This is a genomic window from Streptomyces sp. NPDC086835 (assembly GCF_044745705.1).
Lineage (GTDB): Bacteria > Actinomycetota > Actinomycetes > Streptomycetales > Streptomycetaceae > Streptomyces.
On record NZ_JBIVAU010000012.1, the window covers coordinates 111,841 to 168,484 of the forward strand.

The 56,644-nt window shown below is 69.9% G+C and carries 52 protein-coding genes, 1 tRNA gene and 1 pseudogene (2 of these 54 running past the window's edge); 23 read left to right on the forward strand and 31 right to left on the reverse strand.

What is annotated here, in order from left to right:
• The 5 genes from ACIPJI_RS31615 to ACIPJI_RS31635 form a co-directional block, all read right to left on the reverse strand.
• Positions 1-743: the beginning of a methyltransferase gene (locus tag ACIPJI_RS31615; RefSeq protein WP_402250210.1), read on the reverse strand. Its footprint begins 757 nt before the window's first position; only the first 743 of its 1,500 coding nucleotides appear in the window; it begins with the start codon at positions 741-743; its stop codon lies beyond the left edge, outside the window.
• Between the two features lie 187 nt (positions 744-930).
• Complete coding sequence (locus ACIPJI_RS31620) at positions 931-1,518, reverse strand: small secreted protein (RefSeq protein WP_307707580.1); 588 nt, start codon at positions 1,516-1,518, stop codon at positions 931-933.
• A 200-nt stretch (positions 1,519-1,718) separates the two neighbouring features.
• Positions 1,719-4,124 (reverse strand): sodium-translocating pyrophosphatase, encoded by a 2,406-nt coding sequence (locus ACIPJI_RS31625; protein WP_307707579.1) that lies wholly within the window; start codon positions 4,122-4,124, stop codon positions 1,719-1,721.
• Positions 4,125-4,640: 516 nt separating this feature from the next.
• Complete coding sequence (locus tag ACIPJI_RS31630) at positions 4,641-5,084, reverse strand: ATP-binding protein (RefSeq protein WP_307707578.1); 444 nt, start codon at positions 5,082-5,084, stop codon at positions 4,641-4,643.
• Between the two features lie 111 nt (positions 5,085-5,195).
• The gene (locus ACIPJI_RS31635) at positions 5,196-5,549 is read right to left on the reverse strand and encodes an STAS domain-containing protein (RefSeq protein ID WP_003967428.1); all 354 of its coding nucleotides are present in this window, start codon (positions 5,547-5,549) and stop codon (positions 5,196-5,198) included.
• Positions 5,550-5,627: 78 nt separating this feature from the next.
• Here ACIPJI_RS31635 and ACIPJI_RS31640 point away from each other — a divergent pair, with 78 nt between their 5' ends.
• On the forward strand, positions 5,628-8,111 hold the full coding sequence (locus ACIPJI_RS31640) for a DEAD/DEAH box helicase (RefSeq protein ID WP_307707577.1): 2,484 nt from the start codon (positions 5,628-5,630) through the stop codon (positions 8,109-8,111).
• Here the strand turns inward: ACIPJI_RS31640 and ACIPJI_RS31645 are convergent.
• Genes ACIPJI_RS31645 through ssd form a run of 7 tightly spaced genes read right to left on the reverse strand, consistent with a single transcriptional unit; the run spans position 8,047 to position 13,347 of the window.
• Positions 8,047-8,412, reverse strand: a complete 366-nt coding sequence (locus ACIPJI_RS31645) for an Rv3654c family TadE-like protein (RefSeq protein ID WP_402250213.1) — start codon at positions 8,410-8,412, stop codon at positions 8,047-8,049. The two genes, ACIPJI_RS31640 and ACIPJI_RS31645, sit on opposite strands and share 65 nt — an antisense overlap.
• Positions 8,409-9,224 carry a TadE family type IV pilus minor pilin gene (locus tag ACIPJI_RS31650; protein ID WP_402250215.1) on the reverse strand — a complete coding sequence of 272 codons (816 nt, stop codon included), beginning with the start codon at positions 9,222-9,224 and terminating at the stop codon, positions 8,409-8,411. Before ACIPJI_RS31650 ends, ACIPJI_RS31645 begins: the two co-directional genes overlap by 4 nt.
• Positions 9,211-9,411 carry a DUF4244 domain-containing protein gene (locus ACIPJI_RS31655; RefSeq protein ID WP_005314364.1) on the reverse strand — a complete coding sequence of 67 codons (201 nt, stop codon included), beginning with the start codon at positions 9,409-9,411 and terminating at the stop codon, positions 9,211-9,213. Before ACIPJI_RS31655 ends, ACIPJI_RS31650 begins: the two co-directional genes overlap by 14 nt.
• Before the next feature lie 51 nt (positions 9,412-9,462).
• On the reverse strand, positions 9,463-10,251 hold the full coding sequence (locus ACIPJI_RS31660) for a type II secretion system F family protein (RefSeq protein WP_402250218.1): 789 nt from the start codon (positions 10,249-10,251) through the stop codon (positions 9,463-9,465).
• Complete coding sequence (locus tag ACIPJI_RS31665; RefSeq protein ID WP_402250372.1) at positions 10,248-11,084, reverse strand: type II secretion system F family protein; 837 nt, start codon at positions 11,082-11,084, stop codon at positions 10,248-10,250. The genes ACIPJI_RS31660 and ACIPJI_RS31665 overlap by 4 nt, the downstream gene beginning before the upstream one ends.
• Positions 11,085-11,098: 14 nt before the next feature.
• The gene (locus ACIPJI_RS31670; RefSeq protein WP_402250220.1) at positions 11,099-12,247 is read right to left on the reverse strand and encodes a TadA family conjugal transfer-associated ATPase; all 1,149 of its coding nucleotides are present in this window, start codon (positions 12,245-12,247) and stop codon (positions 11,099-11,101) included.
• Positions 12,244-13,347 carry a septum site-determining protein Ssd gene (gene ssd, locus ACIPJI_RS31675; RefSeq protein ID WP_402250222.1) on the reverse strand — a complete coding sequence of 368 codons (1,104 nt, stop codon included), beginning with the start codon at positions 13,345-13,347 and terminating at the stop codon, positions 12,244-12,246. Before ssd ends, ACIPJI_RS31670 begins: the two co-directional genes overlap by 4 nt.
• A gap of 534 nt (positions 13,348-13,881) precedes the next feature.
• Between ssd and ACIPJI_RS31680 the strand changes: the two genes are divergently transcribed.
• Positions 13,882-14,730: an HAD family phosphatase gene (locus tag ACIPJI_RS31680; RefSeq protein ID WP_307707572.1), complete on the forward strand. Its 849-nt coding sequence runs from the start codon at positions 13,882-13,884 to the stop codon at positions 14,728-14,730.
• A 429-nt stretch (positions 14,731-15,159) separates the two neighbouring features.
• Here ACIPJI_RS31680 and ACIPJI_RS31685 read toward each other — a convergent pair whose 3' ends face one another.
• A complete protein-coding gene (locus ACIPJI_RS31685; RefSeq protein WP_356620759.1) occupies positions 15,160-15,990 on the reverse strand; it encodes an oxidoreductase in 831 nt (276 codons plus the stop codon).
• Between the two features lie 103 nt (positions 15,991-16,093).
• Between ACIPJI_RS31685 and ACIPJI_RS31690 the strand changes: the two genes are divergently transcribed.
• On the forward strand, positions 16,094-17,080 hold the full coding sequence (locus ACIPJI_RS31690; protein WP_356620760.1) for an ATP-binding protein: 987 nt from the start codon (positions 16,094-16,096) through the stop codon (positions 17,078-17,080).
• 84 nt (positions 17,081-17,164) lie between these two features.
• On the opposite strand, the gene ACIPJI_RS31695 is transcribed toward ACIPJI_RS31690, so the two are convergent.
• Positions 17,165-18,451 (reverse strand): hypothetical protein, encoded by a 1,287-nt coding sequence (locus tag ACIPJI_RS31695; RefSeq protein WP_402250224.1) that lies wholly within the window; start codon positions 18,449-18,451, stop codon positions 17,165-17,167.
• 288 nt (positions 18,452-18,739) lie between these two features.
• Between ACIPJI_RS31695 and ACIPJI_RS31700 the strand changes: the two genes are divergently transcribed.
• The 6 genes from ACIPJI_RS31700 to ACIPJI_RS31725 all read left to right on the forward strand — a co-directional run bounded on the left by ACIPJI_RS31700 (position 18,740) and on the right by ACIPJI_RS31725 (position 26,765).
• Positions 18,740-21,109, forward strand: coding sequence for a SulP family inorganic anion transporter (locus tag ACIPJI_RS31700; protein WP_402250225.1), 2,370 nt, complete (start codon positions 18,740-18,742; stop codon positions 21,107-21,109).
• A 226-nt stretch (positions 21,110-21,335) separates the two neighbouring features.
• A complete protein-coding gene (gene acs / locus ACIPJI_RS31705; protein ID WP_307707567.1) occupies positions 21,336-23,291 on the forward strand; it encodes an acetate--CoA ligase in 1,956 nt (651 codons plus the stop codon).
• Positions 23,292-23,485: 194 nt separating this feature from the next.
• Positions 23,486-24,883, forward strand: a complete 1,398-nt coding sequence (nhaA, locus tag ACIPJI_RS31710; RefSeq protein ID WP_402250227.1) for a Na+/H+ antiporter NhaA — start codon at positions 23,486-23,488, stop codon at positions 24,881-24,883.
• 54 nt (positions 24,884-24,937) lie between these two features.
• On the forward strand, positions 24,938-25,444 hold the full coding sequence (locus ACIPJI_RS31715; RefSeq protein WP_307707565.1) for a phage holin family protein: 507 nt from the start codon (positions 24,938-24,940) through the stop codon (positions 25,442-25,444).
• Between the two features lie 55 nt (positions 25,445-25,499).
• Entirely contained in the window at positions 25,500-26,447 is a 948-nt protein-coding gene (locus ACIPJI_RS31720) for an alpha/beta fold hydrolase (protein ID WP_159689262.1), read from the forward strand.
• A gap of 126 nt (positions 26,448-26,573) precedes the next feature.
• Positions 26,574-26,765, forward strand: a complete 192-nt coding sequence (locus tag ACIPJI_RS31725; protein WP_307707563.1) for a hypothetical protein — start codon at positions 26,574-26,576, stop codon at positions 26,763-26,765.
• A 60-nt stretch (positions 26,766-26,825) separates the two neighbouring features.
• Here ACIPJI_RS31725 and ACIPJI_RS31730 read toward each other — a convergent pair whose 3' ends face one another.
• From ACIPJI_RS31730 to nth, 3 genes are all read right to left on the reverse strand, one after another.
• Positions 26,826-28,034, reverse strand: coding sequence for a MarP family serine protease (locus ACIPJI_RS31730; RefSeq protein ID WP_307710440.1), 1,209 nt, complete (start codon positions 28,032-28,034; stop codon positions 26,826-26,828).
• A gap of 115 nt (positions 28,035-28,149) precedes the next feature.
• Positions 28,150-28,887 carry a CoA pyrophosphatase gene (locus tag ACIPJI_RS31735; RefSeq protein WP_373465314.1) on the reverse strand — a complete coding sequence of 246 codons (738 nt, stop codon included), beginning with the start codon at positions 28,885-28,887 and terminating at the stop codon, positions 28,150-28,152.
• A 58-nt stretch (positions 28,888-28,945) separates the two neighbouring features.
• Positions 28,946-29,788, reverse strand: coding sequence for an endonuclease III (nth, locus tag ACIPJI_RS31740; protein ID WP_402250229.1), 843 nt, complete (start codon positions 29,786-29,788; stop codon positions 28,946-28,948).
• 292 nt (positions 29,789-30,080) lie between these two features.
• On the opposite strand from nth, the gene ACIPJI_RS31745 reads away from it, so the two are divergent.
• Positions 30,081-30,755, forward strand: coding sequence for a Crp/Fnr family transcriptional regulator (locus ACIPJI_RS31745; RefSeq protein WP_005314425.1), 675 nt, complete (start codon positions 30,081-30,083; stop codon positions 30,753-30,755).
• A 93-nt stretch (positions 30,756-30,848) separates the two neighbouring features.
• Here ACIPJI_RS31745 and ACIPJI_RS31750 read toward each other — a convergent pair whose 3' ends face one another.
• The 6 genes from ACIPJI_RS31750 to ACIPJI_RS31775 all read right to left on the reverse strand — a co-directional run bounded on the left by ACIPJI_RS31750 (position 30,849) and on the right by ACIPJI_RS31775 (position 36,615).
• Entirely contained in the window at positions 30,849-31,733 is an 885-nt protein-coding gene (locus ACIPJI_RS31750; RefSeq protein WP_356620767.1) for a prohibitin family protein, read from the reverse strand.
• 153 nt (positions 31,734-31,886) lie between these two features.
• Positions 31,887-32,723: an MBL fold metallo-hydrolase gene (locus ACIPJI_RS31755; protein WP_402250232.1), complete on the reverse strand. Its 837-nt coding sequence runs from the start codon at positions 32,721-32,723 to the stop codon at positions 31,887-31,889.
• On the reverse strand, positions 32,720-33,586 hold the full coding sequence (locus ACIPJI_RS31760; protein WP_402250234.1) for an NUDIX hydrolase: 867 nt from the start codon (positions 33,584-33,586) through the stop codon (positions 32,720-32,722). Before ACIPJI_RS31760 ends, ACIPJI_RS31755 begins: the two co-directional genes overlap by 4 nt.
• A 9-nt stretch (positions 33,587-33,595) precedes the next feature.
• Positions 33,596-35,725, reverse strand: a complete 2,130-nt coding sequence (locus tag ACIPJI_RS31765) for a PQQ-dependent sugar dehydrogenase (protein WP_402250236.1) — start codon at positions 35,723-35,725, stop codon at positions 33,596-33,598.
• A 255-nt stretch (positions 35,726-35,980) separates the two neighbouring features.
• Positions 35,981-36,451, reverse strand: coding sequence for a RidA family protein (locus tag ACIPJI_RS31770; protein WP_402250238.1), 471 nt, complete (start codon positions 36,449-36,451; stop codon positions 35,981-35,983).
• Positions 36,448-36,615 carry a DUF4177 domain-containing protein gene (locus tag ACIPJI_RS31775; protein WP_356620772.1) on the reverse strand — a complete coding sequence of 56 codons (168 nt, stop codon included), beginning with the start codon at positions 36,613-36,615 and terminating at the stop codon, positions 36,448-36,450. Before ACIPJI_RS31775 ends, ACIPJI_RS31770 begins: the two co-directional genes overlap by 4 nt.
• 96 nt (positions 36,616-36,711) lie before the next feature.
• On the opposite strand from ACIPJI_RS31775, the gene ACIPJI_RS31780 reads away from it, so the two are divergent.
• Positions 36,712-37,674: an ArsA-related P-loop ATPase gene (locus tag ACIPJI_RS31780; RefSeq protein WP_356620773.1), complete on the forward strand. Its 963-nt coding sequence runs from the start codon at positions 36,712-36,714 to the stop codon at positions 37,672-37,674.
• Complete coding sequence (locus tag ACIPJI_RS31785) at positions 37,671-38,972, forward strand: ArsA family ATPase (RefSeq protein ID WP_402250240.1); 1,302 nt, start codon at positions 37,671-37,673, stop codon at positions 38,970-38,972. The genes ACIPJI_RS31780 and ACIPJI_RS31785 overlap by 4 nt, the downstream gene beginning before the upstream one ends.
• Positions 38,973-39,281: 309 nt before the next feature.
• Here the strand turns inward: ACIPJI_RS31785 and ACIPJI_RS31790 are convergent, their stop codons facing one another.
• Positions 39,282-39,626 (reverse strand): WhiB family transcriptional regulator, encoded by a 345-nt coding sequence (locus tag ACIPJI_RS31790; protein ID WP_050791514.1) that lies wholly within the window; start codon positions 39,624-39,626, stop codon positions 39,282-39,284.
• A 408-nt stretch (positions 39,627-40,034) separates the two neighbouring features.
• On the opposite strand from ACIPJI_RS31790, the gene ACIPJI_RS31795 reads away from it, so the two are divergent.
• Positions 40,035-42,260: a transglycosylase domain-containing protein gene (locus tag ACIPJI_RS31795; RefSeq protein WP_402250242.1), complete on the forward strand. Its 2,226-nt coding sequence runs from the start codon at positions 40,035-40,037 to the stop codon at positions 42,258-42,260.
• Between the two features lie 150 nt (positions 42,261-42,410).
• On the opposite strand, the gene ACIPJI_RS31800 is transcribed toward ACIPJI_RS31795, so the two are convergent.
• Complete coding sequence (locus ACIPJI_RS31800) at positions 42,411-42,875, reverse strand: GatB/YqeY domain-containing protein (RefSeq protein ID WP_402250244.1); 465 nt, start codon at positions 42,873-42,875, stop codon at positions 42,411-42,413.
• Between the two features lie 307 nt (positions 42,876-43,182).
• Between ACIPJI_RS31800 and mptB the strand changes: the two genes are divergently transcribed.
• The 4 genes from mptB (at position 43,183) to ACIPJI_RS31820 (ending at position 46,994) form a co-directional block, all read left to right on the forward strand.
• Positions 43,183-44,646, forward strand: a complete 1,464-nt coding sequence (gene mptB, locus ACIPJI_RS31805; RefSeq protein ID WP_402250246.1) for a polyprenol phosphomannose-dependent alpha 1,6 mannosyltransferase MptB — start codon at positions 43,183-43,185, stop codon at positions 44,644-44,646.
• Positions 44,643-45,866, forward strand: a complete 1,224-nt coding sequence (locus ACIPJI_RS31810; protein WP_356620777.1) for a glycosyltransferase 87 family protein — start codon at positions 44,643-44,645, stop codon at positions 45,864-45,866. The genes mptB and ACIPJI_RS31810 overlap by 4 nt, the downstream gene beginning before the upstream one ends.
• A 21-nt stretch (positions 45,867-45,887) precedes the next feature.
• Positions 45,888-46,826, forward strand: coding sequence for a metallophosphoesterase (locus ACIPJI_RS31815; protein WP_356620778.1), 939 nt, complete (start codon positions 45,888-45,890; stop codon positions 46,824-46,826).
• Positions 46,827-46,920: 94 nt separating this feature from the next.
• Positions 46,921-46,994 (forward strand) — tRNA-Pro (locus tag ACIPJI_RS31820).
• 79 nt (positions 46,995-47,073) lie between these two features.
• Here ACIPJI_RS31820 and xerC read toward each other — a convergent pair.
• Genes xerC through ACIPJI_RS31845 form a run of 5 tightly spaced genes read right to left on the reverse strand, consistent with a single transcriptional unit; the run spans position 47,074 to position 50,671 of the window.
• Positions 47,074-48,240 (reverse strand): tyrosine recombinase XerC, encoded by a 1,167-nt coding sequence (gene xerC / locus ACIPJI_RS31825; RefSeq protein WP_402250248.1) that lies wholly within the window; start codon positions 48,238-48,240, stop codon positions 47,074-47,076.
• Positions 48,240-48,419, reverse strand: coding sequence for a helix-turn-helix domain-containing protein (locus tag ACIPJI_RS31830; protein WP_402250251.1), 180 nt, complete (start codon positions 48,417-48,419; stop codon positions 48,240-48,242). The genes xerC and ACIPJI_RS31830 overlap by 1 nt, the downstream gene beginning before the upstream one ends.
• A complete protein-coding gene (gene repSA / locus ACIPJI_RS31835) occupies positions 48,412-49,830 on the reverse strand; it encodes a replication initiator protein RepSA (protein WP_402250253.1) in 1,419 nt (472 codons plus the stop codon). Before repSA ends, ACIPJI_RS31830 begins: the two co-directional genes overlap by 8 nt.
• Entirely contained in the window at positions 49,827-50,552 is a 726-nt protein-coding gene (locus ACIPJI_RS31840) for a helix-turn-helix domain-containing protein (RefSeq protein ID WP_402250255.1), read from the reverse strand. The genes repSA and ACIPJI_RS31840 overlap by 4 nt, the downstream gene beginning before the upstream one ends.
• Complete coding sequence (locus ACIPJI_RS31845) at positions 50,549-50,671, reverse strand: hypothetical protein (RefSeq protein WP_402250257.1); 123 nt, start codon at positions 50,669-50,671, stop codon at positions 50,549-50,551. Before ACIPJI_RS31845 ends, ACIPJI_RS31840 begins: the two co-directional genes overlap by 4 nt.
• A gap of 317 nt (positions 50,672-50,988) precedes the next feature.
• On the opposite strand from ACIPJI_RS31845, the gene ACIPJI_RS31850 reads away from it, so the two are divergent.
• From ACIPJI_RS31850 to ACIPJI_RS31860, 3 genes are all read left to right on the forward strand, one after another.
• Positions 50,989-51,312 (forward strand): putative quinol monooxygenase, encoded by a 324-nt coding sequence (locus ACIPJI_RS31850; protein WP_402250258.1) that lies wholly within the window; start codon positions 50,989-50,991, stop codon positions 51,310-51,312.
• Positions 51,305-52,543, forward strand: a complete 1,239-nt coding sequence (locus ACIPJI_RS31855; RefSeq protein WP_402250260.1) for a helix-turn-helix domain-containing protein — start codon at positions 51,305-51,307, stop codon at positions 52,541-52,543. The genes ACIPJI_RS31850 and ACIPJI_RS31855 overlap by 8 nt, the downstream gene beginning before the upstream one ends.
• A gap of 401 nt (positions 52,544-52,944) precedes the next feature.
• Entirely contained in the window at positions 52,945-53,451 is a 507-nt protein-coding gene (locus tag ACIPJI_RS31860; RefSeq protein WP_402250262.1) for a hypothetical protein, read from the forward strand.
• 191 nt (positions 53,452-53,642) lie between these two features.
• On the opposite strand, the gene ACIPJI_RS31865 is transcribed toward ACIPJI_RS31860, so the two are convergent.
• The gene (locus ACIPJI_RS31865; RefSeq protein ID WP_402250264.1) at positions 53,643-54,128 is read right to left on the reverse strand and encodes a DUF4262 domain-containing protein; all 486 of its coding nucleotides are present in this window, start codon (positions 54,126-54,128) and stop codon (positions 53,643-53,645) included.
• 818 nt (positions 54,129-54,946) lie between these two features.
• On the opposite strand from ACIPJI_RS31865, the gene ACIPJI_RS31870 reads away from it, so the two are divergent.
• The 3 genes and pseudogenes from ACIPJI_RS31870 to ACIPJI_RS31880 all read left to right on the forward strand — a co-directional run.
• Positions 54,947-55,453 carry a cupin domain-containing protein gene (locus ACIPJI_RS31870; RefSeq protein ID WP_307707548.1) on the forward strand — a complete coding sequence of 169 codons (507 nt, stop codon included), beginning with the start codon at positions 54,947-54,949 and terminating at the stop codon, positions 55,451-55,453.
• Positions 55,454-55,561: 108 nt separating this feature from the next.
• Entirely contained in the window at positions 55,562-56,137 is a 576-nt protein-coding gene (locus ACIPJI_RS31875) for a TerD family protein (protein ID WP_307707547.1), read from the forward strand.
• Positions 56,138-56,309: 172 nt separating this feature from the next.
• A pseudogene (locus ACIPJI_RS31880) lies at positions 56,310-56,644 on the forward strand (ATP-binding protein) (its annotated part continues 1,717 nt past the right edge of the window); the annotation flags it as partial.

The window sequence follows — 56,644 nt, forward strand, 5'->3', positions numbered from 1 at the left end:
ATCCCGCCGTCCCGGTAGGTCAGCCGGGCACCGGGAGAGATGACGAACGGGGGGTTCGACACGATGAGGTCGTACGTGTCGGAGCCGACCGGCTCGAACAGCGAACCCTCGCGCAGGTCGGCCTCCCGCGCACCGGACAGGGCGAGCGTGAGCCGGGTGAAGTGCAAGGCCCTGGGGTTGAGATCGGTGGCCGTCACCCGCGTCGCGTGCTGGGCGGCGTGCAGCGCCTGGATGCCGGAACCGGTTCCCAGGTCCAGCGCGGCCGCGACGGGCGTACGGATCGTGATGCCGGCGAGCGTGGTGGACGCACCGCCGACGCCGAGGACCACTCCCTCGCCCTGGCCGCTCGCCCCACCCGCTCCACCGACCGCGCATCCGAGGTCGGAGACGATGAACCAGTCCTGCCCCTCAGGCCCGCCGTACGGACGGACGTCCACGGTGGCCCGCACATCGTCACCGTCGCGCGTCACCCAGCCGTCGGCGAGGCACTCCTCGAGAGGGAGCGCCTTGCGGGCCTGCTCCTGGGGCACGGCGCACTGGAGCAGGAACAGCCGGACGAGCGCCTCCAGGGCACCCGCCCCGCGCGTGGCGCGCAGGGCGGGCACGGTCTCGCTGCGGGCGAGCGCCGCGTAGGCGGGCGCGCCGAGCAGGTCGAGCAGCCCGTCGGCCGTGAAGGCGGCGGAGAGGAGCGCTTCACGCAGCCGGGGCGCGTGGTCGGGCACGGGGAGGCTTGTCGTACTCACCCGCCCATTGTGGCCGCCGCGACGGACTACCGCCGCGCGGCCCGGCGTCCCACCGGACCGCTGCCGTCCGCCGAACGGCCGGCTCCGCCGGACACCGACGGCGATCCCGCCGGACCGGTGCCGTCCACCGGCCCGCTGCCGAGGCGCCGGACGGGCAGGCGCCGTTGCATCAGGGCGCCGGGACGGCCTACGCCTTGCCCGGCGACGCCGACGCGCCGCCTGCGGGGCTGGACGTGGTGGCCCGCTGGCAGCCGGGCTGCTTCGCCATGGCCTTGCCCAGTTCCCCGGACTGCAGCTTCGCCAGAGCCTCTTGGTCCATGCGCTCGATCTTCTTCAGCCCGTCCGCGACGGTCTGCAGGCCGTCCGCGAACTTCTGCTGGTTCTTCGGGTCGAGTTCGTCGACCTTCTTCTTCAGGTCGAGGTAGGCGGCGGCGGTGGCGTCGAGCTCCTTCACCGCGTCCTGCTGGAGCTTCTCGCCGTTCTCGACAGGGGGGACACCGGCGTCCCTGACCGCCTTGGCGAGCGCCTTGTCCGCAGCCGCGATGTCCGCGAACGCCTTGGAGTCGGCAGCCTGGATGTCCGCGGGCTTGCCGTCCGCAGCCGTCGAGATGATGGCCTGCTGTGCGTCGGCCCTCTTCTTGATCTGCGGTTGCGCCTGGTCGCAGACGTCCTTCGCCCAGGCGTTCACCTTTTCCTCGCTGTCGTCGCCGCAGCCCGACAGCGCCAGTACCAGTACCGCGCCGCCGGACAGGGCGGCCGCAAGCTTCTTGTTCACCGGATTGGTCCCTTCCAAGGCCTCTCGGCCCCGGAACATACACGCCAACTGGGCGACAACCGCGTGTCGTGCGCCCGGTTCGTTACCTATTGAAGCCATTTGCACCAAGAGAGACAAGGCTCACCCTGAGCGGTGATTCCACAGACGGACGGGCGGGCGGCACGTCAAGCCGTGCCGCCCGCCCGTCCGCTGAATCTGCGTCAGGAGACCACCGCCGGATCGGTCGGCTTCGCACTGCGCTCGGCAGTACCGGAATCGTCGCCGACGGCGATGCCACGCCGCTTCGAGATGTACACGGCACCGACGATGATCAGAATCGCCAGGACCGCGATCACCGCACGCACTCCCGCGCTGGCGTCGTCCCCGTAGCTGAACTGGATCACCGCGGGCGCGATGAGCAGCGCGACCAGGTTCATGACCTTCAGCAGCGGGTTGATCGCCGGACCGGCGGTGTCCTTGAAGGGGTCGCCGACCGTGTCACCGATGACGGTCGCGGCGTGCGCCTCACTGCCCTTTCCGCCGTGGTGACCGTCCTCGACGAGCTTCTTGGCGTTGTCCCACGCGCCACCGGAGTTGGCGAGGAAGACGGCCATCAGCGTGCCCGTGCCGATCGCGCCCGCGAGGAACGATCCGAGGGCGCCGACCCCGAGCGAGAAACCGACCGCGATCGGTGTCAGCACGGCGAGGAGGCCGGGTGTCGTCAGCTCACGCAGCGCGTCCTTGGTGCAGATGTCGACGACGCGCCCGTACTCCGGCTTCTCCGTGTAGTCCATGATCCCGGGGTGCTCGCGGAACTGCCGCCGCACCTCGTAGACGACGGCACCCGCGGAACGGGACACCGCGTTGATGGCCAGCCCGGAGAAGAGGAAGACGACCGCGGCGCCGAGGACCAGGCCCACCAGGTTGTTGGGCTGCGAGATGTCCATCACCAGGTTCATCGGTGCGCCGTCGCCCAGCTTCTCGCCGACCTCCGAGGCCGCCGTCGCGATGGCGTCGCGGTACGAGCCGAAGAGCGCCGCGGCCGCGAGCACGGCGGTGGCGATCGCGATGCCCTTGGTGATGGCCTTGGTGGTGTTGCCCACAGCGTCCAGGTCGGTCAGGACCTGGGCGCCCGCGCCGGTGACGTCACCGGACATCTCGGCGATGCCCTGGGCGTTGTCCGAGACCGGGCCGAAGGTGTCCATGGCCACGATCACGCCGACGGTGGTGAGCAGACCCGTGCCGGCCAGCGCCACCGCGAACAGCGCCAGCATGATCGAGGTGCCGCCGAGCAGGAAGGCCCCGTAGACGCCGAGACCGATCAACAGGGCGGTGTAGACGGCCGATTCGAGACCGACGGAGATGCCGGCCAGGACGACGGTGGCCGGGCCGGTGAGCGACGACTTGCCGATGTCGCGCACGGGACGCCGGTTGGTCTCCGTGAAGTAGCCGGTCAGCTGCTGGATCAGCGCCGCCAGGACGATGCCGATCGCGACGGCGACGAGCGCCAGGACCCGCGGGTCCCCGTCGTGCGCCCGGACCGCCGCGTCGCCGACCCCGTCCAACTCGGCGTACGAGCCGGGCAGATAGACGTAGGCGGCCACGGCCACGAGGACGAGTGAGATCACCGCGGAGATGAAGAAACCGCGGTTGATCGCCGTCATCCCGCTGCGGTCGGCGCGCCGCGGGGCGACCGCGAAGATACCGATCATCGCGGTGACCACGCCGATCGCCGGGACGATGAGCGGGAAGGCGAGCCCGGCGTCGCCGAACGCGGCCATACCGAGGATGAGGGCCGCGACAAGCGTGACGGCGTACGACTCGAAGAGGTCGGCCGCCATGCCCGCGCAGTCGCCGACGTTGTCGCCCACGTTGTCGGCGATCGTGGCGGCGTTGCGCGGGTCGTCCTCGGGGATGCCCTGTTCGACCTTGCCGACGAGGTCGGCGCCGACGTCGGCCGCCTTGGTGAAGATGCCGCCGCCGACACGCATGAACATCGCGATCAGCGCCGCACCGAGGCCGAAGCCCTCGAGCACCTTCGGCGCGTCCGCCGCATAGACGAGCACGACGCAGGACGCACCGAGCAGGCCGAGGCCCACCGTGAACATGCCGACCACGCCGCCCGTACGAAAAGCGATCTTCATGGCCTTGTGCGAGACGGCCGTGAGATCTTTTTCCGGCTCGCCTTCCGCCGGTGTGGCTTCGCGCGCGGCAGCGGCGACGCGCACATTGGCCCGCACGGCGAGGCGCATACCGATGTATCCGGTGGCCGCCGAGAAAAGCGCACCCACCAGGAAGAACACCGAGCGCCCGGCGCGCTGCGCCCAGTCGTCGGCCGGGAGAAGCATCAGCAGGAAGAACACCACGACGGCGAAGACGCCGAGAGTGCGCAGCTGCCGTGCCAGATATGCATTCGCGCCTTCCTGCACCGCGGCCGCGATCTTCTTCATGGAATCGGTGCCCTCGCCCGCGGCCAGCACCTGGCGTACCAGGAGCTGGGCGACCACGAGCGCTGCCAGGGCGACGACCGCGATCACAATAACGATCAGTCGGTTGTCATCCGTGAGTACCGCGGCTGCGAGAGAAGTGGGGTGATCGATCAGCTGTGGGTTGAAGAGCCCCGCCATTCGTCCTCCTTGACGTCAGAGCTCAAGATGTGGACGGATTGTAGGGAGCGGAACCTGATCAAAACAGGGCGCCGCAAATGTAATTGACCTTGACTTGCTACTCAGCAAATGATCGGGCCCTGAAATGATCCCCGAAAGCGGTAACGGGGCAAAAGCATTGACGCCCGAATGATGATCTAGAAAATACGAAAGAGGCCCTGCTCAGCAGGGCCTCTTTACGCCGGAACGGTCCAGAATGATCAGCGGACAATGGGACCGGCTCCCCGGACGACGCCGATCCGCCCTTCCGGCACACCGGCCCCAGGACTGTCCGGTCCTGCACGGTCGGATCACCGCGCGACGGCTCAGGAAACGACGATCAGGGGCGACTGCTCCGGGGGCCAGGGCTCAGTTCGAGGGCTCTGGGACCCGAGGCTCTGAGGTGGCTCCGGGAGCGGCAGCAGGCCCTCGGACCGACGACTCTGAAGCCGACGGCTCTGGGACCGACGGCTCAAGGGCGTGCGGGAGGGTGACGACTCAGGGCGCGACGGCGAAGGATGTCGCCGGCCAGCTCATTCGGATGACACCGCCGTCCTCGGTGGAGGAGACCTCTACGTCGTCGACGAGGCCGCTGATGACGGCGAGGCCCATCTCGTCCTCGCCCTCCGCGTCGAAGTCCTCGGTGCCCTCGCCGGGCCCACCGGACACGGCCGCGGAGCCGGCACCCGCGCTCGGGACCTCGTCACCGACCTCGATGGAGAAGATCTTCTCCTCGTCGGCCAGGACCACCCGTACGGGCGCGGTGATGCCATGGCTGCGGTGCAGCCCGACGGCACGGCTGCAGGCCTCTCCGACGGCGAGCCGGACCTCGTCCAGCACCGCCTCCTCGACCCCGGCACGACGAGCCACGGCAGCGGCGACCAGTCTCGCCGTCCTGACATGTTCGGGCTGGGCGCTGAAGCGGAGCTCAACGGTGGCCATGCAGTCCCCCTCGGACGTACGGGCGTGCCTCTCGACGTACGGGCGTGCCTCTCAGAGGCCCGGGCTGGATGCCCGGGGCCCCTCCTGCTTCCGGCAGTCTCCGGCCGACCGTCAGTCGGTCGCCGCGACAGCTTCGTCGACCGTGGTGTGAATGGGGAACACCTTGGTCAGACCCGTGATCCGGAAGATCTTGAGAATGCGCTCCTGGTTGCAGACCAGGCGCAGGGAGCCCTCGTGCGCACGCACACGCTTGAGCCCACCCACGAGCACGCCGAGGCCGGTGGAGTCGAGGAAGTCCACGCCCTCCATGTCGACAACCAGGTGGTAGCTGCCGTCGTTCACCAACTCGACCAACTGCTCGCGCAGCTTGGGCGCGGTATACACATCAATCTCGCCACCGACCTCGACGACCGTACGGTCGCCACCAGGTCCGGACACATTGCGAGTCGACAGGGACAGGTCCACGGATCCTCCAGCACCTTGCTATCGAGCGGCCGCCCTTCAAGTCTCCCCGACGGAGCCGGAGGACGGTCGCCAGCCGCGATGGCATTCAATCACTTACCAGCAGCCATGCACGACGCCTTGGGACCATTGTCCGTCACGCCAGTGACACACTCGGTGCCGATGGCCATGAATCACCGTCCCAGTCGACCGCCCGGGAGCGTGGAAAACCGCCCCTCCCCGAGCACGGTCCTCGACCGGCTCACCGCTGGTGCGAGCCGGGCTGCGCGCATCACTCATACGGAGCACCTGCCCCCTCGACCGGGCAGGCATGCCGTCTGGCCGGATCGCATCCGGGCAGAAGTGATCAGCGCCGTCCAGCATGCCGGAATCGAGCACCCCTGGGCCCACCAGGCGACCGCCGCCGAGCACGCCCTGGACGGCGAGTCCGTGGTCATCGCGACCGGCACGGCGTCCGGCAAGTCCCTCGCCTATCTGGCCCCCGTACTCAGCACGCTGCTCGACGGCGCGGAGGCCCCCAACGGCCGGGGCACCACCGCCCTCTACCTGGCGCCCACCAAGGCGCTCGCAGCCGACCAGCGCCGCGCGGTGAAGGAGCTGGCGGCCCCGCTCGGCAACCGGATCCGGCCCGCCGTCTACGACGGCGACACGCCGGTCGAGGAACGCGAATGGGTGCGCCAGTACGCCAATTACGTCCTCACCAACCCGGACATGCTGCACCGCGGGATACTCCCCGCCCACCCACGCTGGTCCTCCTTCTTGCGCTCACTGCGGTACGTCGTGATCGATGAGTGCCACACCTACCGCGGCGTCTTCGGCTCCCATGTGGCCCAGGTGCTGCGCCGCCTTCGCCGGCTGTGCGCGCGCTACGGTGCGAATCCGGTCTTCCTGCTCGCCTCCGCCACGTCGGCGGAACCGGCCGTCGCCGCCAGCCGGCTCACCGGCCTGCCCGTGCACGAGGTCGCGGACGACGCCTCCCCGCGCGGAGAGCTGGTCTTCGCGCTGTGGGAGCCCCCGCTGACCGAGCTCCAGGGCGAGAAGGGCGCGCCCGTGCGCCGCACCGCGACCGCGGAGACCGCCGACCTCCTGACCGACCTGACGGTGCAGGGTGTCCGCAGCGTGGCCTTCGTGCGCTCCCGGCGCGGCGCCGAGCTGATCTCCGTGATCGCCAAGGAGCGCCTCGCCGAGGTGGACCGCTCCCTGCCCCGGCGTGTCGCCGCCTACCGGGGCGGCTATCTCCCCGAGGAGCGGCGGGCACTGGAGCGTGCCCTGCACTCCGGGGAACTCCTCGGTCTGGCGGCCACCACCGCCCTCGAGCTCGGTGTGGACGTCGCCGGCCTGGACGCCGTCGTGATCGCCGGTTACCCGGGCACACGGGCCTCCCTGTGGCAGCAGGCGGGCAGGGCGGGCCGTTCGGGTCAGGGAGCCCTCGCCGTGCTCGTGGCCCGTGACGACCCCCTGGACACGTATCTCGTCCATCATCCCGAGGCCCTGTTCGACCGTCCGGTGGAATCCACCGTCCTCGATCCGGACAACCCCTACGTGCTGGCCCCACATCTGTGCGCGGCAGCCGCCGAGCTCCCGCTCACCGAGACCGACCTGGAGCTCTTCGGTCCGGGCGCGGCGGAACTCATGCCCCAGCTGGAGGCCGCGAGACTGCTGCGGCGGCGGACATCAGGCTGGCACTGGACCCGTCGCGAGCGGGCCGCCGACCTGACCGACATCCGGGGCGGCGGCGGGCGCCCCGTCCAGATCGTCGAGTCCGCCACGGGCCGGCTGCTCGGCACGGTCGACGAGGGGGCCGCCCACACAGCGGTCCACGACGGCGCCGTCCACCTGCACCAGGGCCGTACGTACCTGGTCGACAAGCTCGACCTGGAGGACTCCGTCGCCCTCGTCACGGAGGCCGGTCCGCCCTACTCGACCACCGCACGCGACACCACCTCCATCTCCGTACTCGAAACCGACGTCGAGATCCCGTGGGGAGACGGACGCCTGAGCTACGGCTCCGTCGAAGTCACCAACCAGGTCGTCTCCTTCCTGCGGCGCAGACTCATCACCGGCGAAGTCCTCGGCGAGTCCAAGCTCGACCTGCCTCCCCGGACCCTGCGCACCCGTGCCGTGTGGTGGACGGTCACCGAGGACCAGCTGGACGCCGCCCGGATCAACCCGGAGCAGCTGGGCGGGGCCCTGCACGCCGCCGAGCACGCCTCCATCGGGATGCTGCCGCTGTTCGCCACCTGCGACCGCTGGGACATCGGAGGCGTCTCCGTGCCGCTCCATCCCGACACGCTGCTGCCGACCGTCTTCGTGTACGACGGGCACCCGGGCGGGGCGGGCTTCGCCGAGCGGGCCTTCCACACGGCCCGCGAGTGGCTCACCGCCACCCGGGAGGCGATCGCCTCGTGCGAATGCGAGGCGGGCTGCCCGTCGTGCATCCAGTCGCCCAAGTGCGGCAACGGCAACGATCCGCTGCACAAGCGGGGCGCGGTCCGGCTGCTCACGGAGCTGCTCCGGACCGCGCCGGCGGCCCAGGAGACACCGGCGGGCCCGCCCGCGCCCTGACCGCCGGGGCGTACGGGCCGAAGCGGGCCATCGCCGTCACGTCCGCGATCTCGCCCGTCACGGAGCACCGGACGAGCTGCGCTCCCTGGGCGTCTGCGACCCGGCCCGCCGTCGCACAGGCCTCGGCCGTGCCCCGCAGGGCGCTGTCGGCGGCGGCGAGGGCCGCGAGGTCGGCCGCGGCTCCCGCCCGGTGGCGGGCGACCACGGCCTGCCCCATCGCCAGGATGATCGCGAACACCGCACACAGCACAGTCGTCGCCATCGCCACCCACACGGTCGCCGAGCCACGGTCCTCGCTCACGGCACCACCTCCACGGTCGCCGCTGTGGCTGTGCCGGGCCGCTCAGGGCGTTCCGCCCTCGGCACGCCGACCACGGGGGCAGGCCCTGTGTCGCTTCCGCGGCCCCCTCTGTCCGCACGAACCAGCACAAGGCCCTCTCTCCGCTCCTGAGCGCCGGCCCGGTGCCGGTGGACCGGGGATGCCGGGGAGGGGCCTGAGACCGCCGCCAGGGCCGACGCCGGGGCCGGGGCGGCGCCCCGCACTGTGCCCCAGGCGTCTGGTCCCGTGCCCGCCTGGCCTGGGGCGGTCTGTGGCCCGGTGTCCTGCCTCACGACGGCGCCCGGCACAGCCGCCTTCGGCTCCTGTCCCACGGTGTCCTCGGCGAGCGCGGCCGCCTCGGCGCTCAGCGTCAGGGCAAGCGCGCCAGGCCCGGGCGTGTCCGCCTCGACGCGTACGCGCCACAGGTCATCGTTCCGCGTGAGGGTGACCGCGGAGCCGCTCGGTGCCGCGGAACGGGCGGCGGCGACCGCCGCGTTCCGCGGCTCCGACCGGGCCGCCGCGCGAGCACCGGCCCGCGCGGCGTCCACACACTGGATCTGCGCCGAAGCCGCCATCAAGGCCCAGACCAGGCCCATGGTGAACATCACCAGCGCCGGCACCGCTACGGCGGCCTCCGCCGTCACGGACCCCCTGTCCCCGAACTCCTTCCCCTCACCCTTGCCTTGGGCGTCGTCCCGCCCTGGGACGCCTTCGATGCCTGGCCCTGCGCCTGCGTCCGGCCCGGACTGCGCGCCGGCTCCCGCGCCTGCGGACGATGCCTCAGAACTGCGCATCGAGCGCCTTCCCGATCACGGCTTCCAGCGCTCCCGATACCGTGCCGCTGGTGACGATCTTGTAGAGGACCGCCGCGAAGGCGCACGCGGCGATCGTCCCCATGGCGTACTCGGATGTGGTCATTCCGTCGTCGGTGCGCATCCTGCGCCTCAGCGCGGTCAGCCGAACCCGCATCGCTTGCCACATGTGAACCCCCTGATGTCGAAATTGCCGTCTGTGTCTTCGAGTTGTCTGTCGTCAGTTGCCGTGCAGGAGTCCGCCCGCCAGGCCGATCACCACGGGCGCCACGCCGACCGCGAGGAAGGCGGGCAGGAAGCACAGCCCCACCGGTGCCGTGATCAGCACCTGCGCCCTGCGTCCCCGGCCGGCCACGGCGCGGGCACGCTCCGCACGGAATCGCTCCGCGAGCCGTGACACCGGATCCGCGGCCGGCGCTCCGGTGGAGTCGGCCCGCTCCAAACAGCGGGCCAGCGGCTCCGCGCCCGGTATCTCCCCGAAGCAGCTCCACGCAGGCGCCGGTTCGGCACCGAGCCGCAGCTGTGCGGCAGTCCGTGCGAGGTGGGCACCGACAGGGCCGCCCAGCGATTCGCCGACCGCCTCCGCCGCCTCCCGCGGGCCCGCTCCGGCGGAGAGGCACGCGGCCATCAGGTCCGCCGCCAGCGGCAGTTGGCGCGCCGCCTCCCTACGAGCATCGGCCTCGGGCGTACCGGCGCCGGTCCGCTGTTGACGGTGCCACTGCCATCGGCGCACTCCCAGGGCAGCGACAAGTCCCACGGCGCCGCCCGCGGGTCCGCCGACCAGGAACCAGCCGACGGCGGCCACGCCCAGCGGCGCCGCCCAGGGCTTGGCCCATCGCCCGAAGTCGATTCGCCTGCGGCGGACTTCGGGTCCGGCCCGCAGCAAGGCCGTGCCCCTCGTTCGCGCTTTGCCTTCTCGCCGCTTTGCCGCCGCCAGGGAGACGAGGCACGCCACAGCGGCGAGAACGGCCACCGTCGTCCCCAGCCTGTGGACGGCCTCGCCGCTCATGCCTCTTCTCCGGCGCGTACGATCCGTCCGGCCCAGCACAGCCCTGCTGTCTCCAGCAGCCCTCCGATCACCAGACAGGCGCTACCTGCGGGGCTGTGGAACAGCACACGCAGCGGGTCGGCCCCGAGAGCCCAGCCCATTGCCAGACCCGCGACCGGCAGCAGCGCAAGCAGCACAATGGTCGACCAAGCGCCTGCCAACTGCGCTTTCAGCTCTTCCCGTTGATCCATCTCCGCGCGCAGGGCCGCTTCCAGACGGTCCAGCCCTGCCGCCAGACCGGCACCGCTGTCCACGGCGACCCGCCAACACGCCGCCACCCCGGCCAGCCCTTCCGCCCCCGGCTGTCGTGCCGCCGTCCGCAACGCCTCGGGCACGTCTCCGCCGAACCTCGCCGCCGCCAGCACCTCGGCCTCCGCGTCCCCGAGGACGTCCGTCGCCCCCACGGCGATGAGCAGTGCCTGCGCCGGTTGCAGTCCCGCCCTCAGCTCCCCGGCCGTCGTCCCGCACAGACCGATGACGCCTTGGGACCGCCGGTCCTCGTCCCTCCTGCGTTCCCGGGCCCTCAGCCACCGGCGCACCAATGGCACGGCGACGGCTCCCGCTGCCAGCGGCAGCGGAGATTCACCGGCGACGGCCGCCGCCGCTCCCGCCGGCAGGCACCACCACTCCTTGCGGAACCTGATCCCGGGCAGCAGCCGCTCCCACGACCACCACGGCGGCAGCACCGCCGTCCCTGGGCCCGCGAACATCAGCCGCGCCCTCCGCAGTGCCTGTTCCTGCCCCGCGGTCAGCAGCCAGACGGCCGCGATCAGGCACAGAGCCGCCGCGCACATCGACTGGACGGCCGTCACAGCGCATCACCGACCAGGGTCCGCAGCCGTTCCCAGCCGGCCTCCGTCGCGAACGCCCCCTTCGCCCATCTCAGGGCCGGCACCGTCACCACAAGTCCCGCCGCGTCCCGCTCCAGCACATGGATCTCTGCCAGCCGCCGCCTGCCCGCCCCGTCCCGCACGAGGTGGATCACGACCGCGAGAGCAGCGGCCAACTGACTGTGCAGTGCGGCCCGGTCGAGCCCGGCCGCGGTGCCCAGTGCCTCGAGCCGGGCCGGCACGTCCGCCGCCGCGTTCGCATGGACAGTGCCGCAGCCGCCTTCGTGGCCTGTATTAAGGGCCGCCAGGAGCTCGGTCACCTCCGCTCCCCGGACCTCGCCGACCACCAGCCGGTCGGGACGCATGCGCAGCGCCTGCCTCACCAGGTCCCTCAGGGTCACCCGTCCCGCGCCCTCCTGGTTCGCCGTGCGCGACTCCAGCCGCACCACGTGCGGATGCTCGGGTCTCAATTCGGCCGAGTCCTCGGCCAGGACGATGCGCTCCCGGTCCCCGACCATCCCCAGAAGGGTGCTCAGCAGCGTCGTCTTCCCTGAACCGGTCCCGCCGCTGACCAGGAACGAGAGCCGGGCCTCGATCAGGGCCCGCAGCAGCCTGTCCCCACCGGGCGGCACCGTGCCGGCGGTGACCAACTCCCCGACGGAGAAGGCACGGGGCCGCACGACGCGCAGCGAAAGGCACGTCGAGCCGACGGCCACGGGAGGGATCACGGCATGCATCCGTGTCCCGTCGGGCAGACGGGCGTCCACCCATGGACGGGCGTCGTCCAGCCGCCGCTCGGCCACTGCCGCGAGCCGCTGGGCCAGTCTGCGCACCGACGCCGCGTCCGCGAACGTCACCTCGGTGAGCTCCAAGCCCCTGCCCCGGTCGACCCATACCCGGTCGGGCGCGGAAACCAGCACGTCCGTGACCGACGGGTCGGCCAGCAGCGGCTCCAGCGGCCCCGTGCCCACCAGTTCGCAGCGCAACCGCTCCGTGCCGCCCAGCACTTCGGCGTCGCCCAGCAGCCGGCCCTGCGCCCGCAGTGCCGCGGCCACGCGGGCCGGCGTGGGCTCCGCGCCGCTCTCCGCGAGGCGCTGCCGTACCGCCTCCAGCAGTCCGGAGCTCATGCGATGCCCTCCCCCACCAGGGCGCGCTCCCAAAAGGCGGTGCAGAACCTGGCCAGCGGTCCACGGCCGCTGGCGCCCGGTGGCGCTCCGGCGGTCTGCGCGGCCGCCAGTCCGGGCTCTGTCGGGAGTTCACCGGCGAGCGGCAGTCCGAGGGCGGCCGCCACCCACTGCTCGTCCAGTCCCGGCGCGTACGGCCCGCGACACACCACCCGCAGGTCCGCAAGGACCATGCCCACGGCGGAGGCCACCCTGTTCGCGGCGGCGACCGCCCGCAGCTCGCCCGGTACGACGAGGAGCCCCAGATCGAGCTGTGCCAGGGCCTCCGCCGCGCCCTCGTCGACACGCCGGGGCAGGTCGACGACCACCACTCCGCCCCGTCGGCGGGCGGCCGCCAGCACGGACCTCATGGCCTCCGGGGGGATGACGACGGAATCGCCGCGGTCCCAGCTGAGCACGCGCAGCGCATGCAGCTCGGGCAGCGACTCCTCGAGCGCACCGCCGGCGACACGGCCCTTCGAAGCGGCGAAATCCGGCCATCGCCTGCCTTCCGTGTGCTCGCCCCCGAGCATCACGTCCAGTCCTCCTCCGAGCGGATCGCCGTCGACGAGCATCGTGCGCCGCCCGCCGCGGGCGGCGGTCACCGCGAGCGCGGTGGCCAGGGTGGAAGCCCCTGCGCCGCCACGGCCGCCGATCACCCCCACAGTCAGCGCCTGACGCCCGACGCCTTCGGCGACGTCCGCGATCCGGTCGACCAGCCAGCTCTCCGCGTCGGGGAGCCGCAGCACGCAGTCGGCCCCGATCTCCACGGCTCGCCGCCATACGTCCGGGTCGTCCTGGTCCTTGCCCACCAGGAACACCCCGCGCCGTCGCGAGGCTCCGCGGCAGCGCGCGGCGGCATCGTCGCCGACGAGGACGAGCGGCGCGTCCTCCCAGCCGCCCTTCCCCTCCGGCAGCGAATGGTGGACCTCCGGCTCGGCACCCGCTGCGGCGCACAGCCGCAGCAGATCGTCGAGCAGCTCCATGTCCTGGGTGACGATCAAGGGCCCGCCAGGCCGCTCCTCCGCGGCGCGCGGGCGGTCCGATGTGATGGATCCGGCCACGATCTCCACCCCTTCCCTCTGCGATCTCGCATCGCATCGAGATCCGTGATTCCTTCGGCCCGCGACTTACGCGGCTGGAATCACGGTGCGGCCCGGTGAAAAATCGTGTGGATCTTGCTGAAAAGCTGTGGACAACTCGCCACTTGTGAATATCCCGGTAGCTCATACCGGTGAGTGCTCGATGACTCATCGACGGATCTCGGAGCGGCTCTGGGGACCCGTCGGAAGACTCTCGGAGAGGAGCCCGGCAACTACACTGAGTGATGAATCCGGGGGCGAGTCGTCCGGTGCCGTCCGGATCCGTCGAAGGGCGTACATCCGCGCCCGAAGCGCGGGAGAGCCGGGAAAATGTGCCCGGACATGCGACGACCCCCGCCGGGGGGGAGAGCGGGGGTCGTCTCTCCGGCCGACTCGGGGGGGGAGGAGCCGGACCGGGTTAGCACGGTCGCGAACGATCCGTGACTTCCATGGTGTACCCGAGAGCCTTCTCAGGCAAACCCACACGCCCGAGCGTACGCCGAATGGCGGGCACATATGCTCTGCCTCGTGGAAAACCACTCCTTGCCGCGCACAGCCGCCTTCTTTGACCTGGACAAGACGGTCATTGCGAAGTCATCGACTCTGACCTTCAGCAAGTCCTTCTACCAAGGCGGGCTGATCAACCGGCGCGCCGTACTGCGTACCGCCTATGCCCAGTTCGTTTTTCTCGCCGGCGGTGCGGACCACGACCAGATGGAGCGGATGCGCGAGTACCTCTCCATGCTCTGCAAAGGCTGGAACGTCCAGCAGGTCAAGGAGATCGTCGCCGAGACGCTCCACGACCTCATCGACCCGATCATCTACGACGAGGCCGCCTCGCTCATCGAGGAGCATCACGCCGCCGGCCGCGACGTGGTGATCGTCTCCACCTCCGGCGCCGAGGTCGTGGAGCCGATCGGCGAGCTGCTCGGCGCCGACCGGGTGGTGGCCACCCGCATGGTGGTCGGCGACGACGGATGCTTCACCGGCGAGGTCGGCTACTACGCCTACGGGCCCACCAAGGCGGAGGCGATCCGGGAACTCGCCGAGTCGGAGGGGTACGACCTGGCACGCAGTTACGCGTACAGCGACTCGGTCACGGACGTCCCCATGCTCGCGGCCGTCGGGCATCCGTACGCGGTGAACCCAGGGCGTGGGCTGCGCCGTGAGGCGGTCCTGCGGGACTGGCCGATTCTCGACTTCCACCGTCCGGTGCGGTTGAAGCAGCGACTGCCCGGCTTCTCGATGACGCCGCGACCTGCACTGATCGCGATGGCCGCCGTCGGAGCGGCCGCGGCCACGGCCGGGCTCGTCTGGTACGCCAGCCGCCGTCGGACCATCGCCGCACAGGCTGCCGCCGGCTGACGCGCACCGCCCCCGAGGCGCGGTGCTTCCGGAAGGGGCGGGGCGCCACAGGGCCTATCAGGGACGATACGGTTCGCCCGTATTTGAAACTAAAAGTAAAGAACTGCAGGCAGGGCTTTCACATTGGTGTCCGCAGTAGTACAAAGGAGTCACGGCCCGCGAGACCGAGGTCCATCCGAAAGGATCGCTGTAACGCAGAAGGCCCCACGGACCGAAGCATGAAAACTGAGCACCCACGCGACGTCGACCCGTCGATTACGGGCCAGCCGCACCAGGTGACGGGCAAAGTTCCCGACCTGATGGGCAACATTTCGAGGACGCATGGTAACTCGGGGCTCATGCCAGCGGCGGTACCGGAATCGGTACCGCCGCAACCCGTTCCAGGGCTTTTCCGCAGCTCAAACAGCAGCCGCAAGCAGCGCCGCAGCCTCAGGCAGCGCCGCGCTGAAGCGCCTCGCACACCGCGGTCGACTCCCTGACGCCGAGTTCCACCGCGCGGCCGCAGTGGGCGATCCACGCGGCCAGCCCGTCCGGAGTCCCGGTCAGATACGCCTCGAAGGCGCCGACATAGGCGGCCCTGCCCTGCTCGGCATGGCCCACCTCGGCCGGGCAGATCGACTTCGGGTCGAGACCGCTGCCGACGAGCACGATCCGCTCGGCCGCCCTGGCGACCAGCCCGTTGTACGAGCCGAACGGCCGCAGGGCCAAGAGCTCGCCGTGCACCACCGCAGCCGTGACCAGGGCAGGCGCTTCGGTGCCTGCGATGATCAGCTCCGCCAGCCCGTCCAGCCGGCCCGTCACCTCGGCGACGTCCGGCAGCGGCGCGTTGATCAACGGCTCGTCCACCGTCTCGCCGGGCAGGCGCGGCCGACCGACCGTGTCGTCGTCCCCCGCGCGGCCGGCCGCGACCAGGTGCAGCCGGGCCAGGACGCGCAGCGGCGACTGCCGCCAGATGGAGAGCAGTTGCCCGGCTTCCGCCGTGAGCCGCAGCGCGGCGCCAACAGTGCGTGCCTCCGGCTCGCTGCCGAAGTCGGTACGCCTGCGCACCTCTTCCAGCGCCCAGTCGGCCCCGGACAGAGCGGCCGAACCACGCGCCCCGCGCAGGGCGGCCTCGGAAGTGATCTCGTTGCTGCGCCGGCGCATGACCCGGTGTCCGTAGACCCTGTCGACGGCCTTCCGTACGGAATCAACGGAGTCGGCAACGCCCGGCAGGGCACCGAGGGCGGCGAGGGGATCGGCCGACGAGGCGTTCGTACTCATAGGTAGCGAGGTTACGCGCGCGAGCGGGTCCGGCCCACCTTGGAGTGGTCTTCCTCACCCTTCACGGCGACCCGAAGCGATCACTCCGCTACTCTAGGTGAACATGAAGATCGCTTTCGTAGGGAAGGGCGGCAGCGGCAAGACGACCCTGTCCTCCCTCTTCATTCGTCACCTGGCCGCCAACGAGGCCCACGTCATCGCGGTGGACGCCGACATCAACCAGCATCTCGGGGCCGCGCTCGGTCTCGATGAGGAAGAATCGGCGGCGCTGCCCGCGATGGGCGCCCATCTGCCGCTGATCAAGGACTATCTGCGCGGCTCCAACCCCCGCATCGCCTCGGCCGACACGATGATCAAGACCACCCCTCCCGGCGAGGGATCGCGGCTGTTGCGAGTCGTCGAGGACAACCCGGTGTACGACGCGTGCGCCCGCACGGTCCGGCTCGACGACGGCGACATCCGCTTGATGGCGACCGGCCCCTTCACCGAGTCGGATCTCGGTGTTTCCTGCTACCACTCCAAGGTCGGAGCGGTCGAGCTCTGTCTGAACCACCTCGTGGACGGCCCGGAGGAGTACGTGGTGGTCGACATGACCGCCGGCTCCGACTCGTTCGCCTCGGGGATGTTCACCCGCTTCGACATGACGTTCCTGGTGGCCGAGCCCACCCTCAAGGGTGTTTCCGTGTACCGCCAGTACAAGGAGTACGCACACGACTTCGGTGTGGCCCTGAAGGTCGTGGGCAACAAGGTGCAGGGTCCGGACGACATCGCGTTCCTCAGGGAGGAAGTGGGCGACGACCTGCTCGTCACCGTGGGGCACTCCAACTGGGTACGAGCCATGGAGAAGGGGCGTCCGTCCCGCTTCGAGCTGTTGGAGGCGGACAACCGCATGGCCCTGCAAAGCCTGCAGAACGCGGCGGAGGACTCGTACGCGGCTCGCGACTGGGAGCGCTACACACGGCAGATGGTGCACTTCCATCTGAAGAACGCGGAGAGCTGGGGGAACGCCAGGACGGGCACCGACCTGGCGGCGCAGGTGGATCCCTCGTTCATGCTCGGCGAGCACATCCCTGTGGCACAGCCCGGCTGATGCCGACGGCCGGTCCCGTCCCCGGAGTCCGGGACGGGACCGGCCGCTGTCAGGCGCGCGTGGCGTTCCGGGCCGGCCGGCCGCTCAGTTCTTCTCGGCCGACTTCTTGGCGGGCTTGTCGGCCGGCGGCGCCGCAGGAGCCACCGGCTTGGCCAGGAACTGCATCCAGCCGCCCTGCGGCGCCTCCCCGACGTCGAGACCCCGCAGCTTCTCGAGGACCTCGGGGTCCTGTGCGTCGAGCCAGTCCACGAGTTGACGGAACGACACGCATTTCACGTCGCTCTTCACGCACACCGTCGCGATCGTCTCCTCGATGGCGCGCATGTATGTGCCGCCGTTCCAGGATTCGAAGTGGTTGCCGATGATCAGCGGTGCACGGTTGCCCTCGTAGGCGCGGTCGAAGGCCTTGATCAGACCGTCACGCATCTGGTTGCCCCAGTAGGCGTGCTTCGAGGGGTCACCCTTGACGGTGCCGGACTGGTTGACCATGAAGTTGTAGTCCATCGCCAGCGTCTCGAAGGCGCGGCCGGGCACCGGGACCATCTGGAGGGAGAGGTCCCACAGACCGAGTTCCTTCTTCGGCCACACCTGATTGTTGACGCCACTGGTGTCGTAGCGGAAGCCGAGCTCGCTCGCGGCGCGGATGAAATTGTCCCGGCCCTCGAGGCACGGCGTGCGGGCGCCGATGAGTTCCTTGTCGTAGTCGAACGGAAGCGGGTCCATGGAGGCCAGGCCCGCGTTCGTCTTCCAGTTCTTGACGAAGGACTTGGCCTGGCTGATCTCGCTCTTCCACTCCTCGACGGACCAGGTGCCCACCCCGCCGTCCTCGCCGCAGAAGTGGCCGTTGAAGTGGGTCCCCACCTCGTTGCCGTCCAGCCAGGCGGCGCGCAGCTCGCGAACGGTGTCCTTGATCCCGTCGACGTCGTTGAAGCCGATGTCGGAGCGGCCGGCTGAGTGCTGCGGCGGGTTGTACATCGACCGTCTCTCCTCGGGGAGGAGATAGACGCCGCTGAGGAAGTACGTCATCGTCGCGTTGTACTTCTTGCCGACTTCGCGGAAGTGCGAGAACAGCTTCTGGCTGTCCTCGCCTGCGCCGTCCCAGGAGAAGACCACGAACTGCGGGGGCTTCTGGCCGGGCTTGAGGCGTTCGGGCCGAAGGAGACCGGGCTGGGCGCCGGTGAAGGCCGTGGACCCGTCGCCGATGAGGCGTACGGCACTCTTCGGCGCGGCAACGCCTTCCTTCCCTCCGGAAGTTCCCTGTTCACCGGCCGAGCCGCCCGGCGCCTTCGAACCGGAACACCCTGCGAGACCTGCGATCAGCGCCGTGGCGACCGTGCCGACGGCGACGACCCTCTTCGTGGCGTCCAACATCCGCCCACCTCATTCCTGTGCCAATACGACTGTCTGACGGCGGTGCATACGGAGCCGTCAAAGTCGCATCGCGATGAGCGGAGAGGACGGGCGACGAGCCGTGATGAAATTACTAATCACCACATCGGGTGAAACGTTGCCCTATTTGCACGGAAAATAATGCCGGAGTCTTTACTCTGCATTACGATCCATTTACCGAACGTTTGAAGTATCCCGCCGCTGTACGCCGTGACCCACGGCCGCGTCCCCCCATTCCGCGACCGCGCCGCCCCGGAGGAGACGGGAACCATGTCCTGCGCCCCTACGCGTAACGACGACGCTTCTCACCAGCCCGACGATCCCCACGAGAACGACCCTGCCCGCACGGCGCTGTCCCCCACATCACGCTTCCAGCGCCCGCACGGTCCGCCCGGCAGCGACCGCCGCTTCCGCATCCACAGCGCCGATGTCTCCGCGTCCGTCGCCGTCTTTCTGATCGCACTGCCGCTGTCCCTCGGCATCGCGCTCGCCACCGGCGCACCGCTCCAGGCGGGTCTCGTCGCCGCGGCGGTCGGAGGCATCGTCGTCGGCCGGCTCGGCGGAGCACCGCTCCAGGTCAGCGGCCCCGCCGCAGGACTGACCGTCGTGACTGCCGAGTTGATCCAGCAGTACGGATGGCGCACCACCTGCGCCATCACCGTCCTCGCCGGACTGTGCCAACTCTTCCTGGCTGCCCTGCGTGTGGCCCGATCGGCCCTCGCCGTAAGCCCGGCGATCGTGCACGGCATGCTCGCCGGCATCGGCGCCACGATCGCCCTCGCCCAGCTCCACATCGTCCTCGGCGGCACACCCCAGAGCTCCGCCGTGGACAACGTGCGTGGCCTGCCCGCCCAGTTGGCCGACCTCCACCCGGCCGCGCTGTCCGTCAGCATCCTGACCATCGCCGTGCTGCTGATCTGGCCGCGGGTGCCCGGGCACGCAGGAAGGATCGTCCGGAAGATTCCCGCCGCCCTCGCGGCAGTGGCCGCCGCCACGGCGCTCGCGGCCTTCGCCGGACTGCACCTGCCGCGGGTCGACCTGCCCTCCTGGCGTTCGCACGCGCTGCCCGAGCTTCCCGAAGGTCCGGTGCTCGGCCTGCTCGCCGCGGTCCTCACCATCATGCTCGTCGGGAGCGTGGAGTCACTCCTGTCGGCGGTCGCCATCGACAAACTGGTCGCCGCCCGTAAGAAGCCGGCCGTACGGATCCCTCGTGCCGATCTGGACCGTGAGCTCGCGGGCCAGGGCGCCGCGAACATGGTCTCGGGGGCCCTCGGAGGGCTGCCCGTCACCGGCGTCGCGGTGCGCAGCTCGGCGAATGTCTCGGCGGGCGCCGTGAGCCGCAACTCCACCATGCTGCACGGCCTGTGGGTCGTGGTGGCGGCCCTGCTGCTGGTGCCGGTCCTCGACCTGATCCCGCTGGCCGCACTGGCGGCACTGGTCATGGTCGTGGGTGTCCAGATGGTCAACATCACGCATTTGCGCAACGTGAAGAAGAACCGCGAGATGCTGGTCTACGCGGCCACCGTGACCGCCGTCGTCCTCACCGGAGTGCTGGAAGGTGTCTTCATCGGCATCGCGGTGGCCGTGGCGGTCGCGCTGCACCGGCTCACCCGCACGCGGATCACCGTCGAGGAGCAGGACGGCGTCCACAGGGTGCGCGCCCGAGGTCAGCTGACGTTCCTCGCCGTGCCCAGACTGAGCCGGATGCTGAGCCAGGTCCCCCATGGAGCCCACTGTGTGGTCGAGTTGGACGGCTCCTTCATGGACCACGCCGCCTACGAAACCCTGCATGACTGGCAGACCTCCCACACCTCGCAGGGCGGCACGGTCGAGGTGACCGGGCGGGCCGGCGGCCGGATCAGCGAGCCGGCCGACGAGACCCACGGCTGCTGCCGGCCCTGGACCCCATGGCGCAACCACCACTGCGACGACCGGCCCCGCGACGCGGACACCCATCACCTGGCCAACGGGTTGAGCTCCTTCCAGCGCAACACCGCCCCACTGGTACGCGACGAGCTGGCCCGGTTGGCACGCGAGGGCCAGCGGCCGTCACAGCTGTTCATCACCTGCGCGGACTCCCGGCTGGTGACCAGCATGATCACGGCGAGTGGACCGGGTGATCTGTTCACGGTGCGTAATGTGGGCAATCTCGTGCCACTGCCCGGTGAGAAGACGGCGGACGACTCCGTCGCAGCCGCGATCGAGTACGCCGTCGACATCCTCGAGGTGGATTCGATCACCGTCTGCGGACATTCGGGCTGCGGTGCGATGCAGGCCCTGCTGAACAGCCCGCCGGACGGCACCGCCACACCGCTCGCCCGCTGGCTGCGGCACGGCCGTCCCAGCCTCCAGCGGATGAAGAACCGCCAGCGCTCCTGGGCCAGGATCTCCGGCCGTCTGCCCACCGACGCGGTGGAGCAACTGTGCCTGACCAATGTCGTCCAGCAACTGGAGCATCTGAGGGCCCATGAGTCGGTGGCCCGACGACTCGCCGAGGGCTCGCTCCAGTTGCACGGGATGTACTTCCACGTCGGCGAGGCACAGGCGTATCTCCTCACGGGCACGGCGGAGCAGGAGATCGACGCGGTCTTCGACAGAGTGGCACCGGGACCCTCCACGCTCGAGAAGTCGCACAGCTGAGGCGTGCGGCGAAGCCTGCTCCACGGCACGCCTGGACGGCACAGATGAACCTTGCGCGGTCCTCGCCCGTGAGAACGTGTGGCCCCTCGTCCCCACCGCCCGGGGACGAGGGGTGCCCACAGGTCTAAACCAATATCCGGAAGGCCCTTGTCACCCGGCCCTCCGGCTGATGAGCTATGGCCTGGGACACATACGCACAGAAGACGCCCTGGGAAAGGGAGATGTCGTGAGCAACGAGAGCCTGGCCAACCTTCTTAAAGAAGAGCGGCGGTTCCCTCCGCCGGCCGAGCTGGCAGCGAACGCCAACGTGACGGCGGAGGCGTACGAACAGGCCGCGGCGGACAGGCTCGGCTTCTGGGCCGAGCAGGCGCGTCGGCTCAGCTGGGCCACCGAGCCGACCGAGACCCTCGACTGGACCAACCCGCCCTTCGCGAAGTGGTTCGCCGACGGCAAGCTGAACGTGGCGTACAACTGCGTGGACCGCCATGTCGAGGCGGGCCACGGCGACCGTGTCGCCATCCACTTCGAGGGCGAGCCCGGCGACGGACGCGCCATCACCTACGCCGAGCTCAAGGACGAGGTCTCCAAGGCCGCCAACGCCCTGCTCGAGCTGGGCGTCCGCAAGGGCGACCGGGTCGCCGTCTACCTGCCGATGATCCCCGAGGCGGCCGTCGCGATGCTGGCCTGCGCCCGCATCGGCGCCGCGCACTCGGTGGTCTTCGGCGGCTTCTCCGCGGATGCGGTCGCCTCCCGCATCCAGGACGCCGACGCCAAGCTCGTCATCACCTCCGACGGCGGCTACCGCCGTGGCAAGCCGAGCGCCCTCAAGCCCGCGATCGACGAGGCGGTCAGCCGCTGCCCGCAGGTCGAGCACGTGCTCGTCGTGCGGCGCACCGGTCAGGAGACCGCCTTCACCGAGGGCCGCGACGTGTGGTGGCACGACATCGTCGGCCGGCAGTCCGCCGAGCACACCCCCGAGGCCTTCGACGCAGAGCACCCGCTCTTCATCCTCTACACCTCGGGCACGACGGGTAAGCCGAAGGGCATCCTGCACACTTCGGGCGGCTACCTCACCCAGACGGCCTACACGCACCACGCCGTGTTCGATCTCAAGCCGGAGACGGACGTCTACTGGTGCACCGCCGACATCGGCTGGGTGACCGGCCACTCGTACATCGTCTACGGCCCGCTCGCCAACGGTGCGACGCAGGTGATGTACGAGGGCACCCCCGACACTCCGCACCAGGGCCGCTTCTGGGAGATCGTGCAGAAGTACGGCGTCACGATCCTCTACACCGCGCCCACCGCGATCCGTACGTTCATGAAGTGGGGCGACGAGATCCCCGCCAAGTTCGACCTGAGCAGCCTGCGCGTCCTCGGCTCCGTCGGCGAGCCGATCAACCCGGAGGCGTGGATCTGGTACCGGGAGAACATCGGCGGAGGCAAGACGCCGGTCGTGGACACCTGGTGGCAGACCGAGACGGGCGCGATGATGATCTCGCCGCTGCCCGGGGTCACCGCGGCGAAGCCCGGTTCGGCGCAGCGCCCGCTGCCCGGTATCTCGGCCACCGTCGTGGACGACGAGGCGAACGAGGTGCCCGACGGGGGCGGCGGCTATCTGGTCCTCACCGAGCCGTGGCCGTCGATGCTGCGCACCATCTGGGGCGACGACCAGCGCTTCCTCGACACCTACTGGTCACGCTTCGAGGGCAAGTACTTCGCGGGCGACGGCGCCAAGAAGGACCAGGACGGCGACATCTGGCTGCTCGGCCGGGTCGACGACGTGATGCTGGTGTCCGGGCACAACATCTCGACCACCGAGGTGGAGTCGGCTCTCGTCTCGCACCCGAAGGTCGCGGAGGCCGCGGTCGTGGGCGCCACGGACGAGACCACCGGTCAGGCCATCGTCGCCTTCGTGATCCTGCGCGGTTCGGCGATTGAGGACGACAGCCTGGTCGACGACCTGCGAGGCCACGTGGGGACGACGCTCGGCCCGATCGCCAAGCCCAAGCGGATCCTCCCGGTGGCCGAACTGCCGAAGACCCGCTCCGGCAAGATCATGCGCCGACTCTTGCGCGACGTCGCCGAGAACCGCCAGCTGGGAGACGTCACCACGCTGACGGACTCTTCCGTGATGGATCTCATCCAGTCGAAGCTCCCGAGCGCACCCAGCGAGGACTGACCTGGTGATTCGGTGACGGGCCCCCGGACGCACCCGGGGGCCCGTTCGTGCCTGCGGCTCCGCTCCCCGAACGCCCGGGACGGCCTTCTGTAGAGTGAAGAACGCGTCAAGGACGCGATGAGCATTCCAAGGTGCGCCGGGAAGTCTGGTCGGCAAGTGTTTTGTCCTGCCCACCAGCACGGAGGTTCCATCTCGTGGCCGCGCCCAGCCCCGCCCCCCGCAAGATCCTCGGACGCCTCTCCCTGCCGGAGCGGAACTACGTCGCGGACGCGCTGCGCACCGAGACGGTCGGCGGAGTGCTGCTGCTGCTCGCCGCGGTCGCCGCGCTGATCTGGGCGAACACCCCGCTGGGTGACAGCTACACCGCGGTGAGCGACTTCCACATCGGCCCCGCGTCGCTGGGCCTCGACCTGTCGATCGAGCACTGGGCGGCCGACGGCCTGCTCGCGATCTTCTTCTTCGTCGCCGGCATAGAGCTCAAGCGCGAACTGGTCGCCGGCGAGTTGCGTGACCCGAAGGCCGCCGCCCTGCCCGTGATCGCCGCGCTCTGCGGCATGGTGATGCCCGCGCTCGTCTACCTCGTCGTCACCACCGCCGGTGGTGGTTCCACCGCAGGATGGGCCGTCCCGACCGCCACCGACATCGCGTTCGCGCTGGCCGTACTCGCCGTCATCGGCACCTCGCTGCCGTCGGCGCTGCGCGCCTTCCTGCTGACCCTCGCGGTCGTCGACGACCTGTTCGCGATCCTGATCATCGCCGTCTTCTTCACGAACGACCTGAACTTCGCGGCCCTGGGCGGGGCCTTCGTGGGCCTCGCCGTGTTCTGGTTGATGCTGCGCAAGGGAGTCCGTGGCTGGTACGTGTACGTGCCGCTGGCGCTCGTCGTGTGGGGGCTGATGTACAACAGCGGTGTCCACGCCACCATCGCCGGTGTGGCGATGGGTCTGATGCTGCGCTGCAGCAGGCGCGAGGGTGAGGAGCACTCGCCGGGCGAGCACATCGAGCACCTCGTGCGGCCGCTGTCCGCCGGCGTCGCCGTGCCGCTGTTCGCGCTGTTCTCGGCGGGTGTGGCCGTCACCGGCGAGTCCCTCACCGATGTCTTCACCAAGCCGGAGACCCTCGGTGTCGTCCTCGGCCTGGTGGTCGGCAAGGCGCTCGGCATCTTCGGCGGCACCTGGCTGGCCGCCCGCTTCACCAAGGCAGAACTAAACGAGGACCTCGCCTGGCCCGACGTCCTGGCGCTCGCCACGCTGGCCGGCATCGGCTTCACCGTCTCCCTGCTCATCGGCGAGCTCGCGTTCACCGGCGACGCGACACTGACGGACGAGGTCAAGGCCTCGGTCCTGATGGGCTCGCTGATCGCCGCGATCCTTGCCGCTGTTCTGCTCAAGCGCCGGGTACGCATCTACCAGGCACTGGCGGCCGATGAGGAGCGGGACGAGGACATGTCCGGCATCCCTGACATCTACGAGCAGGACGACCCGGCGTACCACCTGAGGATGGCCGCGATCTACGAGAAGAAGGCGGCGGAGCACCGCAGAAAGGCGGAAGCGGCCGGGGTGTCGAGCGACGGCGGCGACAGTCCGGCATGATCTGACATCGGACCGTACAAACACCGGCCCCGTGGAAGAGGAGAGGGTTCAGCGATGAGCGACCCCGGCAACACCACAGCGAACGCTGTCGGCGCCGACCGCAGTCTCGGCCAGCTGGTCGCCTCGGCGACCGCCGAGATGTCCGCGCTCGTGCACGACGAGATCGCGCTGGCCAAGGCCCAGTTGCGGCAGGACGCGAAAAAGGCCGGGATCGGGGGCGCCGCGTTCACCGCGGCCGGCGCGGTGCTGATCTTCTCGCTGCCGATGCTGAGCTTCGCGCTCGCCTACTTCATCCACATGTGGAGCGGCGGCTGGCATCTGGCGTACTGCTTCCTGCTGTCGTTCGCGGCCAACATCATCGTGGCCGGTCTTCTCGCCCTGATCGGCGTGGTCTTCGTCAAGAAGGCGAAGAGGGGCAAGGGCCCGCAGAAGACGGTCGCCTCCGCCAAGGAGACGGCCGCCGTGCTGGGCAATGCCAAGCCGCATCCCCGCCGTGTGGAACTGACCAAGGCGTCCGGAAGCACGGCGTCGGACCGGGCTTCGGACAAGGTTTCGGCGTGATCCTGGGCAGGAGGGTCACGAACGCGGTGTGCCGCGTTGTGGGACGCTCATCAGCATGACGGTCCCTGATTCCGGCCCCGGCAGTTTCGCCGCACTCGGTAGCCCCGCACGCCTCGACGGTCCCTGGACCCACCGCGACGTGGCCGCCAATGGTGCCCGCTTCCATATCGCCGAGATGGGCGACGGGCCGCTGGTGATGCTGCTGCACGGCTTTCCGCAGTTCTGGTGGACATGGCGGCATCAGTTGACCGCGCTCGCCGACGCGGGATACCGGGCCGTGGCGATGGACCTGCGTGGCGTCGGCGGCAGCGACCGCACGCCGCGTGGCTACGACCCCGCCAACCTGGCGCTCGACATCACCGGTGTCGTTCGGTCGCTGGGGGAGCCCGACGCGGCGCTGGTGGGGCACGACCTGGGCGGCTATCTGGCGTGGACGGCCGCGGTGATGCGGCCGAAGCTGGTGCGCCGGCTCGCGGTCTCCTCGATGCCCCACCCCCGGCGGTGGCGCTCGGCGATGCTGTCCGACTTCGCGCAGAGCCGCGCGGGCTCCTACGTGTGGGGCTTCCAGCGTCCGTGGATCCCGGAGCGGCAACTGGTGGCGGACGACGCGGCCTTGGTCGGCGAGCTGCTGGAGAGCTGGTCCGGGCCGAAGCCGCTCGAGGAAGAGGCCGTCGACGTCTACCGGCGGGCCATGTGCATCCCGTCGACGGCGCACTGCTCGATCGAGCCCTACCGGTGGATGGTGCGGTCGCTGGCCCGGCCCGACGGGATCCAGTTCAACCGCAGGATGAAGCGTCCGGTGCGGGTTCCCACCCTGCATCTGCACGGTTCCCTCGATCCGGCGATGCGGACGCGGAGTGCGGCCGGTTCCGGCGAGTACGTCGAAGCGCCGTACCGGTGGCGGCTGTTCGACGGTCTCGGCCACTTCCCGCACGAAGAGGATCCGGTGGCGTTCTCGAACGAGCTGATCAGCTGGCTCAAGGACCCGGAGCCCGACCGCTAGGCCCGCAGGGGGATTTCGCACACCGCGGGAACGGTTGTGCTGCGAACAGCCACATGCCTGCCGCATAGGCCAATTGGCGGCCCACTGGACGGTTACCGACCATGGGGCACGGGCACACGTCCGGGTATGGGCTGGACGCACGACTACGGTGACGCAGCACGCAACCGCCGCTCGGCCGGCAGGCCGATCATCCACGAGACAGGTGGACTCCCGAGCGAGGATCACGCCCCTCCGGGCCAGGGGATCGGGATCCCGCGCATCCTCAAGCGCCGTGCACGCTGGGTGTCCGCGCGCCTGCGGCACCATCCCCGGGACTGACCGCCTCCACACAGCAGGCCATGTCCGCGGGCATCCGTGCGCCTTCCGCGCCGCCGCCTCCTACAGGGCGCAGCCCTGGCTGTCGACCTGCTGGTTGGCGGTGCGGCCGAGCCTGATGTCCTCGCGGATCTCGTCGGCCGTCAGGGCGTAGCCGGTGTCGGCGTCGTCGAGGGACCTGGCGAAGATGACGCCGTAGACCTTGCCGTCCGTCGTGAGCAGCGGGCCGCCTGAGTTGCCCTGGCGCACCGTCGCGAACAGTGAGTAGACGTCGCGTCGGACGGTGCCCCGGTGGTAGATGTCGGGGCCGTTGGCGTTGATGCGGCCGCGGACGCGCGCGGAGCGTACGTCGTACGAACCGTTCTCCGGGAAGCCCGCGACGATCGCGCTGTCGCCGCTGCGGGCGTCGCCCTCCTCGAAGTCGGTGAACTCCAAGGGGCGGGCCTTGAGGTCGGGCACGTCCAGGACGGCGATGTCGCGCTCCCAGTCGTAGAGGACGACCTTGGCGTCGTAGAGGCGGCCCTCACCGCCGATCTGCACGGTCGGTTCGTCGACGCCTCCGACGACATGGGCGTTGGTCATCACTCGGCGTTCGTCGAAGACGAAGCCGGTGCCTTCGAGGACCTTGCCGCAGCTCGGGGCCGTACCGACGACCTTGACGATGGACTGCTTCGCACGCGCCGCCACGGGGCTGCCGACGAGCGCCGGGTCGGGCGCCTGGACCTCGGTGATGGGCTCGTTGGCGAACGGGCTGAAGACCTGCGGGAAGCCGTTCTGGGCGAGCACGGAGGTGAAGTCCGTGAACCATGTGTTGGCCTGATCGGGCATCACACGGGACACGCCGAGCAGCACCTTCGAATTACGCACCTCCTTGCCCAGGGTGGGCAGCGAGGTGCCGGCGAGCGCTGAGCCGATCAGCCAGGCGACCAGCAGCATCGCCACGACGTTGACCAGGGCGCCGCCGGTGGCGTCCAGCGCGCGGGCCGGCGACCAGGTGATGAACCGGCGCAGCTTGTTGCCGAGGTGGGTGGTGAAGGCCTGGCCGACGGAGGCGCAGACGATCACGATGACGACGGCGACTATCGCGGCGGTGGTGGACACTTCGGAGTCCTCGGTCAGTGCGCCCCAGATCACCGGGAGCAGATAGACCGCGACGAGTCCGCCGCCGAGAAAGCCGATCACCGAGAGGATGCCGACGACGAAGCCCTGGCGATAGCCGACGATCGCGAACCACACGGCGGCGACCAGCAACAGGATGTCCAGCACGTTCACCGTCATTTGCCTCGCAGTGTCGTCGCCGGTGCTCTGTCCGGCTGGGGTGTGGCCACGGCGCACTGCCGCTTCGGACGTGACGCCCCCGCCGGGAGCGCATCACTGGGTCAGCCTGTCATGCGTGCCAGTCCAGCGGGACCTCCTTGGTGCGGTCCCACGGTCGTTCCCAGCCTGCGAAGTGCAGGATCCGGTCGATCACTCCGGCCGTGAAACCCCAGACCAGAGCGCCTTCGACAGTGAACGCGGGCCCTGCGTGACCGCGCGGGTGCACGGCCGTCGCACGGTTGGCCGGGTCCGTGAGATCTGCCACGGGCACGGTGAAGACCCGCGCGGTCTCGGCGGGATCGACCGCTCCGACCGGGCTCGGGGTGCGCCACCATCCCAGTACGGGCGTCACGACGAAACTGCTCACCGGGATGTAGAGCTTGGGCAGCACGCCGAAGGTCTGCACCCCTGTGGGGTCGAGCCCGGTCTCCTCCTGGGCCTCCCGCAGCGCGGCGCGCAGCGGACCTGTGGTCGCCGGGTCGCCGTCCTCGGGGTCGAGCGCGCCACCGGGGAAGGAGGGCTGCCCGGCGTGCGAGCGAAGGGTCCCCGCCCGCTCCATGAGCAGCAGCTCGGGGCCCCGTGCCCCCTCGCCGAAGAGGACGAGGACGGCGGACTGGCGGCCGTGGCCGCTCTCCGGCGGAAGGAATCGGCTGAGCTGGTGCGGCTCGACGGTTTCCGCCGCGCGGACGACGGGCCCGAGCCAGTCGGGCAGCCCGTCGGTGGTGACGACCACGTCACCGTCCACAACCACTTTGCCGTCGTCGTGCTGCTCGAAGCGCTGGTACGTGTCTTCTCCTGTGCGTGTCATCGGCACCCCCTCACGGGCAACGTGCCGGAGGTCCTCGATCGTTCCGTCGGCGGTGGTGTCACTCGATCGCACCCATGGCGGGTGCCGGTTCGCCGGGGTAGTCGGGGGGCGGCTTGAGGCGCTGGCCGGGACGGCCGCCCATCTCGTACTTCAGGAGCTTCCTGGCCTTCTCCGGGTCGGTCTCGCCCTCCCCGTAGGCAGGGCAGAGGTGCGTGATCGGGCAGGCGCCGCAGGCAGGCCGGCGTGAGTGGCAGACACGGCGGCCGTGGAAGATCACCCGGTGCGAGAGCATCGTCCACTCGCTCTTGGGGAAGATCGTGGCGATCTCGGCCTCGATCTTCACGGGGTCGTCCTGGTCGGTCCACTTCCAGCGCCGGGCGAGGCGCATGAAGTGGGTGTCCACGGTGATGCCGGGGACGCCGAAGGCGTTGCCGAGGACGACGAAGGCGGTCTTGCGGCCCACACCGGGCAGGGTGACCAGGTCTTCCAGCCGGCCGGGGACCTCGCCGCCGAAGTTGTCCCGGATGGCGGCGGACAGGCCCATGATCGACTTGGTCTTGGCGCGGAAGAAGCCCGTCGGGCGGATGAGCTCCTCGACCTCCTCCGGCTGCGCCGCCGCCAGATCCTCCGGCGTGGGGTACTTGGCGAAGAGCGCGGGCGTGGTCTGGTTGACCCGGAGGTCGGTGGTCTGCGCGGACAGGACCGTGGCGATCAGCAGCTGGAAGGCGTTCTCGAAGTCGAGCTCCGGATGGGCGTACGGATACACCTCGGCGAGCTCGCGATTGATGCGGCGGGCACGCCGGACCATGGCCAGTCGCGTTTCCGGTTTGGGCGTTTTCTTCCTTTTGCCGGAGCTGGGCGACTGCTGTTCGCCCACGGCGGAATTCTGCTTACCGGACACGCTGCCAGCCCCCTCGGCCTGTGCTCTCACCGGCGAATTGGACACCCGGCCAGCCTAAAGGCCCCCACCGACATCCGCCCCGGTCCCCCGTAATCCGGCCCCGATCGGGCCCCTGCCGTAGGGAGAGACGCGCCGGTACGTCAAACTTGTTGTGATTGATCGCACGATTGTTTACTACCGGGGTCCGTTCCCCGGTGGTGCCCCACGGGGGCACAGTGTCCCCGGGCCGGCACAGCACAGTCCGGCATCATGGGACCAACGTCCCCTGAGCAGGTCGACAAGGAGAGAACTCGTGGACGACGTTCTGCGGCGCGCCCCGCTCTTCGCGGCGCTCGATGACGAGCAGGCCGCGGAGCTCCGCGCCTCGATGAGTGAAGCGACGCTCGCCCGCGGCGACGCGCTCTTCCACGAGGGCGAACCGGGCGACCGCCTCTACGTGGTCACCGAGGGCAAGGTCAAGCTGCACCGCACTTCCCCCGACGGCCGCGAGAACATGCTGGCGGTCCTCGGCCCCGGCGAGCTGATCGGCGAGCTGTCCCTCTTCGACCCCGGGCCGCGCACCGCGACCGCCACCGCCCTCACCGAGGTCAAGCTCCTCGGCCTCGGCCACGGCGACCTCCAGCCCTGGCTGAACGTCCGGCCCGAGGTGGCGACGGCACTGCTGCGTGCGGTCGCCCGCCGGCTCCGCAAGACCAACGACCAGATGTCCGACCTGGTCTTCTCGGACGTGCCGGGCCGTGTCGCCCGTGCGCTTCTCGACCTGTCGCGCCGCTTCGGCGTGCAGTCGGAGGAGGGCATCCACGTCGTCCACGACCTCACCCAGGAGGAGCTGGCCCAGCTGGTCGGCGCCTCCCGCGAGACCGTGAACAAGGCGCTGGCCGACTTCGCGCAGCGCGGCTGGCTGCGTCTGGAGGCCCGTGCGGTGATCCTGCTGGACGTCGAGCGGCTGGCCAAGCGCTCCCGCTGAGCCACGGACCGCCGGGTTCGCCCGGCCGATCCGCGCGCCGAGCACACGCACGAGGGGCCGCCCGCATCATGCGGGCGGCCCCTCGTGCGCCGTTCACCTCTTGCTGCCGTCCACGATCAGCGGGTTCCCGGTGCCGGTGCCGCACGGCACGGCGTACACGGGGTTCTTCGCCGCCGCCTCCTTGAAGGCCTCGATGCACTGGTTGGCGAGCACCTTGTCGCTGAGCGAGTCGTTGAGGATCTTGTTGGCCTTGGCGATGCCCTCGGCCTCGATCCGGCGGCGCTCGGCCTCCGCCGTGGCGGTCCGCGCCGCCTCCGTCGCCCGCTCGGTGGCCTGCTGCTGCTGGATCTTGCGGTCGATCTGCTCCTGCAGCTGCTCGGACGGCCGCACATTGCGCAGGTTGACGGTGGTGACGGCGATCCCGCGGGGCGCGAGGCGCTCCTTGATCAGGTCGCCGATCTCCGCGTTGATCTTCTCGCGTGCGGAGGTGTAGCCCTCTTCGCTCGTGTGGCGGGCGAAGACGTTGCGGATGATCTCGCGGCTGTCGGGGAAGACCAGGCGCTGCTGGATGGCGTCCTCGCTGCCCGCGAGCCGGTAGAGCTCGACCGCCTTGGCAGGGGTGACCGCCCACTTCACGGTGACCTCCACGTACATCACGCCACCCTGCGAGGAACGCACCTCGACCACGTCCTTGTCGGAGAGGTTGAGGTCCACGGGGCGGGTGGAGAAGGTGGTGACGTTGGTGAACGGCGATGTGATGTTCACGCCCGAGTTCATGGGCGAGCCGACCTTGCCGAAGGTGACGGGCACGCCGACCTCGTAGGCACTGATGACGTGGACACAGCTGGCTATGCCGGAGAAGAGGCCGGCGATGAGCGCCCCCGCCGCGCCGAGCTTGAGCCCCTTGTTGTCGCCGCCTCTGGCGACGAGGTACATCACCGCCGCGGCGATGACGAGGATGACGAAGAGTACGAACACGGATTCCCCCCGGGAACTGATGCCGCAAGTAAGCGGAGCGTAAAGCATCGCTCGCACCACGACGCCGGGGGGTGGCCGGCCGGTTCCGTCCGCGCGGAGGACCGCTCAAGGGGCCTTGGACGGCCCCGCCGCCGGGCTGCCCTCATCCGGCTGTCAGGGGTCGATCAGCCCGTGGTCCCGCAGGTATTCCAGCTGTGCGCGTACGGAGAGCTCCGCGGCGGGCCACAGCGACCTGTCCACGTCCGCGTACACCTGGGCGACCACCTCGGAGGCGGTGGTCCAGCCGTTCTCGACCGCCGTCTCCACCTGGGCGAGCCGGGTCGCGCGGTGCGCGAGGTAGTACTCGACGGCGCCCTGGGCGTCGTCGAGAACCGGGCCGTGGCCCGGCAGCACGGTGTGGATGCCGTCGTCGACGGTGAGCGAGCGCAGCCGCCGCAGGGAGTCGAGGTAGTCGCCGAGCCGTCCCTCAGGGTGCGCGACGACCGTCGTGCCGCGGCCGAGGATCGTGTCGCCGGTCAGTACGGCCCGGTCGGCGGGCAGGTGGAAGCTGAGGGAGTCCGCGGTGTGCCCCGGGGTGGGGACGACCCTCATCTCCAGACCGCCGGTGGTGATCACGTCGCCGGGGGCGAGCCCTTCGTCGCCGAGCCGCAGCGCCGGGTCGAGGGCCCGGACGTTCGTGCCGGTGAGTTCCGCGAAGCGGGAGGCGCCCTCGGCGTGGTCGGGATGGCCGTGGGTGAGCAGGGTGAGGGCGATCCGCTTGCCCGCGCGTTCCGCCGTGGCGATGACGGCCCGCAGATGCGTGTCGTCGAGCGGTCCGGGATCGACGACGACCGCCAGATCGGAGTCCGGCTCCGAGACGATCCAGGTGTTGGTCCCGTCGAGGGTCATGGCGGACGCGTTCGGTGCGAGGACGTTGACGGCACGGGCGGTGGCGGGCCCCGACAGCACACCGCCGCGGGGCTGCCCCGGCAGAGTGGCTGCGTCGGTCATCGCGGGCCTCCCGTGGAGACGTGCTTGGTGAACTCCTCGTGGCCCGGCCAGCTGAGGACGACCTCGCCGTTCTCGAGCCGGGCCTTGGCCAGCACCGGGGTCATGTCCTGGCCCGCCGCCGCTGCCAGCGCCTCGGCGGACGTACGGAACGCCTGGAGCGTCCGCAGCGTCGCGACGGTCGGCGGCATCATCAGCAGCTCACCCTTGTCGTACCCGTCCGTGGCGTCGGCAGGGCTGATCCAGACCGTGGACTCCGCCTCGGTCGACACATTGCGGGCGCGCTGGCCGTCGGGCAGGGCGGCCACGAAGAACCAGGTGTCGTAGCGGCGCGGCTCGAACTCCGGTGTGATCCAGCGCGCCCACGCGCCCAGCAGGTCGGACCGCAGCACGAGGCCCCGGCGGTCGATGAAGTCCGCGAAGGACAGGCCGCGGTCGACCAGGGCCTGACGGTCCGCCTCCCAGTCGTCGCCCGTCGTGTCCCCGACGACGGTGTCGGGGGTGGGGCCGGCCAGCAGGATGCCCGCCTCCTCGAACGTCTCCCGCACCGCAGCGCACACGATGGCCTGCGCGGACGCCGTGTCGTCGACGCCGAGGCGCTCCGCCCAGACGTCCAAGGGGGGACCGGCCCAGCGCACCGGCCGGTCGTCGCGCGGGTCCACACCGCCGCCCGGGTACGCGTACGCGCCTCCGGCGAAGGCCATGGAGGCGCGTCGGCGCAGCATGTGGACAGCGGTACCCTCCGCGGTGTCACGCAGCAGCATCACCGTGGCGGCCCGCTTGGGGACCACGGCGGTGAGCTCGCCGGCGGCGAGCGCGCGGATACGGTCGGGCCATTCCGGCGGGTACCACTGACCATTGGACATGGGCGGATGCTATGCGCTTCCGCGCCGATGTTCGAGAGCCTCCTTCCCGCTGCCGGGTCCGCGGGCCGCTCCTGCCCCGGTCGCTCCGCCCGAGTACACGATGTCGATCCGCAGGATCCTGTCGTTGCCGTTCACACCGTCCTTGTCGGTCGACGTGGTGAGCCAGACGTCGCCCTGGTGGTCGACCTCGACGGTGCGCAGCCGGTCGTACGTGCCCTGGAAGTAGATCTTCTGCTCCACCAGGTTGCTGCTCGTGTCGATGCGCATCCGGTAGACGCGTTCGCCCCTGGTCGTGGCGACGAAGACGTGGTCGTTGATGATCGTCAGGCCGCTGGGCGAGGCCTGCGCCGTCGGCCAGGTCTTCTTCGGCGCGATGTAGCCCGAGCAGCTGCCGCTGGTGCCCTCGCAGGCCGGCCAGCCGTAGTTGCCGCCCTTGCGGATCAGGTTGACCTCGTCCATGACGCTGTTGCCGAACTCGGCCTGCCAGAGCCGGCCCTGGGAGTCGAAGTCGAGGCCCTGGGGGTTGCGGTGGCCCAGGGACCAGACGGCGTTGCCGAAGGGGTTGTCCGCGGGGATCGAACCGTCGCGGTTGATCCGGAGGATCTTGCCGTTGAGGGAGTTCTTGTCCTGGGCCTTGCTGGAGCTCTGCGCGTCGCCCATGGCGGCGTACAGCTTCCCGTCGGGGCCGAAGCGCAGCCTGCCGCCGTTGTGGAAGCGGCTCTTCTCCATGCCTGCGAGCAGCACGGTGTAGCCGCTGAGGCTGTTGTTCTCCAGCTTCATACGAGCGATGCGGTTGCCGTCGCTCGAGGTGTGCAGGAAGTACAGCAGGTGGTCGGAGGCGAAGTCCGGGCTGACCTCGAGGCCCATCAGACCTCCCTCGCCGCCGGTCGTCTGCGACTCGGGGACCTTGCCGACGAGCGTCTTGTGACCGGTCCGGGAAAGCGTGTAGACGTTGAAGGTGTTCCGCTCGGTGAAGACGCCGGTGCCGTCCGGCAGGAAACCGAGCCCCCAGGCGACGTCCACGCCGCTCGCCAGGGTGGAGACCGTGCCCGGGTCGGGAGTGCCGCCGGGGATCGCGCCGCGGGTCCTGACGGTGATCTCCGGGCTGAAGGCGGACCTGTTGCCCTTGAGGTCGAAGGCCCTGACCTTGAAGCGGTACGAGGTGTCCGCGGTCAGGCCGCTGACGGTCGCGGAGGTGGCGTCGGCGGTGGCGGCGGCGGCCCCGTCGCGGTGGATCTCGTACCCGGCGACCCCCGTGTTGTCCGTGGAGGCCGTCCACGCGAGGTCGACGCTGGTCGCGCCCGTGCCGGTGGAGCGCAGGCCGCCGGGGGCACTGGGCGCCTGCGTGTCGGGCGGGGCGGGCAGGGTGGAGACGGTGACGGCGTTGCTGGCGGCGGAGACGTTGCCGGCGGCGTCGCGGGCGAAGACCGTCCAGTCGTAGGCCGTTTCGGGGTCGAGCCCGTCGACGGTGGCCGCGAGGGTGGTGCCGCCGACCTGCTTCATCAACTGTCCGTGCTGGTAGACGTCGTAGCCGGTGACGGCCGTGTCGTCGGAGGCGGCGTCCCAGGCGAGCGAGACGCTCGTCGCGGTGGGCTCCTTGTCCTTGCGCAGGTTCGCGGGGGCCGTCGGCTTCTGCGTGTCGGCGGGGCCGCTCGCGGTGACGGTGAGCTTGTCCAGGTTGGGGCCGTCGGACGCCGCGGTGGTGACCCGGACCGTGTTGTCGCCTGCCTTGAGGGCGGCGTTCGCGGTGACGGTCCGCCAGGTGGTCCAGGCACCCGTGGCGGGGAAGGCGCGGTCGTCGGCGACGAGGGCGCCGTTGACCCGGATGTCGAGGGGGCGGTTCGCGGACGTGCCGTTGGCGTACCGGAAGTCGAAGGTGGCGTCGGTGGCCCGGTCGGAGGCGACGGTGAACTCGACGTAGGCGCCCGTCACCGGCTGGAAGTTCACGTAGCCGGTGCCGGAGTGACCTGCGTGATCGGAGTCGACGGCGCCTTGGGAGACCTTGGCCGCTTCGGCCTCGTACGCGACGGGGGCGGCGGCTGCCGTGCCCGCGAGAGGTGGTGCGGCGACGGATAACGCCGCGGTCGCGGCGGCCACGAGGACGCCGAGGGCGGCCCGTGGGCGGGGGGTGGGTGCCACTGTTTCCTCCCACTTTCGTTCGGGGGACGAGGGGATGGAGGAGGTGCGTGCGGTGGGTTCACGAGGGCGTTCACATCGATAGGAAGGGTTCCTGTCCATGGACGTCAAGGGACAGGGCACACCCGTCGACGTGCTCGCGTCAAGACCCGGCGCGGGAGGATTCGCGCGCCCGGCCCGCAACGGCAACGGCCCCGCCTCCGCCGGGAATCCGGGGGACGCGGGGCCGTACAGGTACTGACGGGGGTTCGGCCGGGCTCAGCCCTGGACCAGCTCCACCTGGATCTCCACCTCGACCGGGGCGTCCAGCGGCAGCACTGCGACACCCACCGCGCTGCGGGCGTGCACGCCCTTGTCGCCGAGCACCTCGCCCAGCAGTTCGCTCGCTCCGTTGAGAACGGCCGGCTGCCCGGTGAAGTCCGAGGCCGAGGCGACGAAGCCGACGACCTTCACGACCCGCGCGATCCGGTCCAGGTCACCGATGACCGACTTCACAGCGGCCAGGGCGTTCAGCGCACAGGTACGCGCCAGTTCCTTGGCCTCCTCCGGGGTCACCTCCGCACCCACCTTGCCGGTGACCGGAAGCTTGCCCTCCACCATCGGGAGCTGGCCCGCGGTGTAGACGTACGCCCCGGAGACGACGGCAGGCTGGTAGGCGGCGAGCGGCGGCACGACCTCGGGCAGCCTCAGCCCCAGTTCGGCGAGCCTGGCGGCGACCACGCCGCTCACGAGGACTTCTCCCGCTTCCGCTTCAGATAGGCCACGAGCTGCTCGGGGTTGTTCGGCCCGGGCACGACCTGGACCAGCTCCCAGCCGTCCTCGCCCCAGGTGTCCAGAATCTGCTTCGTCGCGTGCACGAGAAGCGGCACGGTCGCGTATTCCCACTTGGTCATGGAGCCGACTGTAGCCGCACCCTCCACCCGGTCCGTGACGCAGCCCGCAGGCAGCCTCGTGCGTAGGGCGGGGTCCGACTGGTTAGGCTCGAATACGTGAGCAGGCTCCAGGTCGTCAGCGGCAAGGGCGGTACCGGTAAGACCACGGTGGCCGCTGCCCTCGCGCTCGCCCTCGCGACAGAGGGAAAGCGGACTCTTCTCGTCGAGGTCGAGGGCAGGCAGGGCATCGCCCAGCTGTTCGAGACGGAGGCCCTTCCTTACGAGGAGCGCAAGATCGCCGTCGCCTCCGGCGGCGGTGAGGTGTTCGCGCTGGCCATCGATGCCGAGCGCGCCCTCCTCGACTACCTCCAGATGTTCTACAAACTCGGCAGCGCGGGCCGCGCCCTGAAGAAGATCGGCGCGATCGACTTCGCGACGACCATCGCCCCGGGCGTCCGGGACGTGCTGCTGACCGGCAAGGCCTGCGAGGCCGTGCGCCGCCGGGACAGACAGGGGCGGTACGTCTACGACTACGTGGTCATGGACGCGCCGCCCACCGGCCGCATCACCCGCTTCCTGAACGTCAACGACGAGGTGGCGGGCCTGGCCAGGATCGGCCCGATACACAATCAGGCGCAGGCGGTGATGCGGGTCCTCAAGTCACCGGAGACGGCCGTCCACCTGGTCACCCTCCTGGAGGAGATGCCGGTCCAGGAGACGGCCGACGGTGTCGCCGAGCTGCGCGCCGCCGACCTGCCGGTGGGCAACGCCATCGTGAACATGGTCCGGCCGCACCTCCTCGACGAGGACGCCGTGCACGACGCTGCGAACGGCCGGCGCGCCGCCGTCACGGACGCGCTCAAGGCCGCCGGCGTCACCGGCGCCGCAGGGCTCGTCACGCCGTTGCTGGAGCAGGCGGCCGAGCACGCGCAGCGTGTGGAGCTGGAGCGCGAGCAGCGCAAAGCGCTCAACACCCTGGAGCTGGGTGCGTACGAACTCCCCATGCTGAGCGAGGGAGTCGACCTGGCAGGGCTCTACCAACTGGCGAAGGAACTGCGCAAGCAAGGGGCCGGCTCATGACTCTGGACTCATCGGCCCGGCTGGAGGTCGACCCCCTCATCGACGACCCGGCCACCCGGATCATCGTGTGCTGCGGCGCCGGCGGCGTCGGCAAGACGACGACGGCCGCGGCGCTGGGCGTACGGGCGGCGGAGCGCGGCCGCAAGGTGGTCGTCCTCACCATCGACCCGGCCCGGCGGCTCGCCCAGTCCATGGGCATCGACTCCCTCGACAACACTCCGCGCCGGGTCGAAGGCATCGAGGGCGGCGGGGAGTTGCACGCCATGATGCTCGACATGAAGCGGACCTTCGACGAGATCGTCGAGGCGCACGCGGACGGGGAACGGGCCCGCGCCATCCTGGAGAACCCCTTCTACCAGTCCCTGTCCGCCGGTTTCGCCGGCACGCAGGAGTACATGGCCATGGAGAAGCTGGGCCAGCTGCGGGCGCGCGACGAGTGGGACCTGATCATCGTGGACACCCCGCCGTCACGCTCGGCGCTTGATTTCCTCGACGCGCCCAAGCGCCTGGGGTCGTTCCTCGACGGCAAGTTCATCAAGCTGCTGATGGCCCCTGCGAAGATGGGCGGCCGGGCGGGGATGAAGTTCCTCAACGTCGGCATGTCGATGATGACGGGCACTCTTGGCAAGCTCCTGGGCGGCCAACTGCTGCGGGACGTACAGACGTTCGTCGCCGCGATGGACACGATGTTCGGCGGCTTCCGCACCCGGGCGGACGCGACGTACCGGCTGCTGCAGGCCCCGGGCACGGCGTTCATGGTGGTCGCGGCACCCGAGCGGGACGCGCTGCGCGAGGCGGCGTACTTCGTGGAACGGCTGGCCGAGGAGGACATGCCGCTCGCCGGCCTGGTCCTCAACCGGGTGCACATCAGCGGCGCCGCACGGCTGTCGGCGGAGCGGGCGCTCGCGGCCGCGGAAAATCTTGACGAGGGCGGCATTGTGGATCAGGGGCACGGGAAGACTGGTGTTCGTGACGCCGCGGCCGTCTCTCCCGAATCCCCGTCCGCGGGCCACTCCCCCGAAGCCCACCCGCGCGTCGTCGAAGAGCCCGCAGAGTCGAAGAATCCCCGGACGCAGACCACGCAGGAGATGACTGCCGGTCTGCTGCGTCTGCATGCCGAGCGGATGCAGGTGCTCGCGCGCGAGCAGCGCACGCGTGACCGCTTCACCGCACTCCACCCGGAGGTGCCGGTGGCCGAGGTCCCCGCCCTCCCGGGCGATGTGCACGATCTCGCCGGCCTGCGCGCCATCGGCGACCGCCTCGCCACGGGGGGTCGCGCCGAGGCCGGGGCGGCGTAGCCGCGCTGAGCGCACGCACCGGCACGGTCTCGCGCACCGGCTCGCCGGCGCGTCGACGCCGCGGCACAGGTACGGGATCGGCTTCAGCCACCTGGTTCGCCATGTGGTCCGGTGTGTGGGCATGACCGGATGGCCCGGCGTGCCCGCACCGGTCTCTGCGTACGTCGGCGCCCTCCGAAGGACGCGCCGACCCAGGCGCGCGCCGGCAAGGCATGCCTCGGTCACCCGTGGCGGACACCACGGGCCGCTCGCGGCCCGTACCACCAGGCGAAAGGCCGGCCGCAGCCGACCGAGCGCGAGAGCCGACAGCTAGCCGACGGCGGCGTACGCCTCGTAGGTCTCGTCGTCGTCGAGGGCGACGGGCAGAATCCCCGCGCTGCGCTCGTATTCCGTGCGTGCGGTCTCGAGCAGTCTGCGCCAGGACGTGACGGTGGGGCGTCTGCGCAGCAATGCGCGTCGCTCCCGCTCCGTCATTCCGCCCCAGACGCCGAACTCGACGCGGTTGTCGAGCGCGTCGGCCAGGCATTCGGTCCGCACCGGGCATCCGGTGCACACCGCCTTGGCCCTGTTCTGCGCTGCCCCTTGTACGAACAGTTCATCCGGATCGGTAGTGCGGCAGGCTGCCTGCGCACTCCAGTCGGTTACCCAGCCCATGCCGGCGCCGTCCTCTCCCGAATCGAGGCTCCCCCACGGCGGCAGCGGCATATTCACCGCTGCCAGTTGAGGACGTTACGGAAGGTGGGCACAGCGCAACACCCCCTTGGGGCCCAATCTTGAATGGCCCGAACGGACTATGCGTACGCGGCAGATCACCCAGGGGAGTGACCTGAGGGCATAACGAACAAAGCCGACATAGCGGGGCAGTTCGGCTGGGTCACAAGGGGCACCGTGCAACACACGTGCCGGATACGGACATGACTGACGGACACAACTCCGCCGGATTCGGGTACAGCGGAAATCATGTCAAGTGCTTGATGCAGAACCGCACTGCTGTGACAGTTGTGAGCAGCTTAGGCCAATGCCTTTACGCCTGTCCGGCGAATGAGAACGTAGGCTGGCCCCATGCCAAAGAAGCGCTCGGGCGGTGGTCTGACCGGGACCCAGCAGGCCGCCAAGTTCCTCGGTGTCAGCGTGCTCGCCGGAGCGGTGCTGGCGGGCATCGCCCTGCCCGCCGCCGGAGCACTGGGACTCGCGGCCAAGGGAACGGTCGAGGGATTCGACACCATCCCGGCCAACCTCAAGACCCCTCCGCTGAGTCAGCGCACCACGATCCTCGACTCCGAGGGCGGTCAGATCGCCACGGTCTACTCCCGTGACCGCACGGTCGTGCCGATCGAGGAGATCTCCCCGTACATGCAGAAGGCGATCGTCGCGATCGAGGACGCCCGCTTCTACGAGCACGGCGCGATCGACCTCAAAGGTGTGCTGCGGGCGCTGAACAAGAACGCGCAGTCGGGCGGCGTCTCCGAAGGCGCCTCGACCCTCACCCAGCAGTACGTGAAGAACGTCTTCGTGGAAGAGGCCGGCGACGACCCCGACAAGGTCGCCCAGGCCACCCAGCAGACCCTCGGCCGGAAGATCCGCGAGCTGAAGTACGCGATCCAGGTCGAAGAGGAACTGGGCAAGAAGAAGATCCTCGAGAACTACCTCAACATCACGTTCTTCGGTCAGCAGGCGTACGGCGTCGAGGCCGCGTCCCAGCGTTACTTCTCCAAGAAGGCGAAGGACCTGAAGCTGGAGGAGGCCGCGCTGCTCGCCGGCATCGTCCAGTCGCCCAGCCGTTTCGACCCGGTCAACGACTCGCAAGAGGCGACCAAGCGCCGCAACATCGTGCTCCAGCGCATGGCCGACGTCCGGGACATCTCCCAGGCCGAGGCGGACAAGGCCAAGGCGAGCCCGATCGATCTGAAGGTCAGCAAGCCCAAGAACGGCTGCATCACCGCCGTCAACGGCGCCGGCTTCTTCTGCGACTACGTGCGCCAGGTGTTCCTGACCGACCCGGTCTTCGGCAAGACCAGGGAGGACCGGCTCAAGATCTGGAACCAGGGTGGTCTGACGATCAGGACCACCCTGGACCCGCAGGCCCAGGAATCGGCGCAGAACTCCATAAAGGACCACATCTACCAGACCGACAAGGTCGCCGCCGCGGTCACGCTCGTCCAGCCCGGGACCGGCAAGATCGTCGCCATGGGCCAGTCCAAGCCGTACGGCTTCGGCAAGAACGAGACCCAGATCAACTACTCGGTCAACCACGACATGGGCGGCTCGAACTTCGGCTTCCCGGTCGGCTCGACCTTCAAGCCGTTCCTGGCCGCCGCTGCCCTGGAGCAGGGCAAGCCGCCGACGCAGGTCTACCCGTCGCCGTACAAGATGCCGTACCCGCAATCGGTGTCGACGTGCAGCGGCAAGCCGTGGGTCAACACCGGCAACACCATGCTGGAGAACGAGAACGAGACCGAGGTCGGGCCGTACCCGCTCAAGGAAGCGATGGCGCTGTCCGTCAACACCTACTTCGTGCAGATGATCGGCGAGATCGGGATGTGCCCGATCCTGGAGATGACCGGCAAGCTGGGCGTGGTGCAGGGCAACAACACGAAGCTGCCGGAAGTGCCCTCGGCGCTCACCCTCGGCTCCACCGGTATCTCGCCCCTCGTGATGGCCAACGCCTACGCGACCTTCGCCAACCGCGGGACCTACTGCACGCCGACGGCCATCGAGTCGATCAAGACGGCCGACGGCAAGAGCCTGAAGGTTCCGCAGACCGAATGCAGCAAGGCGATGTCCGAGCGGACCGCCGACACGATCAACACCCTGCTGCGCGGAGTGGTCGACTCCGGTACCGGCCAACAGGCCGGCCTGCAGAGCCGCGACAACGCGGGCAAGACCGGTACGACCGACTTCAGGAAGAACGCCTGGTTCGTGGGCTACACCCCGAACATGTCGGGTGCGGTCTGGGTCGGCAGCGCCAGCCAGCAGGTGAAGATGGAGTACATCACCATCGGCGGCCGGTACCACGAGAAGGTCTTCGGTGGCGCGGTCCCGGGTCCGATCTGGAAGGACGCGATGACGGGGGCACTGGACGGCGAGCCCGCTCCACCCTTCGTCGGCGTGCACATCCCGGACGTCCCGAAGGACAAGGACAAGGAGAAGGGCCGTGACAAGCCGGACGACGGCAAGCCCAGTGACCAGGAGCCGTGGCCCGGCATCTCCATCCCGCCGGACCTGATCGGCGGTGGTAACAACCGCGGCCAGGGCAACGGCGGCGGTGGCGGCGGCAACTGGCCGTAGGCGGCCCGCGTGAAGTGAGAAGAAGGGGGACCCGGTGACCGGGTCCCCCTTCTTCATGCCCTCACGGCGGGCGCCCACTGCTGTCGCGGCGGGCACCAGCGCTCGTGGCTGCGCGCTGCCGTCTCGGCGGGCGCCGCGGCCCCGGCTCTCTCAGCCGGCGAGCAGCCGCTTCACCGCTGCGGCGACCCGGCCGCCCTCGGCGCGGCCCGCCACCTTCGGGTTCACGATCTTCATGACGGCGCCCATGGCACGCGGCCCCTCGGCGCCCGCGGCCCTGGCCTCCTCGACGGCCTGCGCCACGATCTGGTTCAGCTCGTCGTCCGTCAGCTGCTGCGGCAGGTACGCGTCGAGGATCACGCCCTCCGCCTTCTCGCGCTCGGCCTGCTCGGCGCGACCGCCCTGGGCGAAGGCATCGGCGGCCTCGCGGCGCTTCTTCGCCTCCTTGGCGATCACCTTCTGCACCTCGTCGTCGGAGAGTTCACGGGCGGTCTTGCCCGAGACCTCCTCCTTGGTGATCGCGGAGAGGGTCAGCCGAAGCGTCGAGGAGCGAAGTTCGTCGCGCGCCCTGATCGCCTCGGTGAGGTCTTCCTGCAGCTTGGACTTGAGCGTGGTCATGCGGCCAAGTGTGTCAGGTGCGCGACGGAAATCGCCCGCGCATTTCGCGGCGGGGCGCGGGGCGCGTCGCGGGGACGGAACGGAGGCCTGGGTCGCGAGGCCGGGACGGAAGCCGGCCTAGCACGGCGGGGACGGAGGTCGCGCCCAGGGTCGGGCGGGGCTCCGGAGGCGGGCAGGGCTGTCAACGGCCGGTGTCCGCACGCGACTTCGCCAAAGCGGCGTCCCGTAAAGCGGCGGACACGCGACCGACCCCCGCGCGCGACCGGCGCGTCGCCTGCGGGACACCGGCCGTTGACAGCCTGCGCAGGTGCCGTCCCTCCGCCTCCTCGTCGACCGGGCCCTCGACCGGGCCGTCGACTTCCGCCACTGCCAGTTGCTCGGGCTGACGGGTTCGACGGCCGTCGCGGCGGGCGGCGTGAGTTCCGGCGCGCTGCCGGTACGGGAGATGCCCGCCCCGGACTCCGGCCCGGCCGCGCTCGGGCTCGTCGGCGCGTATTTCGGGCTGGTCGTCCTGATAGCGGCCTGGGCGCTCCTCGGGGCGGCGGTGCGCGGGCCCCGGCCGCCCGGCCGCCGAGATCTGCTGCTGACGCTGGTGCTGTGGGCGGCGCCGCTGGTGGTGGCGCCGCCATTGTTCAGCCGCGACGTGTACAGCTATCTCGCACAGGGCGCGATGGTCGACGCGCAACTCGATGTCCACACCCTCGGCCCCTCCCACCTCGGCGGCCCGCTCCCCGCGGAGGTCGCACCCCTGTGGCGGGACACGCCGGCCCCGTACGGCCCGGTCTTCCTCGCCCTCGCCGCGGTGGCGCACTCCCCCGTCCCGGCAGCGTTCCCCGCCGACCAGGTGTCCACCGGGGTGCTCGGGATGCGGCTCGTCGCACTCCTCGGTGTGGCGGCCATGGCGCTGTGCCTGCCCCGGCTGGCCCGGCACTGCGGCACCGACCCGTCCCTGGCTCTCTGGCTAGGCGTGCTCAATCCCTTGGTGCTGCTGCATCTGGTCGGCGGCGCGCACAACGACGCGGTCATGCTGGGTCTGCTCGGCGTCGGACTGGTCGCGGCGCTCGGCCGCAGGCCGGTGGCCGCGGTCGTACTCATCACCCTGGCGGCCCTGGTGAAGGCCCCGGCGGCGCTGGGTCTCGTCGCCGTGGTGATGCTGTGGGCCCGGCAGAGGGAACGGTCGCGGGCACCGCGACTGTCGGCCACCGCTGCCGTCGTCTGCGTCTGCGCGGCGACCACAGCGGTGACCACGGCAGTCGTGGGTACGGGATACGGGTGGCTCGCGACGCTGGACACCCCCGTCTCCCCCGGGAACTGGTCGCTCACCTCTAGCCTCGGCCGGATGACCACCGCCCTCCTCGACCGGGCGGGCGACGGGCCCGCGGATCTCGCCCGCTTCGCGGGCCCGGCGTGGCATCTGCTGGGCCTCGCCGCCACCGCCGTCGCCGTACTGCTCGCCTGGCGCCGCCACCATCTGCTGCGCCCGGTCCACGCGCTCGGGCTCAGCCTGACGGCGGTTGCCGTCCTCGGCCCCGCGATCCGCCCCTGGTACCTGCTGTGGGGGCTGTTCCTGATCGCGGCCGCCGGGCCGGGCAGATCTCTGCGCCGGACGGCCACCGCGGCCAGTGCGATCCTCGCCCTCGTGGTTCTGCCAAGCGGATTCGCTCCGGATGCAGCCCAGTTGGGGCTGGCCGTCGGGGGCGGTCTGCTCGCCGTGACAGCTCTGTGGGGCGCAGACCGCGTCGCGCGCCGACCGATTGGGAGTACTGCATGACACAGCTGGGTACGACGGAGACCACGTGGCGGTGGCCGACGACCACCCGCGGACGGCTCATCCTGGTCGCCTCGCTGGCCTCCACCGTCCTGCTGTTCCTCACGACGGTGCCGCTGCACCGCGGCTGGTTCGACCTGGGTGTGTACTACGGCGCCGTGAACCACTGGGTGGGCGGCGGCGCTCTCTACGACTACCAGGTGCCCGGCAGCAAATACGGCTTCACCTACCCGCCGTTCGCCGCCTTGGCCATGCTGCCGATGACGCTGATCCACTGGAACGGCGCCATCGCGTTCACCTTGCTGCTCAACGTCGCCGCGGCCGTGGTGATCCTTCGCCTGACCGCCGGGCCGGTCGTCAGGGCCCAGGGCTGGACCCCTTGGTACGCCCTGGCGCTCACCGGCTGCGCGTTCGCCCTCCTCGAACCGGTCCGCGACACCGTCAGCTTCGGTCAGGTCAACCTGCTGCTGCTGGCGCTCGTCCTCGTCGACCTCCGGCTGCCGGCCGACGGCCGGGCCTCCCGTTACGCCGGCATCGGCATCGGTCTCGCCGCCGCGATCAAACTCACCCCCGCCGTGTTCATCGGCCACCTGCTCCTCACCGGCCGCCCCCGCGCCGCCGCGACAGCGACCGCCGTCGCGCTCGGCGCCACCGGGCTGGCGGCATGGATCGCGCCGGACACCTCTCGCGTCTACTGGACCCAGGCGCTCTGGGACACCGACCGGGTCGGCTCGCTCGCGTACGTCTCCAACCAGTCCTGGCAGGGACTGCTCGCCCGGTTCGTCGAACCGTACGAGCCGAGCCGCGGCATCTGGGCGGCAGGAGTGCTCGTGCTGCTCACTCTGTGGTTCGTACGGGTCCGTCGGGCGACCTCCGCCGGTGACCACGCCGCCGCGATCGCGCTGACCGGCATCCTGGCCTGCCTGATCAGCCCGGTCACCTGGGTGCACCACCTCGTCTGGCTGGTGCCCGCACTCGCGGTGCTCGCCGGCGCGGCCCTGGACACACCCGCGGGCCCTGACCGTCGCAGGCTGCTGACCTGGGCAGTCGCGCTGCCGGTCGTACTGTCGAGCAGCGTCGTGTGGCTGTGGAGCAAGGACTCGTCCGGAATCGACGGCTTCCTCGGCGGCAACACATACGTGTGGATCGCGCTGGGTCTGCTCGTCGCGCTACCGGTCCGCAACGCGTCCCGGGCTCACCTCCCACCACTGCCCCGCGCCTGACGGGTCTGCGACGATGGACCCATGCGCGCACGCTACGGGCTCCCCCTGAAGATCACCGCAGGCATCACGGCGGCCGGAGCCGCCGGCCTCGTCTACGCCGCGGGCATCGAAGCCCGTTCGTACCGGTTGCGACGGGTGACCGTGCCGGTGCTGCCGCGCGGGATGCGGCCGTTGCGCGTGCTGCAGGTCTCCGACATCCACATGGTGAGCGGCCAGCGCAAGAAGCGGGCGTGGCTCCAGTCCCTGGCCGGACTGCGCCCGGACTTCGTCGTCAACACCGGCGACAACCTCTCCGACCCGGAGGGCGTGCCGGAGGTCCTGGACGCGCTGGGCCCGCTGATGGAGATCCCCGGCGTCTACGTCTTCGGCTCCAACGACTACTACGGCCCGAAGCTCCGCAACCCGGCCCGCTACCTCCTCGAGAAGGCGCAGGGCCGCCACGGCCTCAACGGCAACGCCCCGGCCGTCGGTGCCGTCCACAATCCGTGGGAGGGAATGCGGGACGCGTTCGACGCGGCGGGATGGGTGGACCTGACGAACACGCGCGGCCGGCTGAAGCTCGACGGCTACGAGATCGCCTTCACCGGCCTCGACGACCCGCACATCAAGAGGGACCGTTACGACAAGGTCCTCGGCGGCCCGGAGAAGGACGCCGACCTGTCGCTGGCCGTCGTCCACGCCCCTTACCTGCGCGCCCTCGACGCCTTCACCGCCGACGGCTACCCCCTGATCCTGGCGGGCCACACCCACGGCGGCCAGCTGTGCATCCCCTTCTACGGCGCCCTGGTCACCAACTGCGACCTGGACACCGACCGGGTCAAGGGCCTCTCCAGGCACCGGGCGGAGGGGAACACCTCCTACCTCCACGTCTCCGCGGGCTGCGGCACGAACCGCTACACCCCGGTCCGCTTCGCCTGCCCCCCGGAAGCGACCCTGCTGACGCTGACCCCACGCGACTGACCCCCGTGCCGGGCGCCCGCGGCCCCGAAACCGGATTTCGCCTCCGGCCGCGGGTGGGCTAAAGTAATCGATGTCGCCGGGACACCGGCGACATCGGGGTGTAGCGCAGCTTGGCAGCGCGCTTCGTTCGGGACGAAGAGGTCGTGGGTTCAAATCCCGCCACCCCGACAGCTGAAACACCAGGTCAGGCCACCTACTTTCGTAGTAGGTGGCCTGACCTCTTTCGTCTGAGTGTCTATCTGCGTGACTACGCTTGTCCCGCCCGCTTGAAGATGCCGTCCATGACCACGGCGCCGGTCTGGATCACGGGCCGGATCTGCTTCCGATAGACCTCTTCGGTGACGGCTGTGCCGGAGTGACCCACGAGGCGAGAGATCTCCTCCAATGACACGCCACGGTCGGAGAGCAGGGACACGAAGCTGTGCCGGAGCTCCCGGGGCGTCCAGTCGTCGGCGTTGATCCCTTCGGCCTCCTTGAGCGCCTGGCGGAAAGCGCGCCGGACGTTGGTGGCATCGAGAGGCTTGCCCACTGCCGACGAGAAGACCAGCCCGTGTTCCTCCCAGCTGTCACCAGCAGCGAGCCGCTCCCAGCCCTGGTCTTCGAATTGCTGCCAGAGAACTTCGACGCAATGTGCCGGCAGAGCGAGCGTTCGCCGGGACTTCCGGGTCTTGGTGTCCCCGCCGCGACGGACCGATCGCCACACCGCGATATGCGGAGGCTGCGGCGGGTCGGCATCCGGTTGCCCCTTCAGGAACACGTGATCCCAGGTCAGAGCTCGCAGTTCCTCGGTACGGGCACCAGTCAGCAACGCGACGACGATGTACGCGTGCATCGACGTCCCCTCGGCAGCCTTCAGCACGGACTCGGCCTGGGCGAAGGTGAGGGCCTTGGACGGTCGCCCCGCCTGCCCTTGGGGCACGGAGCACAGTTCGACGACGTTGCGCTTGACCTTGTCCCGGGCCATGGCTCGCTTGACCGAGCGGTTCAAGCAGGAGTGGACAGCCTGAAGCGTGCGAGTACTGAGGATCTTGGCCTTGGCCGCTAGCCAGCGGTCGACGTCCTCCGCGCTCAGATCCCGCAGCTTTCGGGCACCTAATCCCGGGATGACGTGCTTCTGGGTCATGTAGGTGCAATTCTCGACCGTGCGCGCGTCTCGGCCCGCCAAGCCGTAGGCGAGCCAGTCGTTCACAGCGTCGGCGACGGTGTAGTTCGTGGGGGCGATGGCGAGACCGTCTTCGTAGTCCCTCAACACCTCCTTGAGTTTGTTCTTCGCCTCCGTCTTGGTCTTGCCACTCCCCCGCCGGACGATGCGCTTACCGCTCGCATCGAAGCCGAGGTTTGCCGTGGCGATCCAACGCTGTCTCTTCTCGTCCCAGTGCAGGCCACCGTCACCACGGCTGCGTCGCTTGGTCATCAGGCAGCCTCTTCCATGCGGGACGCGAGGAACGCACGCAGGGCGTCCGCAGGGATTCGGCGGCTGCGGCCGATGGTGAGCGAGGGCAGACGGCGCGTGCGAATCAGGTCGTAGACCGCAGTGCGGCCGACCTTGAGGCGTGCCATCACCTCCGGGACAGTCAGCAGTTCGTCAGTCATCCCAGCCGTCCCCCTCCAGTTCGGTACGCAGCTCCCGCGCGAGTTGCCGGTCTTGCTTGATGTCGTTGGCGATGGATTGGGCGAGCCAGGATTCGCCGGGTGTGTGGCCGTGCCCGGCGTAGGTCCAGTGGGCGAGCACGAGCGTGGAGCCCTCCGAGTCGTCGAGGTCCTCGGGGAGCCCGCGGGCTTGGCGCTCCTGGCGGGCGCGGTAGTCGGCTCTCACTTGGCGGAGTGCGCCGAGGGTGGTGGAGTAGCGGCGGGACTTGGTGGAGAAGTGGCCGCGGAAGCCGAGCATGTGCGACCAGCGCGCCAGCAGCCGTTCCGGATAGTCGCCATCCAGGGCCCAGCAGGCTTCGATGAGCCGCCGGGTGTGGGCAGGCAGGCCGAGGCGGTCCAGCTCCGCCAGCTCGACAATCCGGCGGTCCACCGTGCCGGTCGTCTCGGCGGCCTTGGTGGCGTACTTCGCGACGTAGGCGGCCACCGCTTGTTCGGTCAGGTCCTCGTGTCCGAGCGCGCCGATGGGCTGGACGTCGACCTGGGTTCCCCAGCGCAGTTGGCGTTCCGGAGAAAGGCAGGCGGGCGGGACGACGACCAGGACGCGGGCGGCAGCGGCCCGGATCGCGTCGTCCACGAGCGGGACGGTGGCCCAGGCCGGGGGCGCGGAGTCGGGGCCGTCCGGGCCGTCGAGCCGCACCACGGCGTGGAAGTGCACGGCACCGCGCTTTTGGAACTCGGCGACCTTGCCGAACGAGACTCGGCAGACATCCGACAGAGCCCGCTGGGAGAGCCCGGCGCGGGCGGCGATCTCCCGACGCAGGTAGATGGTGAACCGCTGCCAGAGCTGCCCGGCGTGGTTGTTCCAGAGCACAGCACCCGCGTAGTCGTAGCGGTCCGGGTTCAGCGCCGTGCCCAGGGCGGGATCGTCGTCCTGGTGGACGAGGCCGCAGCGGCAGCGCCCGGAGGCAGGGCGGTTGTGGACCGGGCCGAACGACGGCGCGGTGAGAGTGGCGAAGACGCGGGGGTGGTCCCGGACGGTGGCGGGCACGTCCTTGCGTACGTCTCCGGTGATCCCGGCGCGGATCAGGTGGTAGGTGTCCCCCGCGTAAGTCCAGGCGCAGGACGGGCAGCGCGAGGCACGCCGGTTGCCGCAGGCCACCCGGAGCCGTCCGCCGGGTTCGGCGGCGGTCGAGTACGAGTAGAGCGTTTCGGCGGTGGCCTTGTCCTTGGTGATCGTCCAGCCCTGGAGGTGGATGGGGTCCGAGCAGCCGCCCGTGCGCCGGATCTGTTCGCGCCAGCGGTCGAAGCCGGGGGTATTCGCGACGCGCAGCAGGTCGGCCACGGTGATCGGGTCCTGGCCCACGGCCGCCGCCACATCAGCAACGGCAGCCGAGGGAACGGGGAAGTGGGTCATGCGGCCACCGCCCGCAGTCGAGGAGCGTGGACCGGGGTGGCGGTGGCGAAGAGGTGATCGAGCGCGGTCAGATAGCCGGAGGTGAGCGGGGCCGGGCCGAGGCGGCGCAGATGCATCACGGGCGAGAGCACCGGGACCAGGCCGTCCACAGGGGTTGTCACCAGGAGGTCGTCATCCGCCCGCACCACATCCGCGTGCAGCCCCGAGTGCTCAGCGAGCCGGACACCCGGCACCGTCAGGAGCGAGGGGAAGACGTCCGCCAGGGTCACGGGGGAAGTGCCGGCGGGGCCGACGATCCGGACCCGAACCCCCGATGCCGCCTTGTCGGTGACTAGCGCGGCCAGGTCCCACACCGCGTCGACCAGGAACAGCGGGTGCGCGACCGCCAGGTCAATCGAACCGACAGCGTTCGCGAGGGTGGAGCGCCACAGGTCGAGCGGGACGACGCTGCGGGTCGGGTAGCAGGTGATCAGCTCGTCCCGAGGCGTCGGCACCGACCGGTGACGCTCCCCGAGCGCGGGCCACAGCAGGTAGGCGTCCGTGTGGAGGAGCTTGGCGGCGGCGTGCGCGTTCCTCGCGTGCGGGGTGCGGCCGAGGGTGATCCAGCGTTCCACCGACTTCGGGTCGACACCGAGCCGGGAGGCCAGGCCCTCGATCGTCACGTTCGCGGCAACCATCGCCCCGCGCAGCCGCTCGTTCGCGGTGATCGTCGCAGTGGTCATGCCGCCACCGCCCCGGAGACGGAGGCCAGCGGCTTACCGGTGGCCCAGTCGAAGGACACGGCCACCGGGCAGGCCCCGCCCGAGCGGTGGACCAGGACGCCGACACCATCGCGCTTCACCCAGTCAGCGCCGCCGACGGCGGAGCACGCCTGGCACGGCGAGGGGACGATCTGAGCGTCCTCGGTGCGGGACAGCGGAGCGGTTAACGGCGCGGAGTGCAGAGTACGACGTGGTACGGGCATGATGAGACCTCCCCTTGAGGGAAGCCCCGGGTGGCGTCGTGATCTTGGCAGAGAGCACGCCGCCCGGGGCGCTCTTGTGTAGTGGAGCAGTAACCCGAAGCTACTCGCAGTAAAACTGCGAGTCAACAGATTCTCTGCGACTAGCAGGAAATCTTTGACTCTGCGATGCTAGGGCCTGACTCGGAGGAGGAACGATGAGCAACTTTGGACTTTTTGTCCGCTTCACGCTCAAGGACGGTGCCGCCGAAGGCTTCGACGCGCTGGTTCGCGAGACAGCCGAAGGGATCAAGGCCAAGGAGCCCGGCACGCTCGTCTACGCCTGCCACACCGTTGAAGGCGAGGCCAACCAGCGGATCTTCTACGAGCTGTACGCGGACTACGCGGCGTTCGAAGAGCACGAGCGCCAGGAACACACCCGCCGCTTCCTCTCTGAGCGCGACAAGTACGTCGCGAAGACCGAGGTCGACCGCATGACCCCGTACACCGGGAAGCACCCCACCGAGGTCACCAGTGCCTGAGTCGGACTCCCGTGCAACAGGAGCGCGGATCAAGGAACTTCGCCGCGCCGCAGGCATGTCCCAAAGCGACTTGGCTGTTGCCATGGAGCGCTCGGAGAGTTGGGTCTCCCAGGTAGAGCGGGGCGTGCAGCCCGTAGAGCGGCTGTCTGTTCTCCAGGCACTGGCGGATGCGCTCGGAGTGTCGGTGCGTGACGTGCGTCCTGACGCGGGCACGCCGGCCGAAGAGACGCCGGAAGCGCAGCAGCCGGTGAGCAACGACCTTGACGCCCTGCGGGTCGCACTGACGGGACACCCCGCTCTCGGCAGCCTCTTCGATGAGCCCAGCGACGGGACGACGGCATCCGCAGACGAGCTACGGGTGCAGATCGAAGAAGTCTGGGATCTCGCGCACGCGTCCAAATACGCGGCTCTCAGCCAGCGACTGTCCTCACTGCTTCCGAGCATCGAGGCGGCCGTTCGTCACGCACCGGCCAGTGACCGCCAGGAGCTCCATGCGCTCAGGGCGCGCGCCTATCAGGTGGCGGCAGCCGCCTTCGTGCGCCAGGACGAGGCCGACGCCGCATGGGTCGCGGCCGACCGGGCCCTTCAGGCTGCGGAGCTTGCAGGCAAGCCGCTGGAAGTCGTGGCCAGCCTCTTTCGGATGGCTCACACCTTCATCCGACAGCAGCGAACCGAGCAGGCCGAGCACGCCGCATCGTCCGCGGTCGCCGTTCTGACTCCGCGCACCGAGTCCCCAAACTGCCCGCCCGAGGAGCTGTCTCTCCTTGGCGCCATGAACCTGGTACTCGCCGTGATCAACGCAAGGGAGGGGCACCGCGCCGAAACTCACCAGCACATCGGCCGTGCCCGAGAGATCGCGGCCCGACTTGGCGAGGACCGCAACGACTTCGAGACCGAGTTCGGGCCGACCAACGTCGAGCTTCACGCTGTCGCCACGGCTGTCGACCTCGGAGACGCCGGGCTCGCCCTGGACGTTGCCACAGGCGTCGACGCGAGCGGGCTGTCCTCGGAGCGACAGGCACGTTTCCTGCTTGATGTGGCGCGGGCTCACGCGCAGCGGCGACACGTCGGCGAGGCCGTAGCCGCACTCCTGGAGGCCGAGAAGCTGGCACCCGAGCAGATCCACAGCCATCACTCAGCACGCACGGTGGTCCGTGATCTGGTCCAGCTTTCAGGACACCGCATCCCCAAGCCGTTGACTGATCTTGCCGAGCGCATGGCCATCAGCTGACGCAATGCTGGGCCTGTTACAGGTTTCTCTACCTCGATCAAGGCGGCTCGCTCCGCTCGCCGCGCGCGGCCCCGGCTCGCCGCCGGGCCCGACGCTCCTGTCTCCGCCCCGCTCCGGGCCCGGCTACGCCGGCCGCGCGGCTGAGCGAGCAACACCAGATGCGCAGAACGGTAGCCCGCTGTGGCTGGGGCGGTCGGCTCCGCGGCTTTACGCAGCCACCATGGGGCGAGCCTCGAAGATCATGGCCCCAGATCGGGCTATTGCGGGCAGGCGAGGAGCCAGCCCGATTCGCTACTCAGCGTAAGGGGCCATGATCTCTCGCCCCATGGCAGCTCCAGCCCAAAGCCGCTACGCCGACCTCCGCTGTACCGTCTCCACAGACGATCACGGGGAGGCGAACGATGACAGGTGATCTCCAGTTCAGCTGGGAACTGAGCGGCTCCGGCTGGGCAACGTGCCGAATCGCCGACAGTTCTTCGGAGCACAAGGACTTCGTCAGCTACTGCACAGACGCACTTGCCGACCTGCTTCACGGCGTGGCGGGTCTCTACGGACCATCCACCGTCCAGCGGGTCTCCTTCGACCTCGAACCAGCCGAAGTGAGGTGGGTTCTCCGGGGCCGAGGCCCGAACGTTGACATCGCGATCTACCGGTTCCCGGACATGTACACGAGCTTCGACGCACCTGACGACGAGGGTGCGCTCTCTTGGAGCTCTACGCACCCCCGCAGCGCTCTCGGCCACGCCGTTATGGAAGCGGCACAGATGGTGCTGCGGATCCATGGCGAAGACGGATACCGAGCAAAGTGGGTACAACACCCCTTCCCCGTCACAGCGCTGCAAGAGCTTCGTCGGCTGCACCTTAGAGACGACCCGTGCGACCTCCGACACGAGATGTCGCTACCGTAGCCAGCCGTGCCCCTGTCGTGCCCGATCAGTCGGAGACGAGCGGGGAACCACGGGGAATACGGGTGATTCAACCGTCCCTCCGCAGGTCAGCGTTCTCCCAGCTCAGCAGGGCACCGCATACGTGGTCTTCCAAACAAGTGCACCAGAGATGGCCGGCCACTCTTGCCTCGGTCATTGAGACTCCACCGACCTCAGCTGATCTCCGCCCAAGGGCCGGTGGTCTCATCTTTGGGTACCCAGAGCAGTGGTTGGCTCACACGGCAGTGCTCGTTCACTCCCTCGTCCCAGGGGAACCGACCAGCCTTGTCCGGCCAGAACAGCTGAGTGATCGGCAGTGGCGGGGTCTGGTAGAAGTCGATACCCGCGCCGAAGAAGTCGTGGTACCAGCTGGGATGCACGGGCCGGACCACCACGTCGTGGCCATTGAGGACGTCCCCCCGGCACTGGTCGGACTCGAGTGGGTTCCCGTCCCGGATCGCTGCCCCAGCGGCGTTCGCCACGTTCATCGCCGTCTGCGAGGGCAGGCCGAACACGCTGACCTCTGGACTGCGCATGGTGTGCCAGAGACCGATGGAGTAGCCCCAGTCGCCAGGGGCATCACCGCCGGCCACGCCCATGACATGCCAACCGTAGTCCGCGACGTTCTTCGCGATGTGACGATCGCGTTCCTCCGACACAGGTCCACCCCATTCGGTCGGGGCACACAGCAGGCAAAAGCAAGGGGACTCGTCCATCCGAGGAGACTAAGCGTTGCCGCACACAGGGCCGTCGCCTGCCCGTCCGGGGCCGCCTTGCTCACCCGGCGGACAGTCCGGCCATGGACCCGACGAGTGCCGATCGTGATCGGAGTTTGAATCCGCCGGCCCCACGTGGTCAGCATCGCGCCGGTCCTGTCGGTGAGGATTTCAAGTGTCGGGTGAGGAGCGGCAGCGAGGGATGAGTGTCTAACTGCGTGACAACGCCGACGCACAACAGCGAACGATCGCGGACGTCAGCGGACCATCAGCGCAGGTGGCAAGCACAGCATCCCGAGTACAGGCACCGGCCCAAGTTGCTTCGGGACGAAGAGGTCGTGGGTTCAAATCCCGCCACCCCGACAGCTGAGTAGCAGGTCAGAGGGCCCTTACCGGGTAGGTAAGGGCCCTCTGGCGTTGCCACGTGTCCCACTGCGTGGCGGGTGCTCCGGGTCTCGAGCGAACGCGTCGGCCGTGACCGCAGCCGGGAGGTGTCGCTCGGCGCGATACCCCCGAACCAGGCGGTTTCCTTGATCGCGCACGAGGGATCGCCCGCAGCACGGGACCGGGCTGGCCGGCTACCTGTGGGCGCGGGCGGCATTCCACCGCCGTACGAGGAGCCCGGTCCCGGAGCCGGATGTAGGTCCGGGGACCGAGCCGGGCCGGGCGCTCTCGTCCCGGCCTTCCGTCCACGGCCGGATGTGCTCCCCCACGGTGAACTCCAGAATGGCGGGACCGGACCACCGACAGGAGGATCACCGATGTCCTACCCGGAGCCCCGCTACCTCGGCGAGAACGGGAAGATCAACGCGGTCTTCAGGCCGGCGGACACCGAGCCGGAGCTGGTCTCGCCGGGCGGCAACCGCACCCACTATCTGGCCACCCACGCCTCGACCGGCGGCGAGTTCGGCCTCTACCGGGTCGACATGGGGCCGCGGTCTCCCGGGCCCAGCACCCACTTCCACCGGTCGATCTCCGAGTCGTTCTTCGTCCTGTCCGGCAAGGTCCGTCTGTACGACGGGGACCGGTGGGTCACCGGCGGTCCTGGCGACTTCCTCTACGTGCCCGTCGGCGGGCTGCACGCCTTCAAGAACGAGTCGGACGATCCCGCCTCCATGTTGATGCTCTTCTCGCCCGGGGCGCCGAGGGAGGAGTACTTCGAGCAGGTCGCCGAGACGGCGGCACGCGGTGGGCAGGAGTTCGCCGATTTCCTGGTCCGGCACGACAGCTTCTTCGTCGACGAGGAGGGCGGCCCCGCCCGGTCGTGAGACCCGATCGGGAAAAAGGGGAACCGAAGCGGGGGGCCGGTCGTTGTCCGGTCGGGCAAAGGAATCGTCAAGTGGCGCGGCCCGCGCCGGATTGCGCAGGGGATTTCCATGGGTGTCAGCCTTTCCAAGGGCGGCAATGTCTCGCTCAGCAAGGAGGCCCCGGGCCTGACCGCGGTCGTCGTGGGCCTCGGCTGGGACGTACGCAGCACCACCGGGACCGACTTCGACCTGGACGCCAGCGCCCTGCTGGTGGACGCGAACGGAAAGGTCCTGTCCGACCAGCACTTCGTGTTCTTCAACAACCTCAAGAGCCCCGACGCCTCCGTCGAGCACACCGGTGACAACCTCACCGGTGAGGGCGAGGGCGACGACGAGCAGATCAAGGTCAACCTGGCCGGTGTGGCCGCAGAGGTCGACAAGATCGTGTTCCCGGTCTCGATCCACGAGGGCGAGAGCCGTGGCCAGTCCTTCGGCCAGGTGCGCAACGCGTTCATCCGCGTCGTCAACCAGGCCGACAACAACGAGCTCGCGCGTTACGACCTGAGCGAGGACGCCTCGACCGAGACCGCGATGGTCTTCGGCGAGCTGTACCGCAACGGTGCGGAGTGGAAGTTCCGCGCCGTCGGCCAGGGTTACGCCTCCGGCCTGCGCGGCATCGCGCAGGACTTCGGCGTCAACATCTGATCCGACGTGGTCCGTTTTTCCGGTGTCCGGTCCGCGCACAGCGGACCGGACACCAGGGCCGGGACACAGCAGACCGGGCCCCGGCCGCCCTAGAGCTCCTTCGCCGGCCAGTCGAGCAGACGGGCGCCGATCGCCGCCGTCTGCAGCATGTAGCGGTGCTGCGGATCCGTGCGGTGTGCACGACCACGACGCGGCCCTGATCCTCGGCGCGCTGCTGCGGCTCCACGAGCGGGCCGGGCTGCTGCGCCACCCGCCGGGGGCGCGGGCCACGGCGCAGCTGTTCTGGGCGCACGGCGCCGACGAGGCCCGGCGCACAGCGTGGACGCGGCGTGCGGTGTCGCTGGCGCGGGCCCGGGAGACGTTCGGTCTGGCGCCGGCGATCGGCGCTTTCCGGGCCGAGATGGCACAGGAGATGGGGGACGCGCTCGCCGCGGAGTACCTCTTCGAGGAGCTGACGTGCGGCCCTGACGGGTTTGTGACGAGCGCTTCCGCGCGCACGTTGCTGGA

Excerpts from the sequence above, each read along its gene's own strand:
- ACIPJI_RS31625 (WP_307707579.1), bottom strand. The coding sequence starts at position 4,124 with ATGGCGGGGCTCTTCAACCCACAGCTGATCGATCACCCCACTTCTCTC.
- ACIPJI_RS31630 (WP_307707578.1), bottom strand. The coding sequence starts at position 5,084 with ATGGCCACCGTTGAGCTCCGCTTCAGCGCCCAGCCCGAACATGTCAGG.
- ACIPJI_RS31640 (WP_307707577.1), top strand. The coding sequence starts at position 5,628 with ATGGCATTCAATCACTTACCAGCAGCCATGCACGACGCCTTGGGACCA.
- ACIPJI_RS31650 (WP_402250215.1), bottom strand. The coding sequence starts at position 9,224 with ATGCGCAGTTCTGAGGCATCGTCCGCAGGCGCGGGAGCCGGCGCGCAG.
- ACIPJI_RS31655 (WP_005314364.1), bottom strand. The coding sequence starts at position 9,411 with ATGTGGCAAGCGATGCGGGTTCGGCTGACCGCGCTGAGGCGCAGGATG.
- ACIPJI_RS31660 (WP_402250218.1), bottom strand. The coding sequence starts at position 10,251 with ATGAGCGGCGAGGCCGTCCACAGGCTGGGGACGACGGTGGCCGTTCTC.
- ACIPJI_RS31665 (WP_402250372.1), bottom strand. The coding sequence starts at position 11,084 with ATGTGCGCGGCGGCTCTGTGCCTGATCGCGGCCGTCTGGCTGCTGACC.
- ACIPJI_RS31670 (WP_402250220.1), bottom strand. The coding sequence starts at position 12,247 with ATGAGCTCCGGACTGCTGGAGGCGGTACGGCAGCGCCTCGCGGAGAGC.
- ACIPJI_RS31680 (WP_307707572.1), top strand. The coding sequence starts at position 13,882 with ATGCTCTGCCTCGTGGAAAACCACTCCTTGCCGCGCACAGCCGCCTTC.
- ACIPJI_RS31685 (WP_356620759.1), bottom strand. The coding sequence starts at position 15,990 with ATGAGTACGAACGCCTCGTCGGCCGATCCCCTCGCCGCCCTCGGTGCC.
- ACIPJI_RS31690 (WP_356620760.1), top strand. The coding sequence starts at position 16,094 with ATGAAGATCGCTTTCGTAGGGAAGGGCGGCAGCGGCAAGACGACCCTG.
- ACIPJI_RS31695 (WP_402250224.1), bottom strand. The coding sequence starts at position 18,451 with ATGTTGGACGCCACGAAGAGGGTCGTCGCCGTCGGCACGGTCGCCACG.
- ACIPJI_RS31700 (WP_402250225.1), top strand. The coding sequence starts at position 18,740 with ATGTCCTGCGCCCCTACGCGTAACGACGACGCTTCTCACCAGCCCGAC.
- ACIPJI_RS31715 (WP_307707565.1), top strand. The coding sequence starts at position 24,938 with ATGAGCGACCCCGGCAACACCACAGCGAACGCTGTCGGCGCCGACCGC.
- ACIPJI_RS31720 (WP_159689262.1), top strand. The coding sequence starts at position 25,500 with ATGACGGTCCCTGATTCCGGCCCCGGCAGTTTCGCCGCACTCGGTAGC.
- ACIPJI_RS31725 (WP_307707563.1), top strand. The coding sequence starts at position 26,574 with ATGGGCTGGACGCACGACTACGGTGACGCAGCACGCAACCGCCGCTCG.
- ACIPJI_RS31735 (WP_373465314.1), bottom strand. The coding sequence starts at position 28,887 with ATGACACGCACAGGAGAAGACACGTACCAGCGCTTCGAGCAGCACGAC.
- ACIPJI_RS31755 (WP_402250232.1), bottom strand. The coding sequence starts at position 32,723 with ATGACCGACGCAGCCACTCTGCCGGGGCAGCCCCGCGGCGGTGTGCTG.
- ACIPJI_RS31760 (WP_402250234.1), bottom strand. The coding sequence starts at position 33,586 with ATGTCCAATGGTCAGTGGTACCCGCCGGAATGGCCCGACCGTATCCGC.
- ACIPJI_RS31775 (WP_356620772.1), bottom strand. The coding sequence starts at position 36,615 with ATGACCAAGTGGGAATACGCGACCGTGCCGCTTCTCGTGCACGCGACG.
- ACIPJI_RS31785 (WP_402250240.1), top strand. The coding sequence starts at position 37,671 with ATGACTCTGGACTCATCGGCCCGGCTGGAGGTCGACCCCCTCATCGAC.
- ACIPJI_RS31790 (WP_050791514.1), bottom strand. The coding sequence starts at position 39,626 with ATGGGCTGGGTAACCGACTGGAGTGCGCAGGCAGCCTGCCGCACTACC.
- ACIPJI_RS31795 (WP_402250242.1), top strand. The coding sequence starts at position 40,035 with ATGCCAAAGAAGCGCTCGGGCGGTGGTCTGACCGGGACCCAGCAGGCC.
- ACIPJI_RS31800 (WP_402250244.1), bottom strand. The coding sequence starts at position 42,875 with ATGACCACGCTCAAGTCCAAGCTGCAGGAAGACCTCACCGAGGCGATC.
- ACIPJI_RS31810 (WP_356620777.1), top strand. The coding sequence starts at position 44,643 with ATGACACAGCTGGGTACGACGGAGACCACGTGGCGGTGGCCGACGACC.
- ACIPJI_RS31815 (WP_356620778.1), top strand. The coding sequence starts at position 45,888 with ATGCGCGCACGCTACGGGCTCCCCCTGAAGATCACCGCAGGCATCACG.
- xerC (WP_402250248.1), bottom strand. The coding sequence starts at position 48,240 with ATGACCAAGCGACGCAGCCGTGGTGACGGTGGCCTGCACTGGGACGAG.
- ACIPJI_RS31830 (WP_402250251.1), bottom strand. The coding sequence starts at position 48,419 with ATGACTGACGAACTGCTGACTGTCCCGGAGGTGATGGCACGCCTCAAG.
- repSA (WP_402250253.1), bottom strand. The coding sequence starts at position 49,830 with ATGACCCACTTCCCCGTTCCCTCGGCTGCCGTTGCTGATGTGGCGGCG.
- ACIPJI_RS31840 (WP_402250255.1), bottom strand. The coding sequence starts at position 50,552 with ATGACCACTGCGACGATCACCGCGAACGAGCGGCTGCGCGGGGCGATG.
- ACIPJI_RS31850 (WP_402250258.1), top strand. The coding sequence starts at position 50,989 with ATGAGCAACTTTGGACTTTTTGTCCGCTTCACGCTCAAGGACGGTGCC.
- ACIPJI_RS31860 (WP_402250262.1), top strand. The coding sequence starts at position 52,945 with ATGACAGGTGATCTCCAGTTCAGCTGGGAACTGAGCGGCTCCGGCTGG.
- ACIPJI_RS31870 (WP_307707548.1), top strand. The coding sequence starts at position 54,947 with ATGTCCTACCCGGAGCCCCGCTACCTCGGCGAGAACGGGAAGATCAAC.
- ACIPJI_RS31875 (WP_307707547.1), top strand. The coding sequence starts at position 55,562 with ATGGGTGTCAGCCTTTCCAAGGGCGGCAATGTCTCGCTCAGCAAGGAG.